At 63.6% G+C, this 55,071-nt stretch carries 61 protein-coding genes (1 of these 61 only partly in view); 40 read left to right on the plus strand and 21 right to left on the minus strand.

Annotated elements, in window-relative coordinates:
• Positions 1–139 precede the first annotated feature (139 nt).
• Complete coding sequence (greA, locus tag LB553_RS23455; RefSeq protein ID WP_027168132.1) at positions 140–613, minus strand: transcription elongation factor GreA; 474 nt, start codon at positions 611–613, stop codon at positions 140–142.
• Between the two features lie 260 nt (positions 614–873).
• Positions 874–1,410: a tetratricopeptide repeat protein gene (locus LB553_RS23460; protein ID WP_224516674.1), complete on the minus strand. Its 537-nt coding sequence runs from the start codon at positions 1,408–1,410 to the stop codon at positions 874–876.
• A gap of 178 nt (positions 1,411–1,588) precedes the next feature.
• Between LB553_RS23460 and LB553_RS23465 the strand changes: the two genes are divergently transcribed.
• The 5 genes from LB553_RS23465 to LB553_RS23485 all read left to right on the plus strand — a co-directional run bounded on the left by LB553_RS23465 (position 1,589) and on the right by LB553_RS23485 (position 6,369).
• The gene (locus LB553_RS23465; RefSeq protein ID WP_224516675.1) at positions 1,589–2,014 is read left to right on the plus strand and encodes a DUF3775 domain-containing protein; all 426 of its coding nucleotides are present in this window, start codon (positions 1,589–1,591) and stop codon (positions 2,012–2,014) included.
• A 132-nt stretch (positions 2,015–2,146) separates the two neighbouring features.
• Entirely contained in the window at positions 2,147–3,136 is a 990-nt protein-coding gene (locus LB553_RS23470; RefSeq protein ID WP_318011519.1) for an extensin family protein, read from the plus strand.
• A 188-nt stretch (positions 3,137–3,324) separates the two neighbouring features.
• Positions 3,325–4,134 (plus strand): extensin family protein, encoded by an 810-nt coding sequence (locus LB553_RS23475; protein ID WP_412033373.1) that lies wholly within the window; start codon positions 3,325–3,327, stop codon positions 4,132–4,134.
• Positions 4,135–4,201: 67 nt separating this feature from the next.
• Positions 4,202–4,906, plus strand: coding sequence for an LssY C-terminal domain-containing protein (locus LB553_RS23480; protein WP_224516678.1), 705 nt, complete (start codon positions 4,202–4,204; stop codon positions 4,904–4,906).
• Positions 4,907–5,058: 152 nt separating this feature from the next.
• Positions 5,059–6,369 (plus strand): hemolysin family protein, encoded by a 1,311-nt coding sequence (locus LB553_RS23485; protein WP_224516679.1) that lies wholly within the window; start codon positions 5,059–5,061, stop codon positions 6,367–6,369.
• 40 nt (positions 6,370–6,409) lie between these two features.
• Here LB553_RS23485 and LB553_RS23490 read toward each other — a convergent pair whose 3' ends face one another.
• Complete coding sequence (locus tag LB553_RS23490) at positions 6,410–6,838, minus strand: GNAT family N-acetyltransferase (RefSeq protein ID WP_224516680.1); 429 nt, start codon at positions 6,836–6,838, stop codon at positions 6,410–6,412.
• An 82-nt stretch (positions 6,839–6,920) separates the two neighbouring features.
• Here LB553_RS23490 and LB553_RS23495 point away from each other — a divergent pair, with 82 nt between their 5' ends.
• The gene (locus LB553_RS23495) at positions 6,921–7,313 is read left to right on the plus strand and encodes a gamma-glutamylcyclotransferase family protein (RefSeq protein WP_318011520.1); all 393 of its coding nucleotides are present in this window, start codon (positions 6,921–6,923) and stop codon (positions 7,311–7,313) included.
• Between the two features lie 130 nt (positions 7,314–7,443).
• On the opposite strand, the gene LB553_RS23500 is transcribed toward LB553_RS23495, so the two are convergent.
• Both LB553_RS23500 and LB553_RS23505 read right to left on the minus strand, forming a co-directional pair.
• The gene (locus LB553_RS23500; protein WP_224516682.1) at positions 7,444–7,809 is read right to left on the minus strand and encodes an avidin/streptavidin family protein; all 366 of its coding nucleotides are present in this window, start codon (positions 7,807–7,809) and stop codon (positions 7,444–7,446) included.
• A gap of 224 nt (positions 7,810–8,033) precedes the next feature.
• A complete protein-coding gene (locus LB553_RS23505) occupies positions 8,034–8,639 on the minus strand; it encodes an NADPH-dependent FMN reductase (RefSeq protein ID WP_224516683.1) in 606 nt (201 codons plus the stop codon).
• A 90-nt stretch (positions 8,640–8,729) separates the two neighbouring features.
• Between LB553_RS23505 and LB553_RS23510 the strand changes: the two genes are divergently transcribed.
• Positions 8,730–9,098 carry a winged helix-turn-helix transcriptional regulator gene (locus LB553_RS23510; RefSeq protein WP_140629822.1) on the plus strand — a complete coding sequence of 123 codons (369 nt, stop codon included), beginning with the start codon at positions 8,730–8,732 and terminating at the stop codon, positions 9,096–9,098.
• 159 nt (positions 9,099–9,257) lie between these two features.
• On the opposite strand, the gene LB553_RS23515 is transcribed toward LB553_RS23510, so the two are convergent.
• Together LB553_RS23515 and LB553_RS23520 are read right to left on the minus strand one after the other, a co-directional pair.
• The gene (locus tag LB553_RS23515; RefSeq protein WP_224516684.1) at positions 9,258–9,461 is read right to left on the minus strand and encodes a hypothetical protein; all 204 of its coding nucleotides are present in this window, start codon (positions 9,459–9,461) and stop codon (positions 9,258–9,260) included.
• 126 nt (positions 9,462–9,587) lie between these two features.
• Entirely contained in the window at positions 9,588–9,983 is a 396-nt protein-coding gene (locus LB553_RS23520; RefSeq protein ID WP_042646168.1) for an acyl-CoA thioesterase, read from the minus strand.
• Here LB553_RS23520 and LB553_RS23525 point away from each other — a divergent pair.
• From LB553_RS23525 to LB553_RS23540, 4 genes are read left to right on the plus strand one after another with little or no spacing between them, the layout of a single operon-like run.
• Positions 9,975–10,136: a hypothetical protein gene (locus LB553_RS23525; RefSeq protein ID WP_224516685.1), complete on the plus strand. Its 162-nt coding sequence runs from the start codon at positions 9,975–9,977 to the stop codon at positions 10,134–10,136. The genes LB553_RS23520 and LB553_RS23525 overlap by 9 nt on opposite strands.
• Before the next feature lie 35 nt (positions 10,137–10,171).
• A complete protein-coding gene (locus LB553_RS23530; protein WP_224516686.1) occupies positions 10,172–11,788 on the plus strand; it encodes a GMC family oxidoreductase in 1,617 nt (538 codons plus the stop codon).
• Positions 11,785–12,996, plus strand: a complete 1,212-nt coding sequence (locus LB553_RS23535) for a mandelate racemase/muconate lactonizing enzyme family protein (protein WP_224516687.1) — start codon at positions 11,785–11,787, stop codon at positions 12,994–12,996. Before LB553_RS23530 ends, LB553_RS23535 begins: the two co-directional genes overlap by 4 nt.
• Positions 12,993–13,910, plus strand: a complete 918-nt coding sequence (locus LB553_RS23540) for an NAD(P)-dependent oxidoreductase (protein WP_224516688.1) — start codon at positions 12,993–12,995, stop codon at positions 13,908–13,910. Before LB553_RS23535 ends, LB553_RS23540 begins: the two co-directional genes overlap by 4 nt.
• A gap of 69 nt (positions 13,911–13,979) precedes the next feature.
• On the opposite strand, the gene LB553_RS23545 is transcribed toward LB553_RS23540, so the two are convergent.
• Positions 13,980–14,918: a diacylglycerol/lipid kinase family protein gene (locus LB553_RS23545; RefSeq protein WP_224516689.1), complete on the minus strand. Its 939-nt coding sequence runs from the start codon at positions 14,916–14,918 to the stop codon at positions 13,980–13,982.
• 958 nt (positions 14,919–15,876) lie between these two features.
• On the opposite strand from LB553_RS23545, the gene LB553_RS23550 reads away from it, so the two are divergent.
• Together LB553_RS23550 and LB553_RS30595 are read left to right on the plus strand one after the other, a co-directional pair.
• Positions 15,877–16,392 carry a hypothetical protein gene (locus LB553_RS23550; protein ID WP_224516690.1) on the plus strand — a complete coding sequence of 172 codons (516 nt, stop codon included), beginning with the start codon at positions 15,877–15,879 and terminating at the stop codon, positions 16,390–16,392.
• A gap of 465 nt (positions 16,393–16,857) precedes the next feature.
• Positions 16,858–17,055, plus strand: a complete 198-nt coding sequence (locus LB553_RS30595) for a DUF2314 domain-containing protein (RefSeq protein WP_412033374.1) — start codon at positions 16,858–16,860, stop codon at positions 17,053–17,055.
• Positions 17,056–17,058: 3 nt separating this feature from the next.
• Here LB553_RS30595 and LB553_RS23560 read toward each other — a convergent pair whose 3' ends face one another.
• Positions 17,059–18,132: a CapA family protein gene (locus LB553_RS23560; RefSeq protein WP_224516691.1), complete on the minus strand. Its 1,074-nt coding sequence runs from the start codon at positions 18,130–18,132 to the stop codon at positions 17,059–17,061.
• 123 nt (positions 18,133–18,255) lie between these two features.
• On the opposite strand from LB553_RS23560, the gene LB553_RS23565 reads away from it, so the two are divergent.
• Positions 18,256–19,506: a hypothetical protein gene (locus LB553_RS23565; protein WP_224516692.1), complete on the plus strand. Its 1,251-nt coding sequence runs from the start codon at positions 18,256–18,258 to the stop codon at positions 19,504–19,506.
• A gap of 124 nt (positions 19,507–19,630) precedes the next feature.
• Here the strand turns inward: LB553_RS23565 and LB553_RS23570 are convergent, their stop codons facing one another.
• Entirely contained in the window at positions 19,631–20,854 is a 1,224-nt protein-coding gene (locus tag LB553_RS23570) for a clavaminate synthase family protein (protein WP_224516693.1), read from the minus strand.
• Positions 20,855–20,958: 104 nt separating this feature from the next.
• Between LB553_RS23570 and LB553_RS23575 the strand changes: the two genes are divergently transcribed.
• From LB553_RS23575 to LB553_RS23605, 7 genes are all read left to right on the plus strand, one after another.
• Positions 20,959–21,894 (plus strand): LysR substrate-binding domain-containing protein, encoded by a 936-nt coding sequence (locus LB553_RS23575; protein ID WP_224516694.1) that lies wholly within the window; start codon positions 20,959–20,961, stop codon positions 21,892–21,894.
• Positions 21,895–21,993: 99 nt separating this feature from the next.
• The gene (gene uvrB / locus LB553_RS23580) at positions 21,994–25,104 is read left to right on the plus strand and encodes an excinuclease ABC subunit UvrB (RefSeq protein WP_224516695.1); all 3,111 of its coding nucleotides are present in this window, start codon (positions 21,994–21,996) and stop codon (positions 25,102–25,104) included.
• Positions 25,105–25,438: 334 nt separating this feature from the next.
• Entirely contained in the window at positions 25,439–26,965 is a 1,527-nt protein-coding gene (locus tag LB553_RS23585; protein WP_224516696.1) for an ABC-F family ATP-binding cassette domain-containing protein, read from the plus strand.
• A gap of 215 nt (positions 26,966–27,180) precedes the next feature.
• Complete coding sequence (locus LB553_RS23590; protein ID WP_224516697.1) at positions 27,181–27,570, plus strand: nuclear transport factor 2 family protein; 390 nt, start codon at positions 27,181–27,183, stop codon at positions 27,568–27,570.
• 92 nt (positions 27,571–27,662) lie between these two features.
• A complete protein-coding gene (locus tag LB553_RS23595) occupies positions 27,663–27,845 on the plus strand; it encodes a hypothetical protein (RefSeq protein ID WP_224516698.1) in 183 nt (60 codons plus the stop codon).
• A 217-nt stretch (positions 27,846–28,062) separates the two neighbouring features.
• A complete protein-coding gene (locus LB553_RS23600) occupies positions 28,063–28,479 on the plus strand; it encodes a VOC family protein (protein WP_224516699.1) in 417 nt (138 codons plus the stop codon).
• A 180-nt stretch (positions 28,480–28,659) separates the two neighbouring features.
• Positions 28,660–29,013, plus strand: a complete 354-nt coding sequence (locus LB553_RS23605) for a DUF1428 domain-containing protein (protein WP_224516700.1) — start codon at positions 28,660–28,662, stop codon at positions 29,011–29,013.
• A 291-nt stretch (positions 29,014–29,304) separates the two neighbouring features.
• Here LB553_RS23605 and LB553_RS23610 read toward each other — a convergent pair whose 3' ends face one another.
• The gene (locus LB553_RS23610) at positions 29,305–30,939 is read right to left on the minus strand and encodes a tetratricopeptide repeat-containing sulfotransferase family protein (RefSeq protein ID WP_318011522.1); all 1,635 of its coding nucleotides are present in this window, start codon (positions 30,937–30,939) and stop codon (positions 29,305–29,307) included.
• 191 nt (positions 30,940–31,130) lie between these two features.
• Entirely contained in the window at positions 31,131–31,523 is a 393-nt protein-coding gene (locus tag LB553_RS23615) for a Kazal-type serine protease inhibitor domain-containing protein (protein ID WP_224516702.1), read from the minus strand.
• 451 nt (positions 31,524–31,974) lie between these two features.
• Here LB553_RS23615 and LB553_RS23620 point away from each other — a divergent pair, with 451 nt between their 5' ends.
• The 3 genes from LB553_RS23620 (at position 31,975) to LB553_RS23630 (ending at position 33,368) form a co-directional block, all read left to right on the plus strand.
• Positions 31,975–32,187 carry a cold-shock protein gene (locus LB553_RS23620; protein WP_006202520.1) on the plus strand — a complete coding sequence of 71 codons (213 nt, stop codon included), beginning with the start codon at positions 31,975–31,977 and terminating at the stop codon, positions 32,185–32,187.
• 237 nt (positions 32,188–32,424) lie between these two features.
• A complete protein-coding gene (locus LB553_RS23625) occupies positions 32,425–32,637 on the plus strand; it encodes a cold-shock protein (RefSeq protein ID WP_006202521.1) in 213 nt (70 codons plus the stop codon).
• A gap of 317 nt (positions 32,638–32,954) precedes the next feature.
• On the plus strand, positions 32,955–33,368 hold the full coding sequence (locus tag LB553_RS23630) for a BA14K family protein (RefSeq protein WP_224516703.1): 414 nt from the start codon (positions 32,955–32,957) through the stop codon (positions 33,366–33,368).
• Positions 33,369–33,439: 71 nt separating this feature from the next.
• On the opposite strand, the gene LB553_RS23635 is transcribed toward LB553_RS23630, so the two are convergent.
• From LB553_RS23635 to LB553_RS23645, 3 genes are all read right to left on the minus strand, one after another.
• Complete coding sequence (locus LB553_RS23635) at positions 33,440–34,081, minus strand: MBL fold metallo-hydrolase (protein WP_224516704.1); 642 nt, start codon at positions 34,079–34,081, stop codon at positions 33,440–33,442.
• A gap of 162 nt (positions 34,082–34,243) precedes the next feature.
• Positions 34,244–34,552 (minus strand): hypothetical protein, encoded by a 309-nt coding sequence (locus tag LB553_RS23640; protein WP_040996837.1) that lies wholly within the window; start codon positions 34,550–34,552, stop codon positions 34,244–34,246.
• A gap of 146 nt (positions 34,553–34,698) precedes the next feature.
• On the minus strand, positions 34,699–35,592 hold the full coding sequence (locus LB553_RS23645) for a branched-chain amino acid aminotransferase (RefSeq protein ID WP_224516705.1): 894 nt from the start codon (positions 35,590–35,592) through the stop codon (positions 34,699–34,701).
• Positions 35,593–35,853: 261 nt separating this feature from the next.
• Here LB553_RS23645 and LB553_RS23650 point away from each other — a divergent pair, with 261 nt between their 5' ends.
• The 4 genes from LB553_RS23650 (at position 35,854) to LB553_RS23665 (ending at position 39,829) form a co-directional block, all read left to right on the plus strand.
• The gene (locus LB553_RS23650; protein ID WP_224516706.1) at positions 35,854–36,387 is read left to right on the plus strand and encodes a MarR family winged helix-turn-helix transcriptional regulator; all 534 of its coding nucleotides are present in this window, start codon (positions 35,854–35,856) and stop codon (positions 36,385–36,387) included.
• The gene (locus LB553_RS23655) at positions 36,374–37,093 is read left to right on the plus strand and encodes a response regulator (protein ID WP_224516707.1); all 720 of its coding nucleotides are present in this window, start codon (positions 36,374–36,376) and stop codon (positions 37,091–37,093) included. Before LB553_RS23650 ends, LB553_RS23655 begins: the two co-directional genes overlap by 14 nt.
• A 51-nt stretch (positions 37,094–37,144) precedes the next feature.
• Entirely contained in the window at positions 37,145–38,560 is a 1,416-nt protein-coding gene (locus tag LB553_RS23660) for an ATP-binding protein (protein WP_224516708.1), read from the plus strand.
• Positions 38,561–38,764: 204 nt separating this feature from the next.
• Positions 38,765–39,829 carry a glycosyltransferase family 4 protein gene (locus LB553_RS23665; RefSeq protein ID WP_224516766.1) on the plus strand — a complete coding sequence of 355 codons (1,065 nt, stop codon included), beginning with the start codon at positions 38,765–38,767 and terminating at the stop codon, positions 39,827–39,829.
• On the opposite strand, the gene LB553_RS23670 is transcribed toward LB553_RS23665, so the two are convergent.
• The 3 genes from LB553_RS23670 to LB553_RS23680 form a co-directional block, all read right to left on the minus strand.
• Positions 39,821–40,180, minus strand: a complete 360-nt coding sequence (locus LB553_RS23670; protein WP_040989641.1) for a tRNA-binding protein — start codon at positions 40,178–40,180, stop codon at positions 39,821–39,823. The genes LB553_RS23665 and LB553_RS23670 overlap by 9 nt on opposite strands.
• An 18-nt stretch (positions 40,181–40,198) precedes the next feature.
• Positions 40,199–40,699 (minus strand): YbjN domain-containing protein, encoded by a 501-nt coding sequence (locus LB553_RS23675; RefSeq protein ID WP_112098904.1) that lies wholly within the window; start codon positions 40,697–40,699, stop codon positions 40,199–40,201.
• A 313-nt stretch (positions 40,700–41,012) separates the two neighbouring features.
• Positions 41,013–41,315: an accessory factor UbiK family protein gene (locus LB553_RS23680; protein ID WP_224516709.1), complete on the minus strand. Its 303-nt coding sequence runs from the start codon at positions 41,313–41,315 to the stop codon at positions 41,013–41,015.
• Between the two features lie 132 nt (positions 41,316–41,447).
• Here LB553_RS23680 and lgt point away from each other — a divergent pair, with 132 nt between their 5' ends.
• The 6 genes from lgt (at position 41,448) to LB553_RS23710 (ending at position 47,190) form a co-directional block, all read left to right on the plus strand.
• The gene (gene lgt / locus LB553_RS23685; protein ID WP_224516710.1) at positions 41,448–42,302 is read left to right on the plus strand and encodes a prolipoprotein diacylglyceryl transferase; all 855 of its coding nucleotides are present in this window, start codon (positions 41,448–41,450) and stop codon (positions 42,300–42,302) included.
• Positions 42,299–43,366, plus strand: coding sequence for a class I SAM-dependent methyltransferase (locus LB553_RS23690; RefSeq protein ID WP_224516711.1), 1,068 nt, complete (start codon positions 42,299–42,301; stop codon positions 43,364–43,366). The genes lgt and LB553_RS23690 overlap by 4 nt, the downstream gene beginning before the upstream one ends.
• An 83-nt stretch (positions 43,367–43,449) precedes the next feature.
• On the plus strand, positions 43,450–44,238 hold the full coding sequence (pgeF, locus tag LB553_RS23695; RefSeq protein ID WP_224516712.1) for a peptidoglycan editing factor PgeF: 789 nt from the start codon (positions 43,450–43,452) through the stop codon (positions 44,236–44,238).
• On the plus strand, positions 44,238–45,389 hold the full coding sequence (locus tag LB553_RS23700) for a M24 family metallopeptidase (RefSeq protein WP_224516713.1): 1,152 nt from the start codon (positions 44,238–44,240) through the stop codon (positions 45,387–45,389). The genes pgeF and LB553_RS23700 overlap by 1 nt, the downstream gene beginning before the upstream one ends.
• A gap of 55 nt (positions 45,390–45,444) precedes the next feature.
• Complete coding sequence (locus LB553_RS23705; RefSeq protein WP_224516714.1) at positions 45,445–46,071, plus strand: hypothetical protein; 627 nt, start codon at positions 45,445–45,447, stop codon at positions 46,069–46,071.
• A gap of 183 nt (positions 46,072–46,254) precedes the next feature.
• Positions 46,255–47,190, plus strand: a complete 936-nt coding sequence (locus tag LB553_RS23710; protein WP_126081663.1) for a ribose-phosphate pyrophosphokinase — start codon at positions 46,255–46,257, stop codon at positions 47,188–47,190.
• On the opposite strand, the gene LB553_RS23715 is transcribed toward LB553_RS23710, so the two are convergent.
• Entirely contained in the window at positions 47,187–48,071 is an 885-nt protein-coding gene (locus LB553_RS23715) for an AraC family transcriptional regulator (RefSeq protein WP_224516715.1), read from the minus strand. The genes LB553_RS23710 and LB553_RS23715 overlap by 4 nt on opposite strands.
• A gap of 164 nt (positions 48,072–48,235) precedes the next feature.
• Between LB553_RS23715 and LB553_RS23720 the strand changes: the two genes are divergently transcribed.
• Entirely contained in the window at positions 48,236–49,465 is a 1,230-nt protein-coding gene (locus LB553_RS23720) for an MFS transporter (protein ID WP_224516716.1), read from the plus strand.
• Between the two features lie 79 nt (positions 49,466–49,544).
• On the opposite strand, the gene LB553_RS23725 is transcribed toward LB553_RS23720, so the two are convergent.
• Entirely contained in the window at positions 49,545–50,396 is an 852-nt protein-coding gene (locus tag LB553_RS23725) for an alpha/beta fold hydrolase (RefSeq protein ID WP_224516717.1), read from the minus strand.
• 149 nt (positions 50,397–50,545) lie between these two features.
• Here LB553_RS23725 and LB553_RS23730 point away from each other — a divergent pair, with 149 nt between their 5' ends.
• A complete protein-coding gene (locus tag LB553_RS23730; protein ID WP_224516718.1) occupies positions 50,546–50,989 on the plus strand; it encodes a MarR family winged helix-turn-helix transcriptional regulator in 444 nt (147 codons plus the stop codon).
• A gap of 78 nt (positions 50,990–51,067) precedes the next feature.
• On the opposite strand, the gene LB553_RS23735 is transcribed toward LB553_RS23730, so the two are convergent.
• Positions 51,068–51,712, minus strand: a complete 645-nt coding sequence (locus tag LB553_RS23735; RefSeq protein ID WP_224516719.1) for a glutathione S-transferase family protein — start codon at positions 51,710–51,712, stop codon at positions 51,068–51,070.
• A 354-nt stretch (positions 51,713–52,066) separates the two neighbouring features.
• Here LB553_RS23735 and LB553_RS23740 point away from each other — a divergent pair, with 354 nt between their 5' ends.
• The 4 genes from LB553_RS23740 to LB553_RS23755 all read left to right on the plus strand — a co-directional run.
• Positions 52,067–52,711 (plus strand): 50S ribosomal protein L25/general stress protein Ctc, encoded by a 645-nt coding sequence (locus tag LB553_RS23740; RefSeq protein WP_224516720.1) that lies wholly within the window; start codon positions 52,067–52,069, stop codon positions 52,709–52,711.
• Positions 52,712–52,823: 112 nt separating this feature from the next.
• Positions 52,824–53,546: an aminoacyl-tRNA hydrolase gene (gene pth, locus LB553_RS23745; RefSeq protein WP_224516721.1), complete on the plus strand. Its 723-nt coding sequence runs from the start codon at positions 52,824–52,826 to the stop codon at positions 53,544–53,546.
• 92 nt (positions 53,547–53,638) lie between these two features.
• Entirely contained in the window at positions 53,639–54,742 is a 1,104-nt protein-coding gene (gene ychF / locus LB553_RS23750) for a redox-regulated ATPase YchF (protein WP_224516722.1), read from the plus strand.
• A gap of 91 nt (positions 54,743–54,833) precedes the next feature.
• Positions 54,834–55,071, plus strand: the 5' portion of a protein-coding gene (locus tag LB553_RS23755) for a MaoC family dehydratase (RefSeq protein ID WP_224516723.1). 233 nt of this gene lie beyond the right edge of the window; only the first 238 of its 471 coding nucleotides appear in the window; it begins with the start codon at positions 54,834–54,836; its stop codon lies off the right edge, out of view.

Below are 55,071 nucleotides of genomic sequence, written 5' to 3' on the forward strand. Positions count from 1 at the left end.
CTCCACCCCCAGCCCTGTGCAGCTTCAGCCGATCCGACTGCATGGCAAACCTGCCAAGCAGGCGAGCCTTCTTGCCTCCAATCTTGACAGGGAACATGAGAGACTAGGCCGCCGCCAGAGTAGAATTATCAAAAGGTCCTCAGATAAACTGCACCTGGACGATCTCGTACCCCCGTGCGCCGCCCGGAGCATTGACCTCGATAGCGTCGCCGACTTCCTTGCCGATCAGCGCACGCGCGATCGGCGAAGAGATTGAGATACGGCCGGACTTCACGTCCGCTTCCTGATCGCCGACGATCTGGTAGGTTTTCTTCTCTTCGGTGTCCTCGTCGACGAGCACGACAGTTGCGCCGAATTTCACCTTGTCGCCGGAAAGCTTCGAAACGTCGATAACTTCGGCCCGCGCGATCAGATCCTCGAGTTCGTTGATGCGGCCTTCATTGTGACTCTGCGACTCCTTGGCCGCGTGATATTCTGCATTTTCGGACAGGTCGCCATGCGAGCGCGCTTCGGAAATCGCCTCGATGATACGAGGACGTTCCTCCTGCTGGCGCCAGCGAAGTTCTTCCTTCAATGACGCGAACCCCTCGCCTGTCATCGGGACCTTGATCATGTGCCTGACCTTTCCTGCCGCCGCCCCCGTTTTCGGGAGCGGCCTTGTCAACGGGTACAAAAAGAAAACGGTCCGGCAGCCTCGGGCTAACGGAACCGTCTCACCACAATTTCCACGAATATAGCAATCTTCGCGCGATTTTCACGCCCAAAAATGAAATTTCGGCAAAATGATCACCGCTTTCGCGGGTCCGGCTTCCCGGCAAACGAAAAACCGGCCGCGATTGCCCGCAGCCGGTTCGAGAAGCGTCGAAGCCCTGTTCAGCTCCTCAGGAAATGGTCGATCTGCTCGGACAGCATGCCGTATTCGCGCGAGCCCTTGCCGGTCCGCTTTTCGATTTCCTGGAGCTGCTGCTGCGCGCCGGCGAGATCGCCGATCTGCAGATGCGCTTCGCCGAGATATTCGCGCACCAGCGTGTAGTTCGGGTCGATCCGCAGCGCTTCCTCATAATAGCCAAGGCCGACCGTGACGCGGCCCGAATGGCGGTGCGAATAGCCGAGATAGTTGAGGATGCGCGGATCCTGCTTGTTGGCGGCGAGCGTCAGCACCGAGATCGCCTCGTCATAGCGGCCGGCCATCGCCAGATCGTGGCCGGCCTCATAGATGCTCTCGTCGTCCAGCATGCCATATTGCGGCTTTACGCATTTGTTCTTCTTCTTATCCCAGACCTCGCCCTTCTTGCACTGCGTAGTGGTTTGACCGCTTCCGCCACCGCCTTCACCGGCAGTATAGGCCGGCGCAACGAACAGCGGCAGCGCCGCTACAGCCATGACCTGAACAAGCAAACGTCTGCGCATCGAAGCCTCCTTGAGCGTGACAATGGCAGACTAACGCCGCGCCGACGTGGTTTCATCCCGAAAAGCAAGCGGACGCGGAACTATTTTGAGCACGCGGACAGAAGCATTTACCAGCGGACGTGACGCGCGTTTTAATTCCGCTATCATCGGAACCAAGCGCTTCACGTGGAGAAAGGCAGTGCAGCAGCGCCTCGAGAAGGAGTGGGAACTTTCGATTGATCCGGACACGGTGCGCCTGTTCATTCTCAAGGCGAAGGCGCTGAGCGCCGCCGTTAACGAGGACTATGACGACGGCGCCGAGCATGAGGTCGAGTTCGACGGCGACACGCATGCCAGCCACCATCACGACGGCCTTGTCGAGGAAGCCTCGGAAGATCTCACCGAGGAGGAATTCCGCGAGCTGATCAACGATCTCAACATCGACGAAGCGGCCGAGCTGATCGCACTCGCCTGGGTCGGGCGCGGCGACTATGACGCATCCGAATGGGTGGATGCCGTGGCCGCCGCCAGGGAGCGTCCCAGGAAGCGCACGGCCAAATACCTGCTTGGCCTGCCGATGCTTGCCGACTGGCTGGAGGAAGGCCTTGAGGCCATCGGCGCGTAACGCGCCGGTAACCGATTGTGATCGCCAAGGCTGCCCGCGCAGGCAACTTCGCAACGCGACCGCCGTTTCGGGGCGATGGCAACGCTGAGCCTTTCCCGAATTTGCCGACTGGCGCTGCCTGTGGCGGCCGCGATGCTGCTGGTTACGCCGGCCGTGGCCAAGCATCACCATCGGAACAAAAGACACCTGCCGCCGGCCAGCCAGAGCGCCGCTCCGGCATCGGAAACGCCGCCGGCGACCCCGGTTCCAGGGTCGCGCCCCCAGGACATGGAGAACGGCACTGAGAAATCCGGGCAAGACAAAAGCCGCCTCGACAGCAGCGACGACCTCCTCAACCAGGAGAAATCGCATCCGAAATGGGATGCCCGCCCGCCACGTTCGAAGAGCGCTCAAACCGCGCCGCGGACGGAATCCGAGCCGCTGACGCCGGATGTGGTGCCGACGCCGCCGCGGAAGCCCACTGAGTTCGAGCCGGAGCCGCCGGAAACCGCGCCGCAGCCATCGGAAAAACCCGAACCACCGGACGAGGAAAAGATGCTTCCCGATCCGCGCTCGGCCGACATGCCGGCCGACACGATGCCGGCGGAAGAAACCGCATGCCGCGAGCGGCTGAAGGAGCTGGGCGTCGAGTTCGAGGAGCACAAGGCCGAGCACGATGCGGAAATCGGCTGCTCGATCCCCTATCCGGTAATTTTGAAGACGCTCGGCAAATCCATCGGCATCGGTCCCGGCACCGAGCTCAACTGTCAGATGGCCGAGGCCGCCGCGCGCTTCATGGCCGATGTCGTTCAGCCTACGGCGAAGGCCGAACTCGGCGCCGATTTGAAGTCGGTCAACCAGGGCTCGGCCTTCGTTTGCCGCCCACGCAACGGCACCCGCAAACTGTCTGAACACGCCTTCGGCAATGCGCTCGACATCGCGAGCTTCATCTTGTCGGACGGCAGGAAGATCGAGGTCGGGCCGGCGCCGCCGGATCAAGACGCGAAGTTCCTCGACGCGGTGCGCAAGGCCGCCTGCGGGCCGTTCAAGACGGTGCTCGGACCAGGGTCCGACCCCGACCACGCGCTGCATTTCCACTTCGACCTGGAACCGCGCCGCCACGGCGGCACCTTTTGCCAGTAAGCACGATTTCGAAAGTTTCGGTCACGTCCCAACAAGTTCAGCGCCGCAATTCCGCCCCAGGCATGAATGCCGGCGCTGATCTTTCCTTTACTGTTGAGGGCTAACCTTGTGTCATTTGGATCATGATCCCAACAGGGATCAGATCTTGGGGACAAGGACGCCTTTCGATGGCTCGAAGACTTGGCGCCATGCTGGCGGCGGCGCGACGGACCAAGCGTGCGCGCATCATGCTCGTCGGGCTGGCCGCGGGCATTGCCATCGCGACGATGTCGGCCTGCACGACCGGTGACGTCTTTGCGCTGCAGCCGGCAGTCGATGTCGGCAGCCAGACGGCAGCCGTGCCGCAGCCCGACGCGCCGCAATATTCCGGGATGCAACGCCTTGTTCCGTCCAATCCCTACATGACCCAGGCCGCCTATCCGCGCATGGATGAGCCGATGTCGCCGACCGTGCAGATGCCGGCCAGCGAGATCGACTGCCGCAACGAGTTGGAGCGGATGGGCGTGGTCTATCAGGACATTCAGCCGATCCATGAAGGCCAGTGCGGCATCGACTATCCAGTGAAGGTCTCGGCGATCGGCAGCGTCGCCATGAAGCCGGCGGCGACGCTGACTTGCAACATGGCCGCCACCTTTGCCGCCTGGACGAAGAACGAGCTGCAGCCGGCTGCCCGCTGGCGCTATTTCTCCGGCGTGAGGGCGATCCACCAAGGTTCTAGCTATTCCTGCCGTAACATCGCCGGCGAAGGCGTTCTCTCCGAGCACGGCAAGGGCAATGCCCTCGACGTCATGAGCATCGAGCTCAACAATGGCGACGACATCGACGTCCGCAAGCCCGGCCTGTTCGCCTTCCGCACGCGCGGCTTCCTCAACAATGTGCGCGCCGACGGCTGCGAGTATTTCACCACGGTGCTCGGCCCAGGCTACAATTACGACCACCGCAACCATTTCCATTTCGACATCAAGAACCGCAAAAGCGGTTACCGCGCCTGCCGCTGAGGCTGCTCTGCCCAAAACGGCCAACACCGCATAAAATGGTCGTGCGTGGATTTGGGAGCGGTTGGCTGTGGGTGAGCGAAGCCTGAGGCGGCGCGCGGCGATCTGGCTGGCGGCGGTTTGCGCCTTCTATCTGGCGCTCGCCTACGTCGCCGCGCCGGAATTCTGGACCTGGCGGGAGCGCGGTTTTCGTACCCGGCCCTTCGAGATGGTGACGCATACGCCGCAGGGCATTCCCGGCGATCCGATCAATGTCGGCCTTGTCGGCACCGAGAAGGAAGTTGTCCACGCCTTCGCGGTCGCGGGCTGGGACACGGCCGATGCCGTGACGCTCAGGACTGCGATCGACATCGGTGAAAGCGTCTTATTTTCCCGCCCCTACCCCGATGCGCCGATGAGCCGCCTTTTGTTCGAGGGCCGCTCTCAAGATCTTGCCTTCGAAAAGCCGGTCGGCGACAGCGCCGACCGGCGCCACCACGTCCGCTTCTGGCAGACGGACACGGTCGGCGACGACGGCCGTCCGCTCTGGCTGGGCGCCGCCAGCTTCGATCGTGGCGTCGGCCTCAGCCACGACACGGGCGCCGTCACCCACCACATCGGCCCCGACATCGACGCGGAGCGCGACTTCCTGATCGGCGACCTGAAGGCCGCCGGCCTGCTTGCATCCACCAGCGAGATACCGGGAATCGGCGCCACCAAGACGGGACGCAACGGCGGCGGCGATCCCTATTTTACCGACGGCATGGCCGTGATCGGCGTGTTGAAGGTGCAATGACGGCACGCCCGTCACGCACGCATCGTCATCGATGCACTTGTCGGCATTTCTCGGCGCCGATCTGGGATGCGGCTTGAACGGCGCGCCTGTCATGTTCCAAAAATAACGGCGGGCTATTTTCGAATGCACTGCAGCAATGCTATTGACCGCCCATGCTATATCTTGAAATCGCCGTCGTGGCCGTCCTCATCTTGGTGAACGGCCTTTTGTCGATGTCGGAGCTTGCCATCGTCTCGTCGCGACCCGCCCGACTCAAGGCGATGATCGACCGCAACGTCAACGGCGCCGGCCGTGCGTTGGCGCTCGGCTCGAACCCAGGCAAGTTCCTGTCCTCGGTGCAGATCGGCATCACCCTGGTCGGCGTTCTCTCCGGCGCCTTCTCGGGCGCCACGCTCGGCGAAAGGCTGGCGCAATATCTGGCCTCGACCGGCATCCGCGAAAACATCGCCGACCCCATCGGCGTCGGCATCGTCGTCGCCTTGATCACCTATGCCTCGCTGATCGTCGGCGAATTGGTGCCAAAGCAGATCGCGCTCAAGGACCCGGAACGCGTCGCGGTCAGGGCCGCGCCGGCAATGACCATCCTCGCCACCTTCTCGGCGCCGCTGGTCTTCCTGCTCGACCTCTCCGGCCGCGCCGTGCTGTGGCTGCTCGGGCAAGCCGGCGAGACGGAAGAGAAGGTCACCGACGAGGAGATCAAGATGTTGGTGGCCGAGGCCGAGCATCACGGCACCATCGAATCCGACGAGCGCCGCATGATCGCCGGCGTCATGCGCCTCGGCGACCGCGCCGTGCGCGCCGTCATGACGCCGCGCACCGAGGTCGACTGGCTGAACCTGCAGTCGGACGACACCGCCGTCAAAAAGCTTCTGATGGACACCCAGCACTCGCGCCTGCCCGTCGGCGACGGCAATGTCGACGCCATGGTCGGCGTCATCCAGACGCGCGACGTGTTGGCGGCCCTTCTGGCCGGCAGGGTATTGGACCCGCGCCAGCATGTGCGCGCCGCCCCCATCGTGCATGACCAGGCCGACGCGCTCGACGTCCTGCAGAAACTCAGGGAATCGGACGTCCCGATGGCGCTGGTCCATGACGAATACGGCCATTTCGAAGGCATCGTCACCCCGGCCGACATCCTCGAAGCCATCACCGGCGTGTTCCGCTCCGACCTCGAGGCCGGCGAGGAGGAGAATGCCGTGAAGCGCGAGGACGGCTCCTGGCTGCTCGCCGGCTATATGCAGGCCGACGAGATGGCCGAGGTGCTGGGCATCGACCTACCGGAAAACCGCGACTACGAAACCGTCGCCGGCTATGTGCTGTCGCATCTCCACCATCTGCCGACGACCGGCGAATGCGTCGACGCGCAAGGCTGGCGCTTCGAGGTGGTCGACCTGGACGGCCGCCGCATCGACAAGCTGATCGCCACCCGCCTGCCCGACGGCCACCGCCCTGTGGTGCGCTGAGGATCGCCTCCCTCGATGCGGCTGGAACTGCCAGCACTGCTCAGGCAAGCTGCTTGCGAAAAAAGATGCGCGCCTGTCCCTCGACTGCGAAAGGAATGCGGCCGAATTCGTTATAACCATGCCGGATGTAGAATCCGGGTGCCTGAAAGCTGCTCGTTTCGACGACAGCGCCCCTGCAGCCGCGTCTTCTTGCGGCTTCCTCGACGGTTGCAAGCAGCCGAGCGCCGTAGGATCGGCCACGCAGATGCGCCGGCACGAAAAACATGTCGAGGAACAGTAGGCCGAGCTCGGTTCGTCCCCAAAGCCCACCGAGTGCCCTGCCCGAGCCATCGTATAGCACGGCCCCGATGGGCAGGCGATCATCCACGCCTGTGGCGGCAACGTTATAGCGATAGAGCGCCGCTGCCGCCTCGGCTTTGACGGCATCGTCAGCCGACGGCAAGATTCTCAGATTCGGAGTCTCGTTCATCTTCGCCTGTTCCGAACAACTGCATGGATTGTGAACTTCCAACCTCTGCCGACGTTCCTCCTGCATGGCTTCGAAAGTCTTCGTGTTCGGCACTTTGAAGATGGGCTATCCCCTGCACGAGCAGGGTTTGAGCGGGGCCGCGTTTCTTGGCAACTGTCGGAGGCATGAGCGTTTTCCAATGCTGATTGCCGGGCCTCGCTTCGCTCCGATGATGTTTAACGAACCGGGTGCCGGCTTCCAGGTCGCCGGCGAACTTTACGAGGTGGATGAACGCATCCTCTCACGCCTCGACAGGCTTGAATCCGTCGGCGCGCCTGGCAATCTGCGCGTGCCGGTCGAGGTTGAGCCTTTCGAAGGCGGGACGTCGATCCTAGCGCAGGTCTACATGAAATCCCGGCATCTCGCCGATCCCGTACATTCCGCATATCTCGCTTATTACAATGACCGGCGCTTCGTGCTTCCCCCGAGCACTTAGCGACTTCGCCGCCTCCGGAAGTTCCATTTTCGGATATTAAACGGGCTAAAGCGATCGCAATCCGAGCGGCGCCGAGCAGCAACGGCTTGCGCCGCTTCCCGGCAAATCCACTCGGTGCCCGCCAGCTTGGCTATTCCCGGACGAAGGTGTCGAGGCTGATGCCGAAGGCACGCCAGGTCCCCACCCGCTCGCGGGAAGCGGTTTCGCCCTCCTTGCCGGTGATGGTGCTGCCTGCCACCGTCAGCCACATCGTCTCCAGCTTGCCGTCTCGCAATATGCCGGTGTAGCTCACCGCGGCGGGGCCGGCCGTACCCTCGCCGGCGGCCGTTACCCCAATCACGTCGCCATGCGCGATGCCGGATATCGGCACGGTCTGTCCATAGAAGCTGCTGTCTTCGAGCGCCGTGCGAAACGTGCCTTCAATCCGGCCGCACTCCTCGCCGGTGATGTCGAGGACGGACCCGTATTGATTACGCCATCTGCCAAGCCAAGGCATTCCCCTCCTCCACGACTGTGCTGTCTTCGTCTTCAGCGGATTGGAGCCTGCATCTAACGCGTCGTCCCGAGCGGTCAAGTGACCGGCCAAACCCGAACGCAGGTGCGACGGCCTAAAGGGATCAAAACTGGACTCCAGGCAAGACAGGTAGCTCGGGTTGCCAAAAAATAAAAAGGGCGGCACGCAAGCGCCGCCCTCCGGGAGGATGATTCTACGCAGGCGCTTTAAGCGGCCTGGGCTTCGCCGGCGATTGCGTCGGCGGCGCGAGCCGCTTTCAGCACCCTTGCCCACCAGGCGACGTCGTTGACCAGGGCGGCGGCCGACTGGTTCAGGTGCTCGAGATCCTCGAGCTTCTTCTCGCCCTGGCGAACTGCAAGGAAATCGCCCCAGGCGATGTGCACCGCCGACTTGACCGGCGCCATCTGCAGCTCGACGGCGATCAGGCGGAGCTGCTCGATCGCGCGCGAGCCGCCGACGCTGCCATAGCCGACGAAGCCGGCCGGCTTCTTGTTCCACTCGTTGGCGGCGTAGTCGATGGCGTTCTTCAGCACAGCGGTCGGGGCGTGATTGTATTCAGCGGCGGTGAAGATGAAGCCGTCGAACTCGGCGACCTTCTTCTGCCAGCGCTGCGCCACTTCGTTCTGCGACGGCGCCCAGGCGGACGAAGCGACCTCGTCGAAGAAAGGCAGCGGCCAGTCGCGCAGATCGACGATCTCGACATCGATATCGGCGTGCGACTTGGCGATCTTGGCGATCCACTGCGTCGGCACGTCGGCGAAGCGGGCGGCGCGCGTCGAACCGACGACAATGGCGATTTTGGGCTTGGACATAAGGGGCTCTCCTTGCGGGAATTTCTGGTATCGTTTGGATACCGGCGCTATATGTGATACTGACAAATCGACGCGCAAGGAGGCACTTCTTTGTTACTGAGGCACCCGCACAACACCGAGGACTGCCGGGCCGTTTCGGAAATCCTGCAACGGGTCGGCGACAAATGGACGGTGCTCGTCGTCGGCAAGCTCGGCGGCGGACCAATGCGCTTCAACGAATTGCGCGCCGCTGTCGGCGGAATTTCGCAGAAGATGCTGACCACCACCTTGCGCGGTTTGGAGCGCGACGGCTTCGTCACGCGCAAAGTGTTTCCGACCATTCCGCCACGTGTCGATTACGAGCTCACCCAACTCGGTCACGAGCTCCTCGTGCCGGTCGGCGCGCTCGGCGAATGGGCCCGCAAGAACACCAATCGGGTCCGCGAAGCACGCGCGAAATTCGACGGCCTACAGGCCTGAAGCCATTGCAATGCAAGGGTTTTTAACCTGCCGATGAAACCATGGGCCTCAGCGCCGGTTGCATCGCGCTTTCGATTTTGATCGGAGCCTTCGCGGTTCCGCCGGCGGCGTCGCCGGGCAGCCGCTTCGCCAAGGAGACCCGTCTTTAGCCGCCACCGATCAGACGCTTGGGGCAGTGCTGTCGCAGCACGCCGTCGAGCAGCTCTTGAATTGCGCGGCCATCTTGCCGGCCGCCGTCCGGTCCCGCATGCAGGCGACGTGTGGAAGACCTTTGCTGACTTCCATGTAGGCCGTTACGCCAAGCAGGCAGACCAGAGCAACAAGGGCTGCCACGAGCCAGCCGTTCAGCATATGTTGACGCATTGTCTTTCCCCCGCGCCCACAAGGTGGGGCGTGAAGGCAACCATTGGATGTCGCGAAGGGAATCTCCCGCGCAGGCGTTGTTACAAAGCGGCAAGTCTGGGGAGAATCAGTAATCCCGCCGGCGCGTCAGCTCTCGGCCGGAACCGGCTTCGGCTTGCCTTCGCCGTCGAGCGCCACCATGACGAAATCGGCATGGGTGACCTTCTCCATCAGATCGGAAAGATAGCGCTGCGCCCAGGCTTCGACCTTGAGCACCATCGAGGTGCGGCCGACGCGCTCGACATGGGTGTAGATGCACAACGTGTCGCCGATCTTCATCGGCTTGGCGAAGGACATCTCCTTGACCGCGGCGGTGACCACGCGGCCCTTGGCGCGCTCGGCGGCGCGGATGCCGCAGGCAAGGTCCATCTGCGCCATCACCCAGCCGCCGAAGATGTCGCCGGCCGCATTGGCGTCGGACGGCATAGCGAGCGTGCGCAAGGTCAGATCGCCAAGGGGTTTTCCGTCCGCGTAATGCACCATGGCGAAATCCTTAAAGGGCAGCTGCTGTTGCGTATCAATGCGACCGCCATGTCGCAAGCTCTGGTAAAAGCGAAATGTGCGCCACTGCGCCGGTCGCTTTTTTCACAAGCCATGCCGGAAGCCACGGCGACGCCGCAAGCCGGCAATGTCTAGGGTAAGCGCAACATCGCGGAGCCCGCTTTTCCATCATGCAGACTTACGACTTCATCATCGTCGGCTCCGGCTCGGCCGGCTCAGTCGTTGCCGACAGGCTGTCGGCCTCGGGCCGCTTCTCGGTGCTGGTGCTGGAGGCCGGCGGAACCGACCGGCGCTTCTATGTTCAGATGCCGCTCGGCTACGGCAAGACCTTCTTCGACCCGGCCGTCAACTGGAACTACAAGGCGGAGTCCGACCCCGGCCTGGCCGGCAACAGCGACCACTGGCCGCGCGGCAAGCTGCTCGGCGGCTCGAGCTCGATCAACGCCATGGTCTATATCAGGGGCGCGCGCGAGGATTTCGATGCCTGGGCCGCCGCAGGCAATCCCGGCTGGGCCTATGACGACCTCCTGCCATCCTTCAAGGCGCTGGAAGATAATGCGGCGGGCGCCGACCAGTGGCGCGGCGTCGGCGGCCCCTTGCACATCACCGACTGCACGAACGCGGTGCATCCGCTGACCAAGCGCTATCTTGCCGCCGCTCAGCAGGCCGGGCTGCCGCTCAATCCGGACTTCAACGGCGCCTCCCAGGAAGGCGTCGGCGTCTATCAGATCACGACGAAGAACGGACGCCGCATGTCGGCCGCCCGCGCCTTCCTGCGGCCGGCGATGAAACGCGGCAATGTCCGTGTCGAAACCAACGCCCTGGCGACGAAAATCCTGTTCGAGGGCAAGCGCGCCGTCGGCATCGAATACGAGCAGAACGGGCAGAAGAAGACGGCTCGCGCGGGCCGCGAGGTGATCCTGTCGGGCGGCTCGATCAACTCACCGCAACTGCTGCAGCTGTCCGGCGTCGGCCCTGCGGCATTGCTGGCCGACCTCGGTATCCCAGTCGTGCACGCCAATGAAAATGTCGGCGCCAATCTGCAGGACCATGTCGGCATCAACTACACCTTCAAGGGCAAGCTGCCGACGCTCAACCAGATCCTGCGCCCGTGGTGGGGCAAGCTGCTCGTCGGCATGCAATACATCCTCTTGCGCTCCGGTCCGCTGTCGCTGTCGATGAACAATGCCGGCGGCTTCTTCCGCACCGACCCGTCGATGACGCGGCCGAACATGCAGCTCTATTTCCAGGCTTTCTCGACCGTCATCCCGAAGAGCGGCGAGCGTCCGATCCTGACGCCCGACCCCTGGCCGGGCTTCTCGATCGGCCTGTCCAATTGCCGGCCCTCGAGCCGCGGCGAGATCATGATCCGCTCGAAGGATCCGCGCGACTATCCGAGCATCACGCCCAACGCCTATTCGACCAATGCCGATGTCGACGAGATGCTGGCGGCGGTGAAGTTCGTGCGCAAGATCGCCTCGATGCCGGCCATGGCCGAGATCATCGAGGAAGAGGTTCTGCCCGGCCCGTCGATCCAATCGGACGCCGACCTGATCCAGGATTTCAGGAAACGCTCCGGTACAGTTTATCACCCGGTCTCGACCTGCCGCATGGGGCCTGATGCGGCGCGCGCCGTCGTCGACCCGCGGCTTCGGGTGCATGGGCTGCAGGGCCTGCGCGTCATCGATGCTTCGATTTTCCCCGACAACATCACCGGCAACACCAACGCCGCCTCGATTCTGACCGGATGGAAAGGCGCCGACCTGGTTCTGGAGGATCACAAATGAAAATCACCGACGTGAAGACCTGGGTTGTCGGCAACCCGCCGCCCGGTATCGGCGGCAAGTATTTCATCTTCGTCAAGCTCACCACCGATGGCGGCGTGGTCGGCTATGGCGAGGCCTACAACGCCACCTTCTCCGCGCATGTCACCGCCAGGATGATCGAGGACATGGCCGAGCGCTATCTCGTCGGCCGCGATCCGCACGACATCGAGAATTTCTTCCGCCGCGCCTATTCTTCCGGCTTCACCCAGCGCCCCGACGTCTCCGGCATGGGCTGCTTCTCGGCGCTCGAAATGGCCTGCTGGGACATCGTCGGCAAGGAGGCCGGCAAGCCGGTCTACAAACTGCTCGGCGGCCAGGTGCACGAGACCCTGCGCTCCTACACCTACCTCTATCCGCACACCGGCAGCGTCCATTCGGAAGATGCGCGCGGCAAGAACGTCTACAACGACCCCGACATGGCTGCGGCCTGCGCGCTCGAATATGTCGAGCAGGGTTTCAACGCCGTGAAGCTCGATCCGGCCGGCCCCTACACCGCCTATGACGGCCATCAGCCGCGCTTGATCGACATCGACCTGTCGGCGCGCATGGTCAAGGCAATCCGCGAAGCAGTGGATAACAGGGCGGATATCCTGTTTGGCACGCATGGCCAGTTCACCGCCTCGGGCGCGCTGCGCCTCGCCCGCGCCATCGAGCCCTACGATCCGCTGTGGTTCGAGGAGCCGGTGCCGCCTGATATGCCCGAGGTGATGGCGCAGGTCGCCCGCAGCACCTCCATCCCGATAGCAACCGGCGAGCGGCTGACGACGAAGTTCGAGTTCGCCCGCGTTATCGAGAACCGCGCCGCGACCATCCTGCAGCCGGATCTCGGCCGCTCCGGCGGCATCCTGGAGACCAAGAAGATCGCCGCCATGGCCGAGGCCTACCACATCCAGGTCGCGCCGCACTGCTACTGCGGCCCGATCGTCGGCGCCGCCAACATCCAGCTCGCGGTGACGCTGCCCAACTTCCTCATCCTGGAATCGCTCAAGCAGTGGGACGGTTTCCACGCCACGCTGCTCAAGAAGAAGATCGAATGGCAGGACGGCAACGTCATCCCCTCGAAGGAGCCCGGCCTCGGCGTCGAGCTCAACGAGGCGGTCTGCGAGGCCCATCCCTATAGCGGCAAGGAGCTGCATCTGCAGATGATGCAGACGCCGCTGATGCCGTGACCCTCGCTTATGCCTTCGTCGGCCTTGGCCATCTCGGCGGCAACCTTGCCGCCAGCCTGCTGCGCAACGGCTTTGCCGTCACCGTCTTCGACCGCGACCCGGGGGCGGTCGAGCGCCTTGTCGCGCTCGGCGCCACGGCGGCGGCGAGTCCGGCGGAAGCCGCTGCCCGCGCCGGCAACGCGATCACCTGCCTGCCCTCGCCGAAGGTCAGCGAAACAGTGCTCGCCGGCCCCGACGGATTGCTCCAGGGCCTGCCCGCGGGCGGCACCTGGATCGAGATGTCGACCAATGGCCGTGACGAGATTTTACGGCTCGCCGCGCTGGCATCGACACAAGGCATCGAGACGCTCGAATGCCCGGTCACCGGCGGCGTGCATCTGGCGGCGGCGGGCAGGATCACGGCGCTCGTCGGCGGCGATGCGGCGCTCTACGAACGCCATCGCTCGGCCATCGAGGCGATGTGCGCGAAATCCTTCCTGATGGGGCCGATCGGCTCGGCGGCGGTGATCAAGGTCATCACCAATATGCTCGCCTTCATCCATCTCGTCGCCGCCGGCGAAGCGTTGATGCTGGCGAAGCAGGGCGGCCTCGACCTTGCGCAAGCCTACCACGCCATCGTCGCCTCTTCCGGCAACAGCTTCGTCCACGAAACCGAAAGCCAGCTGGTGCTCAATGGCTCCTACGACATCGGCTTCACCATGGACCTGGCGCTGAAGGACCTCGGCTTCGCGCTCGCCATGGGCAGGGATTTCGGCGCGCCGCTCGATCTGGCGTCTCGCGTCAACGCCATTTTCGAAGAGGGCAAGCGCGCCTATGGCGGTGGCGCCTGGTCGACACAGATCGTCAGGCTTTTGGAAGACGCGGTCGGGACGGAGCTTCGTGCGCCAGGCTTCCCGGCGAAGCTCGAACTGTAACCTGGCAAAATAGGGAACTATTTCAATCGCCTGGCCGCACCGGCTGAATCAGCCTCTCAGCCAGTTGATTCAACCTCTCAGCGTCAGCGCGCCGGGCCGAATCTCGAACGTCGCCGGAATCCGGCCCGGCGACTCGCCGTCTATGTCGACCAACGCGCCGTTGTTCTCGGCATCGCCGAGCGGCTCGACCAGCACCTTGCGGCCACGCAGGATGGTTATTGCCGGATGGTTACGATGCCGGCCGCCATAGAGCAGGCGGAGGTCGCGGATCAAGCCAAGCTTACCGGCGGCGCGCAGGATGACGATGTCGAACTGGCCGTCGGCGAGCTCGGCGTCCGGTGCGATCATCATGCCGCCGCCGAAGAATTTGCCATTGGCGACCGCCACCAGCGCCATGCGCGCCTCGACCGGCTCGCCGTCGTCGATGGTGATCCGGACATCCTGGAAGCGGTAGCGGAGGAACTCTACTACCGTGCGCCAGAAGAACAGTGCCTTGGCCGAGACCCTGCCCTTGCGCTTGTCGGCATTGACTGCGCGATCCGTCGCGCCGGACAGGCCGAGGCTGGCGATGTTGATGAAGTGGCGGCTGGCCAGCGCGCCGTGGTCGTCGATGTAGCAGATGCGGCCGGCATCGATTGTCCGCGCTTTGGAATCAGCGATTCGCTTCAGCGCGGCATTGATGCCGCACGGCAGGCCAAGCCCGCGCGCGAAGTCGATGCCGGCACCACAGGGCAGAAGCCCAAGCGCAGCCTCCCGGCCGGTCTCATCCTGTGCCTGCAGCAGACCGTCGGCCACCTCGCTGGCGGTGCCGTCGCCGCCTGCCGCGATCACCAGGTCGCACCCGCCGATGGCGAGGTCGATCGCCAGCCGCTCGGCATCGCCGCGGGCTTGCGTCTCGCGCAGGTCGAAATCACCGAAATTCATCTTGAGCGCCGCCGCCGCCTCCGCCCAATGTCGCTTGAGCCTGCCGCCCCCGGCTATCGGATTGAGAACCACTCCGACTTTCAAGTCGACCTCCCCCGAGGCAAGTCGCGCAAAATGCGCGGCGGCCCCTGTGCGGGCATCCAAAGTCTTTTGCCGGCCCAAACTCTTTTGCCGACATTGAAACGCGGACCGGGCGACGGAGCAAGGCTCCAAGGTCGAGCGGTCACAGAAAAGCGGGGCAGGCTGTCTAAGCGGTTCGGCCAGCGGATTCCGGGGCTTCTGCCACTGGTCCCCGATAATCCCGCAATCCACAGGCGCGCCGGCATTCCCCAAACCCGTTACCCGGCGTACATTCAACCCATCTCAGGCGGCTACCGAACGCCCAGCCGAAAGGCAAAAGCGCAAGGCGGATTTCCTGAGGCCCGTACGGCCCAGAACGAGAGCAGGCTTGCCTGTTGAAGGGACGGATGCCGAGACCTACGGGTGCCGCGGAAAGCGTGCCAACGCCGACGGCGGGCCGATGCTGCCATGAAGGCCGGTAAAAACCTTCGATGGCACGCCGGGCGAAGCCCGCCAGGGTGGAGATCGGCGTGGTCTGGAACGGGCGCCGCCCTCGGGTGGCGACTGGCAGGACCGTCAAAATCAAGGCTGGCCTGGCGCGACGACTTTACGGAAGTTGCTGCCTTGACTGGTTCCTGATCTGACAGGGAGGCGCTGGGAGAAATCCCAGCGCCGACTGTCTTTTTGAGGACGGCGTCGCCTCCTGTTAGGCCTACGAATCCGCCACTACCCGACATGTGCCGCGCCGCGCTGTCCGGCGCCGTGCACAAGCTGCACTTGGTCCTGCCGGCGCTCGCCAAACCCGGTGCCAAATTGGAACATGTCTACACCGAGGACTGAGGCATTTCGGTCACAGTCGCCGGCTGAGCAACCTTTGGAAACGTCCCGTCATCCACATTTCACAATGGCGGCCAAATCCCGCCTTGTTCGGCATGGATTGATGCAACCGGGTGGAGAGGGGCAATTTCGAAGGGACAAGACCGTGATCAAGACCGCCCTTGTCGCCATGACCATTGTCGGCTGCGACTGTGACACCAAGCTGTGCGAATATATCGGTGAAACGCCGGCCAAATGGGCGACAATCGCCGACTGCGAAGCGGCGATGAAGAGCCAGATGCTGCACCAGCGCAATTTCGACTATCCGCTGGTTTCGGGCATCTGCCGCGTCAAGGGCTCGGCCTCTTCCTCCGAGCTTGCCGCGAAAGCCTCCAGGCCGGATTTGAAGCCCAGGAACCGCGCCGTCGAAACCATCGCCCCGCTGCCGCCCGAGCTCGATCATCGCCCGAGCGCTCCGGTCGGCGCAACGGTGACCGCCAGCGAAATGGAATCGGCAAAGCCGGTCGCCTTCGACAGGTCGGTCGATGGCGGCCGCGCGGTGCTTTACCGCACCAAGGCCGGCTATGCCGTGGTCAAGACCGATCTCAGCCGCGCTGCAGGCGCAACGGTGGACGCGGCGAAGCGCTCGGCAAGCTGGCTGGCCGGTTTGACCGGGCTGTAAGCCCGTCCAGGGCGCGTTGAGATTCAGGTCAGGCCGAGCAGAAAGTGACGGCGAAGCCGCTCTCTTATCATTGCCCGATGACAATGGCGTAAGGCCGCTTCGCAACCGCAGATCGGATTGATTAAGCCGCCACATTGCCCGAAGATAACGCACCAGGATGTTGGCCTTCACCGGGGGTGTCATGACAATTGCCGTTCGTATCGCGTTATGCCTGCTGCTGGCGCTCGCTCCCTTGCATGCCAGGGCGGAAGGCGACGACAAGGCCATGATGATCGCCTCCGACGACGCCGAGATGGCGGCGGCGATCGAGAAGGCGCGATCCAGCCTGGATGAATTCCTGAACCTGTCCGACGCTCCGCCGCCGGGGACCGACAAGTTCAAGCTGAAGGTGATGTCGTCGACGGAAATGCGTCGGAGCACTTCTGGGTCATTCCCTTCAAGCGGACCGCCAACGGCTTCGTCGGCATATTGGCGAACGAACCGGAAATCGTCCGCAACGTCGTCCTCGGACAGAACATCGAATTCACCAGGGACGACATCTCCGACTGGGGCTACACCAGGAACGGCCGCCAGGTCGGCAGCTTCACCGTATGCGTGATGCTCAAGAAGATGTCGAAGGAAGAGGCCGAGTATATGCGTTCTGCATACGGCTTCGACTGCTGAACCCTATCCGGCCACTTCATTTCGCGCGCCGATCTTGCGCTCCGACATGGGAAAAATCGCCACCAGTCGGGCCGCGACCCGCCGTTTGAGCACTCCATCCAGAACTTCGATCGGCAGCAGCCACTCATGGCTGCCTGCCCGCAGCCGTATGAAGAAATGCATCTTGTAGGCGGCGATGGCGCCGCGCGTGGCCGGATCGGCGCTGACATCGACAACGAATACCGAGCCGATGCGTGCCGGCCATGGCAGTCTGGCAAAGGCGGTGCCGAGGAAATCGCCAAGCCCATAGGCGATCACGGTGTCGCCGATGCGCTCGATGGGCTGCAAGACATGAGCGTGATGCCCGGCGATCAGCCGGACACCGTGATCCGCCAGCCGCCTCGCCAGCGCCCGGGTTGCAAGTCGTGGAAAATGCCGGAACTCCCAGTCCCAATGCGGCACGGCGCAGGTGAGATCGATGCCGGAAACGGCGTCGCTCGGCCATTCGGCGGCACGCATCGAGATGCGTTCTTCGAACGGCGCGGCGTCCGTGTTGCGCCACAGCGTGAAGGCCGCAAAGCCGACCATCAGCGATCCGGCCGCATGACGCTGGGCGGGCCCCCCGGCAACCGTGCCGATGGTCCGGATCCCGAGCCGCTTCAACGCCGCGAGCGTTTCCTCGAAACCGGCGATGCCCTGATCGAGCATATGGTTGTTGGCCAGGGACAGAACGAGCCTGTCGCGCGCGATGCCGGCGGCTGCGAGCGCATCGGCCAGGAAACGCTCGCTCATCGCATGATGCGTGCCGAGCCGCGTGCCCATGACCGCGCGTGCGCGTTCGACGATCGGGCTTTCGCAATTGCCGATCACGAGGTCGGCGGACGAAAGCAGCGTCGTGATTGCCGGATCGCATTCCGGCGCACCGCGATTGGCGACGGCCGAGATGTCGCCGACGAAGGCCAGCCGCACCTTCCGTGTGGGCTGCGGATCGAGCAACGTCGCCGTGGGCGCCCCGAAGCCGCTTCTGTCGCCGGCAAGCGATGGTCTGAGCAGGCGCGGCAGCCACGACAGTTTATAGGCAAGCGGATAGTTCGACACGGGCCCATCCAGTTTCGCCCTGTGTAGACTGTCTGATGGGCCGGTTGAAGCGGGTAACCCGCGGCGGGCATCTTCGACTGACCGAAATGCGTGTATGCTCGCGAGCAGTGGAGGGCGATGACGATGCGTAGAGTGATCCTTGCAGCAGCCTTGTTTGCATTCCTGCCGGCGTCCGTTGCCTGGGCGGAGATGCCGGACGCGGCCAAGTCCATGTTCGAGGCGAAGAGCGTGGCCGACCGGAACACGGCGCTGTCGACGTTGGAGGCGGCGGCGGCTAGGGACCCGGCCTCGGCCTATGCGGCCGGGGCCGGCGAATTCTTCACCGCGCTTGAGCTACTCGCCGGCGGCCTGCATCGCCACGGTTTCGAGAGCCCGAAATCCTTCATGCTGCCTCTGATGCGGTTGCCCGTGCCCGACAATCCCAACCCGCAGCCGCTGACCTACGAAGAATTCCGCCCCATCCTGGTCGCCTTCCGTGACCGGCTGGAGAAATCCGCCGTCACGCTTGGCTCCGTGCCAAAAGATGCCGATATCGGCATGGTGGTCGATCTCACCCATGTCGGCATCGACCTCAACGAAGATGGCAAGCTCGCGCCCGACGAAAGCATCGCCGCCGTCATCGCGTCGCTCTCACGCGGCAGCGTCGACACAAGCGATGCCGCGCCTTCGCTCACCTTCCGCTTCGACCGCGCCGACGGCTTCTGGCTGCAGGGCTACGCCGAATTCCTGATGGCGCAGGCCGATTTCTGGCTGGCGCATGATTTCCGCAATGCCTTCGACGGCTCGTTCCACATGCTGTTCCCGCGCGCGAAACTGCCATTGCAGGATACGCTCGTGCCGCTGGACGGCGGCATGAGCGGCAACATGTTCGCCTCGGAATGGCGCTTCGCCGACTTCATCTCCCTGGTGCATCTCGTCAACTGGCCGGTGATCGAGCCGGAACGCCGGCAGGCCGCGCGACGCCACCTGCTGGAGATGATCCGCCTGTCGCGCGAGGACTGGAAGTCGATCCTGGCCGAGACCGACAATGACCGTGAATGGCTGCCGGGACCGCAGCAGAAGGGCGTCAATCCACTCACCGGCCTCGAGGTCGGCGAGGAACAGGTGCAGGCCTGGCTCGCCACGCTGACGGTGGCCGAGGATCTTCTCGAAGGCCACGCGCTGCTGCCGCATTTCCGCATCGCCGGCAAGGGCATCAACATGAAGCGCTTCTTCGACGAGCCGAAACCTTTTGACCTGGTCCTTTCGATCACCGGCCCCGGCATCGCGCCCTATCTCGAAAGCGGAAAAATCCTCACCAGCGACGATTTCGACCAGATCCAGCGCGAGTTCGGCGGCGCCGGCTTTTTGACGTTTGCGCTGTGGTTCAATTGAGGCCGCCGAACCGAGGTAACCGCTGAAGCATGATCCCGAAAAGTAGGAACCGGTTTTCGGAAAAAAATCATGCTCCGATAAAGAGTTAGATCAGGATGGCGATTCAACGAAACGTCATCCTGAACTAAAGGATCGCCCCTTGATAAAGCACCGCTTCGGCCTCCTCCGGCGCGAAGCGCCGCGCCAGGGTGCGGAAGGCGCTGTGGACACCGTCGCGGTCGAGGTTGCAGCTTCTGAGATGGCGGATGGCCAGTGTCGGATCAAATTCGGTGCGCCCGTGCAGGACCCGCTGATTGTCGAAGACCAGCACCTCGCCGGGCTGCAGCTGGTGCTGGAACTGGTTCGCCGGATCGCAGATCAGCCGCGTCAGCTCGGCAAGCGCTTCAATCAGCCCGTCGATCTCGTCGATCGAGCCAGTCTGCGGCGCCAGGCAGCGGTCGTTATAGCGCAGGCCGGTGACGGCGCCGCTCGCGTCGAGGCTGATGACATGCGCCTCGGCGCTGAAGAACACTTCGCCGGCATGCTCGCGATGGAATGTCACGCCATGACGGGTCAGCAGGTCGAAGAGCTCCGGTCTGTTCCTGCGCATCCGCTCGGCGACTTGGAAACCATCGACCATCAACGAGGTGCCGCCGCTGCCGGCGCCGGTCCTGATGGCATGGAAGAAGATGAAGCCCGGCGGCGAATAGCGGAACGGCTCGTCGGTGTGCGGAATTTGCGCGCGCGCCGTTTCCCCGGCCACCCGGGCGTCCGGCCGTGAGATGAGATCGAAAACCTTGCCGTAACTGGTCTCCCGCACGGGCCCGTAGCGGCCGGCGACGCGCAGCGTCGCCTCAGGCTCGGCCGGGACGCCGGTCAGCATGGCGATGCCATGGTCGCGCAAGGCGCGCAGCGACTGGAAAAGCGCCGCGTCGTCCTCCACCACGGCGTCGAAGGCGAAGCGCCCAAGCCGCGCGCCGAGATCGCTATTCCACAGTTCCGGCTGAAAGCGTGGCGCGCCGAAATCGCCGCCGCGTCGGGCATGGGCCGCCAAAAAGCCCGCCGCGAAGCGCGAGACGTGGCCGTCCTGCCAGACCACGTCCATCGTCCCGCTCGTCGAGATTTCGATCGACGCCGCGCGGATGTCGGCCGGAACATCGGCCGGTGTCAGCCAGCGCTTCCCGGAAGCGGTGTCGCCGCATATCTCGCATTCGCAGGCAAGCCGCAGCCAGCGCATCGACAGCCGGCCGGCGCTGCCGTCATCGAATTCCACGGCGATGCGCGGCCCTTCATTGCGCATCGACCGCAACGAGCGCGAAGCCTCAAGAGCCCGACCGGTGGGGACAGAATGCGTTTGCATATCGAGCATTGCGAGGGCCTTCCTGGATTGAGTTACCTTCAACAACGCTAGGCCGCAGCCGGCTTTTTCTGCAAACGAGTTTGTTTTTGCAAGTTTTGAGCTAAGCTCAATCCATGACGCTTCTTCGCGAGCTCCCTCTGTCGGCATTGCGTGCGCTGGCCGCCGCTGCGCGAACCGGCAGTCTCACCCGCGCCGCCGACGAGCTCGGCGTCACGCCCGGCGCCGTCGGCCATCAGTTGCGGCAGTTGGAGGATCGGCTTGGCGTCAAGCTGGTCAGGCGCGAGGGCAACGGCATTGCACTCACGCGCATTGCCGAGGCGGCGCTGCCCGACATCGACCGCGGCTTCGACGCGCTGGCCTCCGGCTTGCGGCGGCTGCGTTTCGAGCGCCGTGCCGATACGTTCACCATCGCGGCCGATCCTTCCTTTTCGTCGCTTTGGCTAGCGCCACGGCTTGACAAAGTTCGAGCGGCTCTCGGCAGACTGGACGTGCGCATCGTCGTGTCGATCACGTTGGATTCGATGCTGGAGGAAGGCATCGACCTCGCCATCAGCTACCGCAACAGCACGGCCAGGGATCTCGCATCGGCCGACCTCTTCACCGAAAGGGTGATCCCGGCGTGCGCTCCGGCGCTGATCCACAACCGCACCGATCAGGACAGCGCCGAAGTGCTCGACCGCCTGCCCCTCCTCCACATCGACCAGACGATGGGCGACGACGTCTACCCCACATGGGCAAGCTGGTTCACCGCCGCCGGCCGCCAGCGCAAGCACATCGACCATGGACCACGGTTTCCTTTGACCGTGCTGGCCGCCCAGGCCGCGCTTTCCGGCATGGGCGCGCTGCTTGCCAGCGAACTGGTGCTGAGGGAGCATTTCGGCTCCGGCCAACTCGTCGAGATCGCCCGCGAGGTTCCGGCATTGACCATCAAGCGCCGCCTGGTCTGGCCGGTGGACGGACCGAAGGCCCGCCGCGCCAGCGCCGTCGCCAAGGCGCTTGCCGCTGTTGCTATGGCGGAGGCGGACGATCCCGGGCCTATCGGATCATGACGCCTCTCCTGACAGCCTTCTGTCAGCAGCGTCCACGCGCGGCCGGAGCCCTTTCACTCGGCTCTTTCCATTTCGGCCGAGTCCACCCATATTCGGACCATGGCCAGACATCCTGACAAGAAGACGCCTTCGCAAGACGGCGCGCCGAAGCGGCGCAGTCCGCTGACCGAATTCCTCGATGCCGCCGAACCGCTGGAGCCCGGCGGCTTCGCGGAAGCGCCGCAGGCCGAGTTTTCCGGCGCGCCGCTGACCGGCTCGATCTCCGATTGGGCCGGGCAGATCGAGCGCGAGGCGGAAAAGCAGCCGAAGGCGAAAGCCCCGAAGAAGATCCCCGAACGCTCGTCGGCGCCCGGACGCACCGCGCGCGGCACCTCGATGGGCGGCGCCGCCTCGGCCAAGGAGCGCGCGGCTGCTGGACTCAACCCGGTAGCCGGCCTCGACATCAGCCTCGAAGATGCCGAGTCGGTTTCCTCCAGCGGCGTCACCGCGACCGTGGCGGCGCTGTCGGCGCTGATCGAATCCGGCAATCCACTGCACAAGGACGGCCAGCTCTGGACGCCGCACCGTCCGGCCCGGCCGGAAAAGTCCGAAGGCGGCATTGCCATCAAGATGGTGTCGGATTTCGAGCCGGCCGGCGACCAGCCGACCGCCATTAAGGACCTCGTCGAAGGCGTCGAGCGGAACGACCGCACCCAGGTGCTGCTCGGCGTCACCGGCTCGGGCAAGACCTTCACCATGGCCAAGGTGATCGAGGAGACGCAGCGCCCCGCCCTGATCCTCGCGCCCAACAAGACGCTGGCCGCGCAGCTCTATGCCGAGTTCAAGAAATTCTTCCCAGAGAACGCGGTCGAGTATTTCGTCTCCTACTACGACTATTACCAGCCGGAGGCCTACGTCCCGCGCACCGACACCTATATCGAGAAGGAATCCTCGATCAACGAGCAGATCGACCGCATGCGCCATTCGGCGACGCGCTCGCTGCTGGAGCGCGATGACGTCATCATCGTCGCTTCGGTGTCCTGCATCTACGGTATCGGCTCGGTCGAGACCTATACGGCGATGACCTTCCAGATGCAGGTCGGCGACCGGCTCGACCAGCGCTCGCTTCTCGCCGATCTCGTCGCCCAGCAATACAAGCGCCAGGACATCAACTTCGTGCGCGGCTCGTTTCGCGTGCGCGGCGACACCATCGAGATCTTCCCCGCCCACCTTGAGGACCGCGCCTGGCGCATCTCGATGTTCGGCGACGAGATCGAACAGATCACCGAGTTCGATCCGCTCACCGGCCAGAAGACCGGCGAGTTGAAGAGCGTTAAGATCTACGCCAACTCGCACTATGTGACGCCGCGCCCGACCTTGAACCAAGCCATCAAGTCGATCAAGGAAGAGCTGCAGCATCGCCTGCAAGAGCTTGAAAAGGCTGGCCGTTTGCTGGAAGCGCAGCGGCTGGAACAGCGCACGCGCTTCGATCTGGAGATGCTGGAGGCGACCGGCTCCTGCGCCGGCATCGAGAACTATTCGCGTTACCTCACCGGCCGCCGGCCGGGCGATCCGCCGCCGACCTTGTTCGAATATGTGCCCGACAACGCTCTGATCTTCATCGACGAAAGCCACGTCACCGTACCGCAGATCGGCGGCATGTATCGCGGCGACTTCCGCCGCAAGGCGACGCTGGCCGAATATGGTTTCCGCCTGCCCTCCTGCATGGACAACCGGCCGCTGCGCTTCGAGGAATGGGACGCCATGCGCCCGCTGTCTGTCGCGGTTTCCGCGACGCCCGGCGCCTGGGAACTTGAGCAGTCCGGCGGTGTCTTCGCCGAGCAGGTCATCCGCCCGACCGGCCTGATCGATCCGCCGGTCGAGGTGCGTCCGGCCAAGAGCCAGGTCGACGACGTCGTCGGCGAGATCCGCGACACGACCCGGGCCGGCTATCGCACGCTGGTGACGGTGCTGACCAAGCGCATGGCCGAGGACCTGACGGAGTACCTGCACGAGAACGGCATCCGGGTCCGCTACATGCATTCCGATATCGACACGCTGGAGCGCATCGAGATCCTGCGCGACCTGCGTCTCGGCGCCTTCGACGTGCTGGTCGGCATCAACCTGCTGCGCGAGGGCCTCGACATTCCCGAATGCGGCTTCGTAGCCATCCTCGATGCCGACAAGGAAGGTTTTTTGCGCTCGGAGACCTCGCTGATCCAGACCATCGGCCGTGCCGCCCGCAACGTCGACGGCAAGGTCATTCTCTATGCCGACCAGATCACCGGCTCGATGGAACGGGCGATGGCGGAGACCAACCGCCGCCGCGAGAAGCAGATGGAGTGGAACGCCGCCAACGGCATCACGCCGGAATCGGTCAAGTCGCGCATCGCCGATATCCTCGACTCGGTTTACGAGAAGGACCACGTCCGCGCCGACATCTCGCAGTTCACCGACGATGCCGGCGCTATGATCGGCAACAATTTGAAGACGCATCTCGAGGCGCTGGACAAGCAGATGCGCGACGCCGCCGCCAATCTCGACTTCGAAAAGGCCGCCCGCATCCGCGACGAGATCAAACGGCTGCGCGAGATGGAGCTTGCCATCTCCGACGACCCGCTGGCGCGCGAGGTGGAAAGCCAAAGTCCTGCCTCAGGCCGCGAAAAGGGCAAGCACAACAAGGGGGTGGCCAGACATCGTACGGTCGAGGAACAGGAGCGTTTCCGCAAGCTTGATGAGGCACGCGCCGCCGAAGAGGCGGCAAAGGCTGCCCGGCCCAACCTCTTCCGCAAGCCGCATCTCGACGAGATGGGCGCCGACGGCGCCGTGCCGGTGAAGAAACCGCTCTTCGCCAAGCCGTCAATCGACGACATGGGGCCCGGCACGGATATGGCGACTCCGGCCGGCGCGGTGTCGCGTTCGCTGTTCAAGAAGCAGAGCGCGCAGGAAGCGCACGGTTCCGATTTCGGCATTCCCGGCGACCGGGCCAAGCCGTTGTTCCGCAAGAACTCGCTCGACGAGATGACGGTGCGGCGCACGGAAAAACCGGTCGAGGGCAAGAAGCCGGCGAAGCCGCAGCCGGTCTCGCCGGAGGCGAATGCCGCCAGAACCGAAGCGCGCGACGACAAGCCCATCGTTCGACAACGCTCAGGCATCGGCTCCTACGAGGATCCGGCAGACGAGCGTCGTCAGAAACGGCGGCCGAGCAAGACGGGACGGCCAGGACAGTAGCGCTTTTTGCGTTCTCCCTTTGGGGGAGAAGGCAAGCGCTCCACCGGCGCCGCTCGAAGCGGACCACTTGCCTCCGCACCTCCCCCGGTGTACCCAATCTCCAATTCGAACGTCCAGCAAGGAGGGCTGCGTGCATTTTTATCGCCACCGTCAGCGCGGCCCTGTCTGTGCCCTGCGAGCTTGCTTGCAGGGCTGACCAGGACGGTCCGGGTTTTCCCGCTTCGATTTTTGGTCTGCCCTTCGTGGTGCCGCTGAACCTGGCCTGATGGCCCGCCGGCGCACCGTCAAAGTGCATCACAGCCCGAGTTCCTCCGGGCAGACCAGAGAAATCGACATGGCCCTGATCAGCCTCAAATCCCTCGGCGTCACCATGAGTGCGCCGCTCTTCTCCAACCTCGACCTCATCATCGGCGCCGGCGACCGGCTCGGCATCGTCGCGGCCAATGGCCGTGGCAAATCCACACTTCTCAAATGCCTGGCCGGTGCGTTCGAACCCACCGCCGGCGACATAGCAAGGTCGCGCGGCCTGCGCGTCGGCCATGTCGGGCAATCCGTTCCCGACGCGCTGCTCGGCCGCAGCTTCCATGACGTCGTCGCCGATGCCCTGCCGCGCGAACAGCGTGAGAGCGAACTATGGCGCGTCGACGTGGTGCTGGATTCACTCGACGTGCCTGAAGAAATGCGCGGCCGGCCGATGCGCGCGCTGAGCGGCGGCTGGCAGCGGCTGGCGCTGATCGCCCGCGTCTGGGTCACCGATCCGGACGTGCTCCTGCTCGACGAGCCGACCAATCATCTCGACCTCGCCAGGATCAGCCAGCTCGAGACATGGCTCAACACGCTGCTGCGCGACGTGCCGGTCATCATCGCCAGCCACGACCGCGCCTTCCTCGACGCCACCACCAACCGAACGCTTTTCCTGCGCCCGGAAGAGTCGGCGGTGTTCGCGCTGCCCTATTCCCGTGCCCGGCAGGCGCTCGACGAGCTCGACGCCTCGACGGCGCGCAAGTTCGAGCGCGACATGAAGATCGCCCAGCAGCTGCGAAAGCAGGCCGCCAAGTTGAACAATATTGGCATCAATTCCGGCAGCGACCTTTTGACGGTGAAGACCAGGCAGCTCAAGGAACGGGCCGAGAAGCTGGAGGATGCCGCCATACAAGCGCATCGCGAGCGCTCGGCCGGCGCAATCAAGCTGGCGAACCGCGGCACCCACGCCAAAGTGCTGATCACGCTGGAGGACGCGGCGGTCGAAACCCCTGACGGCATGCTGCTGTTCAGGACCGGCAAGCGCCACATCTGCCAAGGCGATCGCATCGTGCTGCTTGGCCGCAACGGCGTGGGCAAGACGCGCTTCATCGCGATGATCCGCGACGCCGTCGCCGAGCCGGCGTCAGTTGCAAATGTCAAGGTGACGCCATCGACCGTGCTCGGTTACAGCGATCAGGCGCTGTCGGGCATCGATGGCGACGACACACCGCTGGCGATGGTCTCGCGCCGCTTCGAGCTTGGCGAGCAGCGCGTCCGCTCGCTGCTCGCCGGCGCCGGCGTCGCCATCGAGATGCAGGAGAGGAAGATCGGCGCTCTGTCCGGCGGACAGAGATCGAGGCTGATGATGCTGGTGCTCAGGCTCATCCATCCCAATTTCTGTCTGCTCGACGAGCCGACCAATCATCTCGACATCGACGGCCAGGAAGCATTGGAGGACGAATTGCTGAAGCATCAGGCAAGCTGCCTGCTTGCCTCGCATGACCGCTCCTTCATCCGAGCCGTCGGCAACCGTTTCTGGCTGATCGACAAGCGGCGGCTGACCGAAGTCGACGATCCGGAGGCGTTCTTCCGCTCGGTCGCTGAAATGCCCAGTTGAGAGACGGTGCATCAGCCGGGCCGGCATTCAAAGTGCTGCCGGCCCGGCAATACTTTTCCACCCGCTAAAAAAGGAGCATGTTGAGTTGCTTAAAGCATGTCTCCCGAAAGTGGGAACCGGTTTCGGGATAAAGACATGCATAAAATTAAGACCCTAAAGCGCATGGAGCGAATCTGAAAGATCGCGACGCGCTTTAGCCATGGAGGGAACGGGCCATGCGTGCAGTGGACATCGTCAGCAATCTTTACCAGGCCTATGCGGAGCGCGACATCGAGGGCGCCCTCGCGCGATGCTCCGAGGATGTCGTGTTCCGCTGGATTGCCGATCCCCGGCAATCGCGGCACGCCGGCACCGCGCACGGCAAGCAGGAATTCCTCGCCAGGCTCCTGGTGCTCGACGACGACTTCGAGTACCGGCACTTTGTTCCGGTCGAGATCATCGACGGCGGCGACAAGGTCGCCGCGCAGGTCGAGATCCACATGACGCGCCGCGCCACCGGCGAGGAGTTCATCATGCGCACCGCTAATTTCTGGACGGTGCGCGACGGCGAGATCATCGAGATGGTGGAATATTACGACACGGCGTTGGCGGCGTCGGTGTTCTGAAAAAAATCTCCACGATCTGTCGGATCGTCGATTGCCGCCTCGTCCTTGGAATGCCGACACGATGATGCCGGCATCAACCAGGGAGAGACATCATGTCGGTACTGTCATCCATCGGCCGTCTTGCCAAGCGGTATGCCCAGGCGCGCGCCCGTCACCGCAGCGAGCGCATCCTGCTTTCGTTGCCGGCCGAACTGCGCAAGGACATCGGCTTTCCAGAGATTTTCGAAACGCGCGAAAGCCGCCACGCCGCAACCTTCTCGGCGAAGGTCATATAAAACGATGCTTTGAATGCCAATCTTTCCCGGTCCCGCCGATTGTCCGGGCTGTCGGGGACCGGCCCTTAAAAATTTTTCGTCAGGTATGTAGGATCACCACCGCCTCATCCGTCCTCGGAACAATTCCAGGAAAACTGTGAACCTGTTTTCCGTTCGGAATTGCGTAGAAATGCCCCAAGTCGCGAGCCAGATCAAACCCGTGAAGAGGAACACGAGAATGAACGACCAGACCCCGCCCCGCGCCAAGGTCCTTGGCGGATTGACCCCCTACCTGCAGGTCGACGGCGCCATCAAGGCCGCCGAATTCTACAAGAAGGCCTTCGGCGCCGAGGAAGTGTTCGCCTATCCGCCGGACGACAAGGGCCGCACCATGCACATCCATCTCTACGTCAACGGCTCGACGCTGATGCTGGGCGATGCCTATCCCGAACACGGCCATCCGCACCGAGCGGCGCAGGGTTATACGCTGCAGCTTCATCTCGGCAGCGACGATATCGATGCCTGGTGGAAGCGCGCGGTGGATGCCGGCTGCGAGGTCGTCACGCCGCTGCAGGTGATGTTCTGGGGCGACCGCTGGGGCCAGGTGAAAGACCCCTTCGGCGTCGCCTGGGCGATGAATGCGCCGGTGAAGTGAGCCCGCCCACCTCTCCCCCTGGGAGAGGTCGGATTGCCCCGATTTGCCCTTCGCAAATGGTGGCAATCCAGGTGAGGGGTAAGCGGCGCCGAACTGGCGCACCCCTCATCCGTCTCGGCGCTGCGCGCCGATCCACCTTCTCCCACAGGGAGAAAGAGACGCCACAAAGAGGAGTTCACCATGTCCTATGTCGATGGTTTCGTGCTTGCCGTGCCGAAGGCAAATCTCGATGCGTACAAGAAAATGGCTGAGAACGCCGGCAACGTCTGGATGGAGCACGGCGCGCTCGCCTATGTCGAATGCGTCGGCGACGATGTGCCCTATGGCGAGCTGACTTCGTTCCCGCGCGCCGTCCAGGCGAAGGACGACGAGGTCGTCATCTTCTCCTGGGTCGTCTACGAATCCAGGCAGAGTCGCGACGCGGTCATGGCCAAGGTGATGGCCGATGAGCGTCTCAAGATGGACTGGTCTGCCATGCCGTTCGACGGCAAGCGCATGATCTTCGGCGGCTTCCAGCCTTTCATCGAGCTTTGAGGAGCGACGGAACGCCAGTGTCGGCTGATCGCAATCATTTGCGATTGGCCGAGACGCTCGTCAGGTCGTCATCCACGGGCGGAGCAAGGAGCGAAGCGACGCGGCGCAGACCCGAGGATCCATTCCGTTACCTATGAGCTTGCAGCGATGCAGAACGACCTCTGTTCTGCGCCGCCTTTAACCTTCGCGCGAGCTCACGGAATGGATCCTCGGGTCTGCGCGTCCGCTTCGCTCCCGCTCCGCCCGTGGATGACAAAGTTCGGGCGCTTCGGCCAATCGCTAACGCGTGTGCTAGTTCAGCCGATCGAGCAGCGGCTTCAGCCGGTCCCCATAACGCTTCCACAGATCCACGGAGCCCTGATACATCGGCTGGCGCACCTGCGCGGCGGAAGCGGTGCGCACCGGCCGGTCCGTCTCGTGGAATGACAGCACCTTGTCGTCCCAGGGCAGGCCGAGATACGCCATCAGCGCCCGTGTCTGCCCTTCCTGGTCGGCGACGAAATCCTCATAACGCACATCGTGCACGACGCCCGGCAGCACCTTGTGCCAATGCGCCATGATGTCGGTGTAGAGGTTATGGAAATCGGCGAGCTCGCCGAGGTCGTAGCCGTAGCGGTGGCTGTCGCCGCGGAAATGCACCTTGAAGATCGACAGGCACGTAGCCGCCGCATCGCGCGCGCAATGGACGATCTTGGCCTTCGGCAGCATCATGTGCAGGAAGCCGACCAGAAGGAAGTTGCCCGGCATCTTGTCGGTGACATGGCGATAGCCCGGATAGCGGCTATGCAGCATGTCGAGATAGGCCTGGCCGGCTTCGGCGAAGGTCTTGTCCGGCATGTCGGCGATCCCGGCGGGGAAGCCGCCCGGCATGCTCATCGGAAACTGCTTAGCGACGGCCGTCTTGAGAATGTTCAACTCGCCCGCGCCGAAAACCTGCGGATGGCTGGCGATGATCTGCTCGACCAGCGTGGTTCCGGAACGCGGCATGCCGACGACGAAGATCGGCGTGTCGTCTGAAATGCCGCTTGGCCTGTGCTTCTCGAAGAAGGCTGCGTCGAAGGCCGCCTTCATCGCCTCGAATTCGCCGCGCGTGCGCGCGGGATCGTAGTCGATCACCTTGCGGCGGATGGCATTGCCCTCGGCGAAATAGTCGAAGGCGCGGCCATAATCCTTGAGGTCGTCATTGACCTTGCCCAGTCCGAAGGAGAGCTGCATGCGCGCGAGGCTGCCTTGCGGCGCCTTGGCATGCTCGGCCTCCATGCCGGCAAGCTCCTTGTCGCGCTCGGTCTGGCGTTTGACCTGCGTGAGCAGCAGCCAGGCCTTGGCCATGTTCGGGGCGATCGCCAGCGCCTGGCGAGCGCGGTCGGCCGCCTCGTCGAGCTTGCCCTTCTCCATCATCGCGACGCCCAGCCCGTAGAGAAGCTCAGCGTCCTTCGGCCGGATCGACAGCGCCTCGCTGAACAGCTTGATCGCCTCGTCCAGCCGCCCGGCCTCCTGCATCGTCTCGGCAAGGCCGATGCGTGCGCGGACATGGAACGGGTTGCGGCTGATGGTGCCGCGGTAGATCTCCTCGGCCGCGTCGAACTGGCCGAGCTGCTTCAGCGACGAACCGAGATTATCGCGCGCGGCCAGCTGGTCCGGCCGGATATCCACGGCGCCGCGGAAGAAATCGACCGCGGCGGCGACGCGCCCGAGGTCGCGCATGACCGTGCCCATATTGTTGAGGAAGTCGGCATTCTCGGGCTGCAGCGTCACCGACTGCTCGATGAGATCGAGCCCTTCCTCGCTCCTGCCGGTCTGGTGCAGCAGCAGCCCGAGGAAATGCAGCGCAGCGGCATGGTTCGGCTGCTGCCCCAGAACCTGCCGGTAGAGCGCCTCGGCCTCTTGCCGCCGGCCCGCCTGGTGCAGTTGCAGCGCCTTTTGCACATAAGGATCGAGCGGATTCACCGCGCCACCTGGCCTGCCACCGGCGTTTGCCGCTCTTCTGCGATCTTTGTTAATGGGAAACCTGCCGTGTTTGTTGGTCCGCCGGACCTAAGCCATGCGGACAAGAGATTCAAGACAAAGCGTCAGCGCGCGTCGCGGTGGCCATTGAGGGGATGGACTCCGCGGTCTTCTCAGCAGGGCCCGTCGCCGACGATGCGATAGTCCGCCGCACGGGCCTCGCATGCGTTCGGGAAGGTCCGCATTTGCCCGTGGCGCCTCGCGCAGACCGGCGCGTATTCGCGCGTGCAGAAGGCTTGTTCGCCACCACCACCGCCGCCGTCGCGGCAAGCACCCTCTCGCATGATGCGGTAGCCTTCCCTTTCGGCCAGGCAGGCATTGGCAAAGGTCTGCCGGTCGCCGCCGCGCCGAGCACAGACCGGTTGGTACTGCATGGTGCAGAACTGCGGATGCGGCCGGGGCGGCCGCGGGCGCGGGCCATCGTCGACGACGACGGTGCAGGCTGCCAGCAGCGCGGACAGCATGAAAACGACAACGCCTTGCCGTAACACTGCAAGAAACCGCATATACCCCTCCTCCATCCCGGCGTATGATGCCGGCTCGCGGCATCCTCGCATCCTGCGCGGTAAACGCAACCGTCGTTTGTGGAGCCGCGGAACCCGTCCTCGCCACCTTCATTCTGGCCTATGCTTGGCCCGCCTCTGGCCGATGACCCGCGGTGGCACGGGTTCTATCGAAGCCGCAGCGTTGGACGCGCCGCAGGCCGCCCGCGAGCGTCGTCTTGCAACCATCACGTTTCCGTGTAATAAAAATCACGTTCGGGCATTTGCGACCCGGAGAGCGGAACGTTTTGGACGACCTTTCCCCGATAAGTGTGAATCTCTGACAGCCCCGTTTTTCGGCGGGGGGTTTGACCATGCGCGAATGCATGACCGCCGAAGCAACCACCGGGATTTGCCTGAGGCGCGAGGCAGCGGGCGAACCACAAGACTGACACGGGTGAAGGAGTTTTCCCCAATGGCCCAGACCGGTACCGTAAAGTTCTTCAATGCCACCAAAGGCTTCGGCTTCATCACGCCGGATGGCGGCGCCAAGGACGTGTTCGTCCACATCTCGGCGATCGAGGCTTCCGGCCTGCGCACGTTGGTCGACGGCCAGAAGGTCACCTTCGACGTCGAGCCGGACCGCATGGGCAAAGGCCCGAAGGCGGTCAACCTGCGCGCCGCCTGATCGCCAGACCGGCCTATCCTTGCGGACGCAACGGTGCGGCAGGGTCATGAACCGGCTTCTGGACAGGCCTGAAATTGCGAAGGCGCGGCCGAAACGGTCGCGCCTTTTTTGCGCGCAAATGCTTGGATCGGCAGGCGAAAACTTTCTCTTGCCGATAGCGCTAAAATAAAGGACAAATTTCCTCTCGGGCAGTTTGCCGGCCCGAAACTTGACTTGATGGGATCAAAGGAGTTTCCCATGCCGCAGACCGGCACCGTCAAATTCTTCAACCATGCCAAGGGCTTCGGTTTCATCACGCCCGATGATGGCGCGAAGGATGTCTTCGTCCACATTTCGGCCGTGCAGGCGTCGGGCCTTCCCGGTCTTGAGGATGGGCAGAAAGTGACATTCGACACCGAGCCGGACAAGCGCGGCAAGGGTCCGAAGGCCGTCAATCTGTCGATCGGCTAAAGCATGTCTCCCGAAAGTGGGAACCGGTTTCGGGATAAAGACATGCGCCAAATCAAGAACCTAAAGCGCATGGAGCGCCTCTGAAAGATTGTGACGCGCTTTAGGCCGGCTCACGACAGACCCGACGGAGGCTATTTGAGGCGGGACCGCTCCCGCCCGGCATCGGGTTGTGCCCAAGCCTCGAAATCGCCAAGCCACGAAAAATCGTTTTTCCCGATTCCGTTCAGCCTCCGTTCAGCCACGGTCTTCTATTAACTTTTGCTAAAGCCGGTCCGTATCCCCTGAAAATGCGCGGGCCGGCGCGAAGGAGACCGAAAATGAACCGTTTTCTCAAGACTTCCATCCTGAGCGTTGGCATTGCCGCGACCACCTTGGCCACCTTCTCAGCGGCCAATGCCGACGACTGGCGCTGGCACCATCATCGTCACCATGGCGGCGACGCCCTCGCCGCCGGCGTTGTCGGCCTTGCGGCCGGCGCCCTGATCGGCAGCGCGCTGAGTAACCCCGGGCCGCGCTATTACGAACCGGCCTATGGTGACGACTATTATGTCGACCGGCCGGTGCGCCGCTACTACGTTGAGCAACCCCGCGTCGTCTACGCCTACCGCTACGCCGAACCGTGGACCCGCGGCTGGTATGAGTATTGCTCGGATCGCTACCGCAGCTTCAATTCGCGGACCGGCACCTTCACCGGCAGTGACGGCGCCCAGCATTTCTGCGTCGCCAACTGACCGGTCGAACATCGCCCGGGTTTCCTGCCCAGGAAAAGCGCCGCCCCCAGCGGCGCTTTTCTTTTTGAAGGTCAGGTCAGAAAGGGATTGGTCCGCCGCTCGTCGCCAAAGCGGCTGCCCGGGCCATGGCCGCAGATGAAACCGATGTCGTCGCCGAGCGGCAGAAGCTTGTCCTTGATCGAGGCGATGAGCGCGGCGTGGTCGCCGCCGGGCAGGTCGGTGCGCCCGACCGAGCCGCGAAACAGCACGTCGCCGACATGCGCGAGTTTGGCCGCTCGGTTGTAGTAGACGACATGGCCCGGCGCATGCCCGGGGCAATGCAGCACCTCGAACTGATGGCTGCCGAAGGACACGACCTCGCCTTCGGTCAGAAAACGGTCGGGCACGCAATTGCGCACCGGATCGGTCAGGCCAAAACGCTTGGCCTGGTTCTCGAGATTGGCAAGCAGGGGCTTGTCGGCCTCGTGCGGGCCGATAATGTCGATGCCCAGCGCGTCCTTCAGTTCCATCGCGCCGCCGGCATGGTCGATATGACCATGCGTGATCCAGATCGCGCCGGCGGTGATGGCATTGTCCTTCAGCACTGACAATATCTTGTCGACATCGCCGCCGGGATCGACGACGACGCCCGTCTTGTCGTCCATGTCGAACAAAATGGTGCAGTTCTGCTGAAACGGCGTGACCGGCACGATACCGGCATTGAGCTGACCCATGGCTTTCCTTTCTCGAGCAATTCCAGGGAAAGTGAGAACCGCTCCGATGGTTGCCCTGATGTAGACAGGCGGGCAAACGCCGTCCACTGCGGCCGGCACAATATCCTGGAAACGAAAATGGGCGGCCGAAACCGCCCATTTGAAAGCTTGAAGCGAGAGACGTTATTTCTTCATCGCGTTCATGACCGCGCCGACGATGCCGGTCAGGATGGCGCCGCCGCCGACGCCGCCGAGAAGGTTCTTCAGGTCGAGCGCGCTGCCGATTCCACCGGCCGCTGCCGCCGCGTCGACTCCACCGCCGCCGAGCAGACTGCCGAGGATGGCCGCACCGCCGACGCCGCCGATGGCGCCGCTGAGGATTTTCGTAAGCTGGCCCATCGCCGCCTGCTTCAGCGCCGCGCCAACCGCCTGGCCACCGATAACGCCGGCAATTACCTGTACAACGATCTGAATAATCGTATTGCTGTCCATGTAACTAGTCCCTCCATAGCCGCCTGCCTCCAAGGGCCGACACCATCATGAGACGCCGAACCGTTCGAAAGTCAAATGCGTGAAAGCTTAAATAAAAAGGGCGGCCCGAAAACCGCCCCTGCTGCACAAAAAAGCTGTGACTATCGCTATTCTGCGGCGATGGCATGCTTTGGTTGCACTGCGGCAGAATAGTCATTCATCAACGTCTTGGCGATCTCGCCGACCTCGAATCGGTATGGACCGATCTCCGAGACAGGCGTGACCTCGGCCGCCGTCCCGGTGAGGAAGCATTGCTCGAAATCTTCGAGCTCCTCCGGCATGATGGCGCGCTCGATCAATTCGAAACCGCGGTCTTTCGCCAGGCCGATCACCGTGCGGCGGGTTATGCCGTCGAGGAAGCAGTCGGGCGTCGGCGTATGGATCTTGCCGTCCTTGACGAAGAAGATGTTAGCTCCCGTGGCTTCCGCCACTTGGCCGCGCCAATCGAGCATCATGGCGTCGGCGTAGCCCTTGGCCTCGGCGGCGTGCTTGGACAGTGTGCAGATCATGTAGAGGCCGGCGGCCTTCGACTTGGACGGCGCGGTGCGCGGATCGGGCCGGCGCCATTCGGCGACGTCGAGGCGAATGCCCTTGAGCTTCTGCGCGGGGTCGAAATAGCTCGGCCACTGCCAGATGGCGATGGCGACGTTGATGCGATTGTTCTGCGCCGAGACGCCCATCTGCTCGCTGCCGCGCCAGGCGATCGGGCGCACATAGGCGTCCTGGAAACCCTGTTTCTTCAGCAGGGTGCGGCAGGCCTCGTCGATCTCGGCGACCGGATAGGGGATCTTGAAGCCGAGCAGGCGTGCCGATTCATGCAGGCGCTCATTATGCTCGGTCAGCTTGAAGATCTGGCCGCCATAGGCGCGCTCGCCCTCGAAAACGGCGCTGGCATAGTGCAGGCCATGGGTCAGCACGTGGATCTTGGCATCGGCCCATTTGACGAACTCGCCGTTCATCCAGATGAAGCCGTCCAATTGATCGAAGGGAACGGATGCCATGGAAACCTCCCGCGGGCGGGTGCCCGCAAATCGTTGTATTTTAAAGCCTTTCGTACCGGCCCCGCCACAGGACCCGAAACGTTGGCCAATGCTTGAAAGCGTAGGCGGATATTCAATTCGTGGCAAACTCAGGAAGTTCCGGAAAAACGGCTTCCACTTGCCTTTTCGTTCGCAATCCGCCGAAAAGCTTGTCAAAAATTATCATTGCCCGGAAATTACGTCAATAGTACTGACATAATTCCCGCCTCGCATGGAGAAATGATGACGGATCCAAGCCCCGCAGCCGGAAAACCGATCAGGACGGCGATCGCCGACGAGGACGGCATCGACTTCGCCATCATCGAGCTATTTTTCTTCGCCTACCGCGATTTCACCTCCGACCCGGACCAGATACTCGCCGAGTATGGCTTCGGCCGCGCCCATCATCGCGTGCTGCATTTCGTCAACCGCAGGCCCGGGCTCACCGTCGCCGAACTGCTCGACGTGCTGAAGATCACCAAGCAGAGCCTGGCGCGGGTTTTGAAGCAGTTGATCGACACCGACCATATCGTCCAGGTGCAGGGTCCGCGCGACCGCCGGCAGCGCGAACTCTACCCGACCGCCAAGGGTCGCGCGCTTGCCTTGGCGCTGGCGCGGCCACAGTCGCGCCGCATCCGTGCTGCATTGGAGGATTCCGGAGCCACCGAACGCGCCACGATCGAGCGATTCCTGGAAGCGATGGTCAATCCGGAACTAAGGGCGCAGATCGACATTGTGCCTGCGCAAACATCGGGGAAGAACCATGGAGACCATTGAGAAGGTTGATCATCCGGCCGCGCCCGACGATGACGCGCCGCATCTTCTGGTTGTCGATGACGACACGCGTATCCGCAACCTGCTCAAGCAGTATCTGTCCGAGAACGGCTTTCGCGTCACCGTCGCCGGCAATTCCGGCGAGGCCAGGCGCAAGCTCGCCGGCCTCGACTTCGACCTTCTGGTGCTCGATGTCATGATGCCGGGCGAGACCGGCGTTGACCTCACCAAGGCGTTGCGGGCCGAGAAGAACGTGCCGATCCTGATGCTGACGGCGCTGTCCGAGACCGACAGCCGCATCACCGGGCTGGAGGCCGGCGCCGACGATTACCTGCCGAAACCGTTCGATCCGCGCGAGCTGATCCTGCGCATCAACAACATCCTGCGCCGTGGCGGCCCGGCAACAACGCCGAAGGTCGAACAGCTGGTGTTCGGACCCTATACGTTCCAGATCGCCAAGCGCGAATTGAAGCGTGGCGGCGAGGCGCTTAAGCTGACTGATCGCGAGCAGGAGATCCTCGCGATCTTCGCCGCGCGGGCGGGCGAGACCATCCCGCGCCATGAGCTGGTGGGCGATGAATCGGATGTCGGCGAGCGCACCATCGACGTGCAGATCAACCGGCTGCGCCGCAAGATCGAACGCGATCCGTCCAATCCGGTGTGGCTCCAGACGGTGCGCGGTATTGGGTATCGGCTCAGCGTCGAATAAACTACCGTCGAAGGCCCTTTGCTGAACGGCCATCGACGAGCGGAAGGGCGAATGGCGACCACGCAACTGGAACAGCCTGAAGGAGGCGGCCCCGGCGATCTCGCGCTGCGGACACTGAGGGCGATGCCGCGCGCTTGGAACCGGTTCTGGCGCCTGGTCGCGCTCTATATGCCGAAGCGGCTCTACGCCCGCTCGCTGATCATCGTCATCGCGCCGATGATCCTTTTGCAGTCGGTGGTCGCCTTCGTCTTCATGGAGCGCCATTGGCAGACGGTCACGCAGCGCCTGTCGCAGGCGACCATCTCGGACATAGCGGCCGTCATCGACATGATGGAGACCTATCCGCACGACGCCGACTACGCCAACATCATCCGCATCGCCCAGGACCGCATGCAGTTGAAGGTGGATCTGCTGCCGCCCGATCCGCTGCCGCCGCCAGGCCCGAAGCCGTTCTTCTCGATCCTCGACGAGGCGCTATCGTCGGAGATCACCAGACAGATCAACCGTCCGTTCTGGATCGACACCGTCGGCAACTCGAATGTCGTCGAGGTTCGCGTCCAGCTCGAAGGCAAGGTGCTGCGCGTCTTCGTGCGGCGCAGCCAGGCTTATGCCTCGAACACCCACATCTTCCTGATCTGGATGGTCGGCACCTCGCTGGTTCTGTTGATGATCGCGATTCCCTTCCTGCGCAATCAGATCAGGCCGATCCTGACGCTTGCCGAGGCCGCCGAGAGTTTCGGCAAGGGGCGGCCGATGCCGCGCGATTTCCGCCCGCGCGGCGCCGAGGAAGTTCGCCGCGCCGGCTTCGCCTTCATCCAGATGCGTGAGCGTATCGAGCGCCAGATCGAGCAGCGCACCGCCATGCTGACCGGCGTCAGCCACGACCTCAGGACCATCCTCACCCGGTTCAAGCTGCAGCTGGCGCTGGCCGGCGGCAAGTCCGAGACCAAGGCCGCGCTGAACCAGGACATCGACGACATGCAGTCGATGCTGGAAGGCTATCTCTCCTTTGCCCGCGGCGAGGCCGCGGAGGATACCGGCCGCTTCGACCTCAATGCCTGTTTCCAGAAGCTCGGCGAGGAGGCGCAATTGCGTGGCTGCAAGCTTACGACGACACTGACCGGCGATCCGGCCGTGCATGTGCGGCCGAACGCTTTCGCCCGTTTGCTTTCGAACGTCATCGGCAATGCATTTCGTTATGCCAAGACCGTCGAAGTCCACGCCAACCATGGTCGCGGCTCGCTCACCGTCACCATCGACGACGACGGACCGGGCATCGCTCCCGATAAGCGCGAAGAGGTGTTCAAGCCGTTCCTGCGGCTCGACGAGGCGCGCAACCTGGACGCCAGCGGCACCGGACTTGGCCTGTCGATTGCCCGCGACATCGCCCGCAGCCATGGCGGCGACATCAGTCTCGAGGACAGCCCGCTCGGCGGCTTGCGCGCCGTCATCAAAGTTCCCGCGTAAATCCGGCCGAGGCAGGCTTCATCCGCCCGTCATGAAATCATGGTCAAGAGCGCGCATGAAGCGCGCGACCTTTGTTGATTCGGCCCTGCCGCCCCGCTTCGATCCGGCCCCTGCCCGGGTGCGCTGGAGCGAGGCGCGGGCTGCTGCCTGGCTGCCGTTCCGGCACCGCGCCGGCGCGCTCAGGAATTATTGCAAAGTATCGCCATGCGCATCCTGATGGTCACCGACGCATGGCGACCCCAGGTCAATGGCGTGGTGCACACGCTGGAACGCCTGACCGAGGGGCTGAAACCCTTCGACGTCGAGCTCGATTTCCTGACGCCGAACCTCTTTCGCACGTTGCCGATGCCGACCTATCCCGACATCCGGCTTGCGCTGACGACGCCGGGGCATGTCGCGCGCCTGATCGAGGCCGCCAAGGCCGACCACATCCACATCGTCACCGAGGGTCCGCTCGGCATCATGGCGCGCCGTTATTGCCGCAGGACCCGCCGCCCCTTCACCACCAGCTATCACACGCGCTTTCCCGAATATCTCAGCGCCCGCCTGCCGGTGCCGGAGAGCTGGGCCTATAACTGGCTGCGCGGCTTCCACAATTCCGGACAGGGAACGCTTGTCGCCACGCGGTCGCTGGCAGACGATCTGGCCGCTCGCGGCTTCGACAAGCTGAGGCCCTGGACGCGCGGCGTCGATACCGACCATTTCCGGCCGGACAAGCACAAGGAAACCGGATTCCCTGGCCCGGTTTTCCTATGCGTTGGCCGCGTCGCGATCGAAAAGAACCTGACCGCCTTTCTCGATCTCGACCTGCCCGGCAGCAAGGTCATCGTCGGCGAAGGGCCGGAACTGGCAAAGCTCAAGACGCGCTATCCCGACGCGCATTTCCTCGGCCACCGCCCGAATGACGAGCTGGCCGAGATCTACGCGTCGGCCGATGTCTTCGTCTTTCCGAGCCGCACCGATACCTTCGGCAATGTCATCATCGAGGCGCTGGCCAGCGGAACGCCCGTCGCCGCCTATCCGGTGACCGGACCGATCGACATTGTCGGCGACGGCATCGGCGGAGCCGTGTCGAACGAACTGGGCGAGGCGGCGATGAAGGCGCTTCACGTCGATCGCGCCGAAGCGCGCCAGCGCGCGATGCGCTACAGCTGGCAGGCCTGCGCCGAAATGTTCCTCGACGCGGTCGACGAGGCGTTGGGGATGCCAAGTAAGCGCGCCGATCAGGACAGGGTGGCTCCAGGTCGCCCCAGGCTCGTCCTAGAATAAGCGCCCGCCGTCCGGCACCTTGCGCTCGATGGCGCCGAGCACCACGGCGCCCTCTTCATCTGGAAAGCCCAGCGTCAGCACTTCCGACATGAACGGGCCGATCTGGCGCGGCGGGAAATTGACCACCGCGAAGACCTGGCGGCCGACAAGCGTTTCCGGCGCATAATATTTGGTGATCTGCGCCGACGACTTCTTCACCCCGATCGCCGGACCGAAATCAATTTTCAGCTTGATCGCCGGCTTGCGCGCCTCCGGGAACGGCTCCGCCTCGACGATCGTGCCGGCACGTATATCGACACGGTCGAAATCGGCAAAGCTGATCTCGGGCTTGCGCTCGCTGCTGGAACTCATCGGCGATATGGACTTGGTTCAGGCGTTTCCGTGGGTCTCGAAGAGCACGCTGGAGAGCGCGTCCTTGGCCGATGTACCCGACCAGACGACGAACTGGAAGGCCTGGAAATAGCATTCACAGGCCTCCAGCGCCGAGGACAGGAGCACCTCGACCTGCTGGCTCGACGGCTCGACCCCACCGGCAAGCAGCAGCGACTGCCTGAACATAATGGCGCCTTCCTGTTCCCACAGGTCGAAATGCCCGAACAGCATCTGCTCGTTGATCAGCGACAGGAGCCGCATCACTTCCAGCGTACGCGTCTCCGGCACCTTGATGTCGAAAGCGCAGGCAAGATGCAGTGCCTCGAAATCCTCCATCCAGGAAAAGGAGACATGATAGTCGGTCCAGCTGCCGGCCACTGAAATCGAAATCTCGTCGTCGCCGGCGCGCTCGAAGGACCAGTCATTGTTGTGGGCCACCTGCTCGATGACGTCCACCGGGTGGATTTCGCGGGAGAATTCGAGTTCGAGGAGTTCCATGAATGCTTCCTGTGTTCAGGGGAGCGCCACACGCTCCGCGGGGCACACACGACGAACAATCTTGTCTAGAACTCGGACGGTCAGGACTTTCCAACGCAAAGACCCAACCGGACCCCACCGCCCGGCGCATGACCCTGCTTCGAATCATGCAACAAATTCAGTCTATTGATCGGGAGTCGCGTGAACAGCCCAATTTTTCGCACTGCGTCATCCGCATGTGGAAAGGTGGCTGTCACGAAGATTCATGCAATGCCGGTAAGCGATTCACGGCAAAGCGATTTTTCGGATCGCGCTATGTGGAAAAGTTTAACGATTATTTTTTTGCGCGGGGCTTCGCAGCACCCGCAGGTGCGGCCTCTGCGGTCAGTTCGGCGAGCCTGGCCTCGAGCGCCTCGACGCGCGTCGCCAACTGGATGTTGTCTTCCCGCGCCTTGACCGCCATCTCGCGCACCGCCTCGAATTCTTCGCGCTGCACCACATCCATGGAATTCAGCATGCGCTCGGCCTGCGCCCGGAACGCCGTCTCCACTTCGCGCCGCACGCCCTGCGCGGCACCCGCGGCATCGGTCATGATCTTTGCGAATTCGTCGAGAATGCGGTTCGGTCCGGTCGCCATGGCAGATCCTCGCTTTGTCGTTTTGACGTAGTGGCGCACGGCGCCGAATGCAAGCGAAGCCTTGCCTTGACCCCGCCAAAACCCTGCCGCATGGTCCGCGCCCAATCGTGACCGTCACCGGGGACCTCCGTTTTGAGCGAATATTTCCTGCTGCCGCTGGCCTCCCTGCCCTTCCCCAACATCGATCCGGTCATCGTCCATATCGGGCCGCTGGCGGTGCATTGGTATGGCGTCGGCTACATTATCGGCATCCTCTTTGCCTGGTGGTACGCCAAGCGCCTCGTCACCAACCCGCGCCTCTGGCCGGACGGCAAGCTGCCGATGAAGCCCGAGGACCTCGACGACTTTATCGTCTGGGCGGCCATCGGCGTCGTGCTGGGCGGACGCACCGGCTACGTGCTCTTCTACGACCTGCCTCGCTACATCGCGCATCCACTCGACATCTTCGCCGTCTGGCAAGGCGGCATGTCGTTCCATGGCGGCCTGCTTGGCGTCATCTTCGCCATGACGCTGTTTTCGCTCAGGCGCCGCATCCCCACCTGGACATTGTTCGATGTGGTGTCGGCTGGTGTGCCTGTCGGACTCGGCCTCGTGCGTGTCGCCAACTTCATCAATTCGGAGCTTTGGGGTCGGCCGTCGGATGTGCCTTGGGCGATCGAATTCCCCAATGGCGGCCCGTTCACCCGCCATCCCAGCCAGCTCTACGAGGCCTTGCTCGAAGGCCTCGTGCTCTTCCTGGTGCTGCGCCTCCTCACCCATTCGCGCCTGAAACTGAAGACGCCGCGCTTCGTCGGCGGGGCCTTCATCTGCGGCTACGGCCTGTCGCGCATTTTCGTCGAGTTCTTCCGCGAGCCCGACCAGCAGCTCGGGTATCTGCTTGGCACCAACTGGCTGACCATGGGCATGATCCTGTCCACGCCGATGGTGCTTGCCGGCATCTGGGCCATGGTCACTGCAAAACCGGCGGCCGAGCCGCGGGCGGCATGACCCGGCTGAAGGAGCGCATCATAGGCCTGATCGGCGCGGCGGGGCCGATCCCGGTCAGCGAATATATGGCGCTCTGCCTGTTCGATCCCGACGAGGGCTATTACACGACGCGCGAGCCCTTCGGCGCCGCCGGTGACTTCATCACCGCGCCCGAGATCAGCCAGATGTTCGGCGAGCTCGTCGCCGTCTGGCTCTACCAGGCCTGGCAGGGTGCCGGCCGGCCGTTGCCCGCGACCTTCGCCGAGATCGGTCCCGGCCGCGGCACCTTGATGAAGGACATGCTGCGCACCTGGTCGCGGCTCGACCCGGCGCTCCTGGCCGGCGCCTCCTTTGCCATGATCGAGACCAGCCCGCGCCTGGCTGAGATCCAGAAGCAGACGCTTGCCGGCGAGAGCGCGCCGCTTGCCTGGCACCAGACCATCGACACGCTGCCGCGGCAGCCGCTCTTTATCGTCGGCAACGAATTGTTCGACGCTGTGCCGATCCGGCAGTTCGTCTATGTCGGCACGGGCTGGCGCGAGCGCGTTGTCGGCCTCGACGGCGCCGATGAACTGCACTTTTTCGCCGGCGCGGGGTCGGTCGACCCGGCACTGCTGCCGGCCGCCGCTGCCGATGCGCCGCAAGGCGCCATCGTCGAAGTGGCGCCTGCCCGTTCGGCGCTGATGTCGCAGATCGCCGAACGCATAGCCGGCCGGGGCGGCGCCGGCCTCTTCATCGACTACGGCTATCTGCAGGCAGGGATCGGCGACACTTTCCAGGCGCTGCGCCGACACCAGCGCGAGGACGTTTTGGCCAATCCGGGCGAAGCCGACCTAACCGCCCATGTCGACTTCGCCGCTCTTGCCGACGTGGCGCGCGCTCACGGTCTCAATGTGCAATTGTCGACCCAGGGCGAGTTCCTGCTCGGCATGGGCCTGCTCGAGCGCGCCGGCACGCTTGGCGCTCATGCCGATCCCGAGACACGTCAAGCCATCTCGGACGCGGTCGAACGCCTGGGCGGCCCCGACGCGATGGGTGAACTGTTCAAGGTCGTAAAGATCCTGCCGGCGGCCAAAGCTGCCTGAGATCGCGGCCTTGCCGTCTGGTCTGCTTCGTTCTCCGAACTTCGCCTTGACGAGACCGCCCCGCACGGACGACAAACCCAACCATGCTGAATCAGACCAGACCCGATCCAGTACGCTCGCCGCTGCTTGAAAAGGCGCCAGGCATGCGCCACGGCTATTTCACGCGCATCGGCGGCGTCTCCGACGGCATCTATCGGGGGCTCAACATCGGCACGGGCTCCAGCGACGATCAGATACTGGTCGCCGAGAACCGGCGGCGCGTTGCCGACTGGATGGGCGTGCCGGCGGATCATCTGTTGACCGCGCACCAGATCCATTCGCCGGATGTCGTTGTCGCCAGGCAACCCTTCGCCGGTCCTCGCCCGAAAGCCGACGCCATCGTCACCGACCGTCCCGGCATCGCCATCGGCGCCTCGACCGCCGATTGCGGGCCGGTTCTCTTCGCCGATGCCGAGGCGCGCGTCATCGGCGCCGCCCATGCGGGCTGGAAGGGCGCTTTCACCGGCGTGCTCGAAAACACCATCCTTGCCATGGAGGGCCTCGGCGCCCACCGCGACCGCATCATCGCCGTGCTTGGCCCCTCGATCGGCCCTGACAATTACGAGGTCGGGCCGGAATTCGTCGCCCGCTTTCTCGAGGCCGATGCAGGCAATCACCGCTATTTCAGCCCGTCGAAGACGACCGGCCACTCGATGTTCGACCTCAACCGATATACGATCGACCGGCTCCGCAAGGCCGGCGTGACCGCTGAAGGCCTTGGCCGCTGCACTTACGCGGAAGAAGAGCTTTTCTATTCCTACCGGCGCACCACACACCGCAAGGAAGCGGATTATGGGCGCCAGGTTTCAGCAATCGTTCTGGAGAAAGAGTAATGGCGCTGCATTTCGAACGTTCGGAATTCGACGCGCGGCGCGACCGGCTGCTGATCGAAATGGCCGAGAAGAAGCTCGACGCCGTGCTCCTGTTCGCGCAGGAGAGCATGTACTGGCTGACCGGCTATGACACTTTCGGCTTCTGCTTTTTCCAGTGCCTGGTAGTGAAGGCCGACGGCTCGATGGTGCTGCTCACCCGTTCGGCCGATCTCAGGCAGGCGCGCCACACCTCGACCATCGAAAACATCGTGCTGTGGACCGACCGTCAGGGCGCCAATCCGGCGATCGACCTGCGCAACCTGCTCAACGATCTCGATCTGCTCGGCGCCCGCATCGGGGTGGAATACGACACCCATGGCCTGACCGCCTATAACGGCCGCCGTCTGGACGAGCAGTTGCAGACCTTCGGCCAAATCGCCGATGCTTCCGGTATCGTCGGCCGGCTGCGCCTGTTCAAGAGCCCGGCGGAGATCGCCAAGGCGGAAAAGGCAGCCAATCTATCCGACGACGCGCTGGACGCGGCGCTACCGCTGATCAAGCAAGGCGGCGACGAAGGGCTCATCCTTGCCGCCATGCAGGGCGCGGTCTTTGCCGGCGGCGGCGACTACCCCGCCAATGAGTATATCATCGGCTCCGGCGCCGACGCCTTGCTCTGCCGCTACAAGGCAGGCCGCCGCAAGCTCACCAAGAACGACCAGCTGACGCTCGAATGGGCCGGCGTCTTCCACCACTATCATGCCCCGATGATGCGCACCGTTCTGACCGGCAAGGTGTCGAAACGTCACCAGGAATTGTTCGACGCTTCCCGTGCCGCCCTGCTCGCTGTCGAAAAGGCGATGACGCCGGGCAACACTTTCGGCGACGTCTTCGATGCGCACGCCCGCACCCTCGAAGCGCACAACCTGACCAAGCACCGGCTGAACGCCTGCGGCTATTCGGTCGGCGCCCGATTCACGCCGTCCTGGATGGACATGCCGATGTTCTACCAGGGCAATCCGGAGCCGATCGCACCCAATATGACGTTGTTTGCGCATATGATCATCATGGACTCCGAGACCGAGACCGCGATGACCCTTGGCCGCACCTACCTCACCACGGAATCGGGGCCGAAGCCGCTGTCGCGCCATGATCTCGACTTGATCGTGCAGTGAATCCATAATGGTTGGTTCGCGCGGGGGCGTTCGCCAACAGGGAGTTTTCAGGCAAATGAGACGATCGCAGGTGACGACCGTGTCATTGCTTGCGGTGTTGGCGCTTGGCGCCTGCACCAACGCCAAGGACGTCCTGGAACCTTCGGCGATCACCCCGCCAGCGAGCTCGGCCCAGTCTTCGGCCACCCCGCAAAGCACATCGACAACGGCCACATCTGCGACCACGACCGCGCCTGCTCCTTCGCCCGCGCCTTCCATCACAGCGTCACCCGCGACACGCGCAACGCCGGCGCAAACCGCCGCCCTCGCCAAGACGCGGCTGCAGGTGGCGCCGATCGTCGGCGCATCGGTGGACGCGGCGGCACCGTTGACGGCGGAACTGCAGAGCCGTGCCAAACAGCGTGGCCTGACGCTTGTCGGCAGCACGGACCAGACGGCGACGCATGTGCTGAAGGGCTATTTTTCGACCATGTCCGAGGGCAAGGACACGACCGTCATCTATGTCTGGGATATTTACGACCCGTCCGGCAATCGCCTGCACCGCATCAATGGTCAGCAGAAGGCGCCTGCCGTCGGCAGCGGCGAAGGCTGGCCCACGGTGGCGCCCGCCACCATGCAGGCGATCGCCGATCAGACGATCGACCAGTTCGCTACCTGGCTCGGCAGCGGCGGCGCCGGTTGACCGGACCGGCCGAGCTGTTGCCGGCCAGACTGTTGCCGGCTTGCGATGTCTTCGGTGTTTGTTGCGGCCACCGGAAGGATTCCCCACAACGAGGCTTGCAATACCGGCGCGGGCCGCTAAAAGCCCGCATAAAAGGCGAATGAGAGTCTCTCCGGCCTCTCCATCCTTCACCAGGAACGGTGCATGAAGCTTTTCGCGGGCAATTCCAACCGGGTGCTGGCCGAGGCGGTCGCTCGCTATCTCAACGTCCCGCTGGGGAAGGCCAGCGTCAGGCGCTTCGCCGACCAGGAAATCTTCGTCGAGATCCAGGAAAACGTGCGCGGCGAGGATGTCTTCATCCTGCAGTCGACCTCTTATCCGACCAACGATCATCTGATGGAACTGCTCATCATGATGGACGCCTTCATGCGCTCCTCGGCGCGGCGCATCACGGCGGTCATCCCCTATTTCGGCTATGCAAGGCAGGACCGCCGCGCCTCGGGGCGCACGCCGATCTCGGCCAAGCTGGTCGCCAACATGATCACCCGCGCCGGCGCCGACCGCGTGCTGACGCTCGACCTGCATGCGGGCCAGATCCAGGGTTTCTTCGATATCCCGACCGACAATCTGTTCTCGGTGCCGGTGATGGCCCGCGACGTGAAGGCCAAGTACAAGCAGCTCGGCAACGTCGTGGTCGTGTCGCCCGACATCGGCGGCGTTGTGCGGGCGCGTGCTTTGGCCAAACGCTTCGACGCGCAGCTCGCCATCGTCGATAAGCGCCGCGAGCGTCCCGGTGAATCGGAAGTCATGAACATCATCGGCGCGGTCGCCGGCAAGGACTGCCTCCTGATCGACGACATCGTCGATTCCGGCGGTACGCTTTGCAACGCGGCCGACGCGCTGCTGGCCAATGGCGCGACCTCCGTCACCGCCTACATTACCCATGGCGTGCTCTCCGGCGGCGCCGTCGCACGCATCGCCGGCTCGAAGCTGCAGGAACTGGTGATCACCGATTCCATTCAGCCGACCCAGGGCGTGCTCGACGCCCCGAACATCCGCGTCATTTCGATCGCCGACCTGATGGGCGAGGCGATCTCGCGCACGGCGACGGAAGAATCTGTCTCGAGCCTGTTCGATTAGGCTATTGCGCTGCTGGCCTGGGCCGGCCCGGTCAGCCGTTTCGTCCCCTCGCCTGCATCGCGCGCGCCGCGCATATAGCCGCGCGGCGAAGCGCCGAGCATGCGCTTGAACATGGTGATGAAGGCCGGCACGCTGTCATAGCCGAGATCGAGCGCCACCCTGGTGATCGGCTCGCCGTCGGCGAGCCTCGGCAGCGCCGCGAACAGGCAGGCCTGCTGGCGCCAGGTCGAGAGCGACAGCCCGGTCTGGCGGTGAAAGGCGCGGGTGAACGACCGCCGGCTCATGCCCGCCGCATCCGCCCATCCGTCGATCGTCGCATGCGGCGAAGGGGCCGCCACGAAGCGCCGGCAAAGCGCCGCGAGCTTCGGATCGGACGGGAAAGGCAGGCCGAGCGGCCGTTCCGGAAGGTTCGGGATCTCGTGCAGCAGCAGTCCCATGACGAGCGCCGCCCGCCCTTCGAGCTCGCCGCCCTGCGGCAGCTTCTCCGATTCCACGATCAGGCTGTGCATCAGATCGGTGATGCCGACGACGCGTAAGCCTTGCGGCAGGCCGGCAATGGCGTCCGGCATGACATAGACCGAACGCATCGAGACGTCGCCCAGCATCTCGACCGAATGCTCGGTGCCGGCCGGTATCCACATCGCATGGTCGGGCGGCACCATCCAGCGTCCGTGCCTGGTCGTCACAAGGACCACGCCGACCAGCGCGTGCAGAAGCTGACTGCGGCTGTGGCGGTGCTGCGGCACGTGGTAGCCGTCCGGATATTCGGTTGGCAGCGCAACCGCCGGCCCGACGGCCTGTTCCAGCCATTGCCGGCGGCTTTCATGCAGCCGGCCGAGCTCGGCGGCATCGCCTCTGAATATCTCCCGGCTATTCGGCATCGGATGTGGCCCACTTGCGAAACTATTGGACCAAACCACGAAAGAAGTCGCTTGGCAACGGGCTTATAAGGCCGGCTGCGGTTCGCCGCCTAGAGCATGATCCCGAAAAGTGGGAACCGGTTTTCGGACAAGATCATGCTCCAACAAGACTACGGAGCATTGCCTTGACCGATACGACCGCCACCTCCGTCGCCGCACCGGCGCCGGCAAGCAACATCTCGGCGCAAGCGACGGCCTTCACCGTCATTCTTGCGGTGAGCTTCTGCCACTGCGTCAACGACATCATGCAGTCGCTACTTTCGGCGATCTATCCGCTGCTCAAGGACAATTATGGTCTCGATTTCTGGCAGATCGGCCTTCTGACCTTCACCTTCCAGGTGACGGCATCGCTGCTGCAGCCGGTCATCGGCATGATCACCGACAAGAAGCCGATGCCATACTCCTTGCCCTGGGGCATGGCCTCCTCGCTGGTCGGCCTGGTGGTGCTCGCGCATGCCGGCCATTACTGGCTGCTTTTGATCGGCGCCTCGCTGATCGGCATCGGCTCGGCGATCTTCCATCCGGAATCCTCGCGTATCGCGCGCTTCGCCTCGGGCGGCCGGTTCGGCCTGGCGCAATCTCTGTTCCAGGTAGGCGGCAATTTCGGCCAGGCGATGGGACCGCTGCTCGCCGCCTTCATCGTCGTGCCGTTCGGCCAGACGAGCATTTCCTGGTTCGCCGTCGGCTCGCTGATCGGCATCGTCGTCTTATGGCAAGTCGGCGGCTGGTACAGCCGGCTGCGCGCCTCTATGGCCACCCGCAGGCAGGCTGCCCATGTCTCGCCCTTTGCGCGCAAGAAGGTCATGTGGGCGCTGGCCGTGCTGACGCTGCTGGTGCTGACCAAGAACGCCTATATCGCCTCGCTCTCAAGCTACTACACCTTCTACGCCATGCATAAGTTCGGCGTTTCGGTGCAGATGAGCCAGGTTATGCTGTTCCTGTTCCTCGGTGCCTCGGCGCTGGGCATCCTGCTCGGCGGCCCGTTCGGCGACCGCTATGGACAGAAGGCGATGATCTGGTTCTCGATCGTCGGCGTGCTGCCCTTCACGCTGGCGCTGCCTTACGCCAATCTGGAATGGACGATGGTGCTCACCGTGCTGATCGGCCTGATCCTGTCGTCGGCCTTCTCCAACATCGTCGTCTTCGCGCAGGAGCTGGTTCCCGGCCGCGTCGGCATGATCGCCGGCATCTTCTTCGGCTTCGCCTTCGGCATGGGCGGCATCGCCGCCGCGGTGCTCGGTGTCGTCGCCGACATGAAGGGCATCGACTTCGTTTACCAGATTTGCTCGTACCTGCCCTTCCTCGGTCTCCTGACGCTGTTCCTCCCCAACATGAGGGAAGCGCGAAAGGCCTGATTGCCCGGCCACTTCGAACGGTTTTCAAAGATCAAAGCACCCGCCGCTTGGCGGGTGCTTTCGTGTTTGGCGGCCAGCCTCAGGCCTTGAAGAAGGCCAGGAGGTCGGCGTTGATGACATCCGCATGGGTCGTTGCCATACCATGCGGAAAGCCCTTGTAGACCTTGAGCTCGCCCTTCCTGAGCAGCTTGATCGAGATGAGCGCGGAGTCCGCGATCGGCACGATCTGGTCGTCGTCGCCATGCATGACCAGCACTGGCACGTCGATCTTCTTCAGGTCTTCGGTGAAGTCTGTTTCCGAGAAGGCCTTGATGCAGTCGTAATGCGCCTTGGCGCCGCCCATCATGCCCTGGCGCCACCAATTGTCGACGACGCCTTCGGAAACCTGCGCGCCCGGGCGGTTGAAGCCGTAGAACGGCCCGGCCGGCACGTCGTGGAAGAACTGGGCGCGGTTAGCCGCCAGCGCCGCGCGGAAACCGTCGAACACCTCGATCGGCAGGCCGCCTGGGTTGGCCGGCGTTTTCAACATGATCGGCGGCACCGCCCCGATCAGCACGGCCTTGGCGACGCGGTCGCCATATTGCGCGACATAGCGCGCCACCTCGCCGCCGCCCGTCGAATGACCGACATGGATGGCGTCCTTGAGGCCGAGATACGCCGTGAGCTCGTCTACATCGGCGGCATAGGTGTCCATCTCATTGCCGGTGTCGGTCTGGCTGGAACGGCCATGGCCACGCCGGTCATGCGCGATGACGCGGTAACCCTTTGACAGGAAGAACAGCATCTGAGCGTCCCAGTCGTCACTGCTCAGCGGCCAGCCATGGTGGAAGACGATCGGCTGGCCCGTGCCCCAATCCTTGTAGAAGATCTGCGTTCCGTCCTTGGTGGTGATCGTGCCGCTGCCCGAGCCTGACTTGGTCTGCGAGGTCATCTCAATCTCCTTCTGTTGATATCGCGATAAACAATATCGCGATAATATCCTCCTTAACTGAGGTCGGACGCCGCGTCCATGGAAATACGTATCGTGATATCATTTTTCGTGGTACACAACAGAAGCTCAGTCGGCAAAAGGAATGCGCCGTGCCTCTCCCGTTGGACAATCAGCTCTGCTTCACGCTCTATGCCACCAGCATGGCGATCAGCCGCACCTACAAGCCGATGCTGGACGAGATGGGCATCACCTATCCGCAATATCTCGTGCTCAACGCGCTGGGAGAGGCGGACGGCATATCGGTGGGCGGCATCGCGCGTCGGCTCGCCCTGGAATCGAGCACGATCACCCCGCTGGTAAAGCGAATGGAGCAGGCAGGCCTTGTCACCCGGCAGCGCAGCCAGATCGACGAGCGTCAGGTGCAGGTCGACCTGACCCCCAGAGGACGGGCTCTGCTCGTCCGGTGTAATTGCCTGAACGAGACCCTGATCGAGCGCTCAGGCATGAAATTGGCTGAACTCGATACCTTGAACCGGAAAATCCAGGCGTTGCGCGATGCGCTGAACGACAGTCTGGAGGTCGACTCCGGCTGAGATGTACTGAAAACGAGATCGGACTCGACCGGACGAGTTTGCGTCCCGGGCGCCTTTGATAGGTTCAGCGTATGCGGGTCACGCCTCGATCTTGACCGGCGCCAGTGGCGGCGCTTCCAGTCCCTGGAACGGGTCGCGCCAGGCGTCGATCGCTTCCAGCCGGCCATACCAGCGACTGATCGACGGATAGTCGTCGAGCGGCAATCCGGCGGCATCGTTGAAAGGCAGGAACGTCGCCATGCGGAAGTCGGCATAGGAGATCGAATCGCCGACCAGCCAATCCCGTGCGGAAAGCTCAGGCTCGAGGACCGCCGCGGCGGTGTGGAACTGCCTCAGCCCCTCCTCGACCAACGCCCGATCGATCGGACCGAGCCCGTAGCGCTGCTTGGTGCCGCGCTCGAAATGCACCATGTCGCAAGCGAAGGCGAACCGTTCCTTGCCCCAGCTGATCCAGCGGATCATGTCCGGCTCGTCGTCTCCGCTGCGCCAGAAATCCGAGCGAAGGTCGCGAGAAAGCCGGCAGGCGATGGCGTCAGCCTCCCACAGGCTCCATCCCGGACCGACCAGGATAGGCAAGGTCAGATTGGGGTTAAGCGCGCGGTAGCGCTCGGCCTGCCCGGGCGCCATTGGCGATGCGAACTCGAACGCGATCTTGGCCTCGAGATAGCGCGCGGTCGCGACCGCGAGGCGAGGATTGGGATTGCGGCTGAACAGAAGTTTCATGTTGGTCCCCACGGGGTCTGATTGCATGCCGCAGGACGGTTGAGAACCGCGCGATCCTACATTCGCCGCAAATGGGTATCCGGTTTATGCTCGGCGTTGAAAACCACCCTGCAATGCTCCCAATCCCTTCCAGCCCAATCGCTTGCACCCTCGGCCGCCTTCCGCTATAGAGCCGCCACCCGCGTAGACACCCTTGGAGGCAACGCGGAGGAAGGCCGGCCAGGCCTCGCAGATCCCAGACGCATTTGGATCGCCAAACGCATTGGATAGATCGTGCAAGGCCGCGACGGCTTTCGACGTTTACGGATGGGCTTGCCCGCCGTAAGCGCTCCATAACACGCGAAAGGAAATGCCATGAGCCACGACGCTTACGAGCTCAAGGCCGAAGCGCGCGAACAGGTCGGTAAGGGGTCCGCCCGTGCAGTTCGCCGCAACGGTAAAGTGCCTGCAGTTATCTACGGCGACAAGCAGCCTCCCCTGGCTATTGCGCTGAACTACAAGGACATCTTCTACAAGATCCATGGCGGCGGGTTTCTGACCACGATCGCCACGATCGATGTCGACGGCAAGAAGATCCAGGTCCTGCCGAAGGATTTCCAGCTCGACCCGGTCAAGGATTTCCCTGTCCATGTCGACTTCCTGCGCATCGGCAAGGACACCGAGGTCAATGTCGACGTGCCTGTCCACTTCATCAATGAGGACAAGTCGCCCGGCATCAAGCGCGGTGGCGTGCTCAACATCGTTCGTCACGAAGTCGAGTTCCACTGCCCGGCCAACGCGATCCCGGAATTCATCACCATCGATCTCACCGGCACCGACATCGGCGACTCGATCCACATCTCGGCGGTCAAGCTGCCGGCCGGCGTCAAGCCCGTCATCTCCGATCGCGACTTCACCATCGCGACCATTGCCGGCTCGTCGGCGATGAAGCCGGAGACGGAAGCCACCACCGAGGCGTCGGCGACCGAGACGGCGGCCCCGGCGGCCGAAGAGAAGTAATTCTCCGAGCCGGATGATTTCATCCGGCTCTAAATCAAAGAAATAGAGCATCATGTTTTCCGAAAACCGCTTCACACTTTTCGGCATCATGTTCTAACGCTCGGAGATAGCGATGCTTGTCTTTGCAGGCCTCGGCAATCCGGGCACGAAATACGAAAACAACCGGCACAATGTCGGCTTCATGGCGGCGGACGCGATTGCCCGCCGCCATTCCTTTTCGCCCTGGTCGAGAAAATTCCAGGGCCTGATCTGCGAAGGCATGCTCGGCGGCGAAAAAATCCTGCTGATCAAGCCGCAGACCTTCATGAACCTTTCCGGACAATCGGTCGGCGAAGCGCTGCGCTTCTACAAGCTCGAACCATCCGCCCTCACCGTCTTCTATGACGAGATCGATCTTGCCGCCGGCAAGCTCAGGATCAAGGTGGGCGGCGGCTCTGGCGGCCATAACGGCATCCGCTCGCTCGACCAGCATGTCGGCAACGCCTATCGCCGGGTGCGCATCGGCGTCGGCCATCCCGGCGTCAAGGAGATGGTGCACGGCCATGTGCTTGGCGATTTCGCCAAGGCGGACCGCGAGTGGCTCGATGTCCTGCTGGACGCAATCGCCGACCATGCCGCGCTGCTCGCCAAGGGCGACGACAGCTCGTTCATGAACCGCGTCACGCTGACCTTGCGCGAGAAGCTCGTGCCGACCGGCGATGACGACCGCCCGCCGCCCAAGCCGCCGAAGCAGCAAAGCCATGTCCGCCAGGCGCGCCCGCAGCAGCCGGCGGCAAAACTTCCCGAGAGCGGCCCGATGGCCGCCATGCTGAAGAAGCTGTTCGGCAAGGAGTGAGCGTCGATCGAACGACGCCTGGGGCTTGACGTTCGTCACCCCTATCGCCCATAGCCCACTTCAAAATCGAATTCCGACAGGACTGGACGAACATGGGTTTCAAATGTGGCATCGTTGGCTTGCCCAACGTCGGCAAGTCGACGCTGTTCAACGCGCTGACCAGGACGGCCGCCGCGCAGGCCGCCAACTATCCTTTCTGCACCATCGAGCCGAACACCGGCGAGGTGGCGGTGCCTGACCCGCGCCTGCAGAAGATCGCGGCGATCGGCAAGTCGAAGGAGATCATCCCGACCCGCATCTCCTTCGTCGATATTGCCGGCCTGGTGCGCGGCGCCTCCAAGGGCGAAGGGCTGGGCAACCAGTTCCTCGCCAACATCCGTGAGGTTGACGCCATCGTGCATGTGCTGCGCTGCTTCGAGGATGACGATATAACCCATGTCGAGGGCCGCATCGATCCTGTCGCCGACGCCGAGACGGTCGAGACCGAGCTGATGCTCGCGGATCTCGAAAGCCTCGAGCGCCGCATCGCCCAGATCCGCAAGCGCGCCGCCGGCAAGGACAAGGAAGCCATGGCCGTGCTGCCGATGATGGAAGCCGCCCTCGAATTGCTGCAGGCCGGCAAGCCGACGCGCGTCCTGCTCAATGGCATCGCGCCGGAGGATCTGCGCATCCTGCAGGGACTGAACCTCCTCACCTCGCACCCCGTGCTGTATGTCTGCAACGTCGCCGAGGCGGACGCCGCCACCGGCAACGAGCATACCAGGGCGGTCGAGAAGATGGCGGCCGCGCAGGGCGCCGGCACGGTGGTGATCTCGGCGGCGATCGAGGCGGAAGTCGCTCAGCTTTCCGACGAGGAGGAAATGGAGTTCCTGGCCTCGATCGGTCTCGACGAGCCGGGCCTCAACAAGGTGATCCGCGCCGGCTACGAGCTCCTGCATCTGATCACCTATTTCACCGTCGGGCCGAAGGAGACGCGCGCCTGGACGATCCACAAGGGCGATAAGGCGCCGCAGGCGGCCGGCGTCATCCATACCGACTTCGAGCGCGGCTTCATCCGCGCCCAGACGATCTCCTACAACGACTTCGTCACGCTGGGCGGCGAAGTGGCGGCCAAGGAAGCCGGCAAGGCGCGCGACGAAGGCAAGGAGTATGTCGTCCAGGACGGCGACATCATGCTGTTCAAGTTCAACACCTGAGTGCCTGACTGGCTTACCAGAAATCACTTGACCAAATCGTCCTGGGCCTGCATCCGGGTCGCCCGATCTTTGGGATAACCGGATTGCCGACATGACCGGAAAGACCTGGGCTTATGAGGACTTCGTCGAGGGCGCCTCGCTGAACATCGGTAGCAAGACCGTAAGCGCCGCCGAGATCATCGAATTCGCCGCGGAGTTCGATGCCCAGCCGATGCATCTCGACGAGGAAGCCGGCAAGGCCAGCATTCTCGGCGGGCTTTCGGCCTCGGGCTGGCACACCTGCGCGATGTTCATGCGCATGCTGTGCGACGCCTTCCTGCTCGATTCGA

The sequence above is a fragment of the Mesorhizobium sp. CA8 genome, assembly GCF_020164955.1.
Classification (GTDB): domain Bacteria; phylum Pseudomonadota; class Alphaproteobacteria; order Rhizobiales; family Rhizobiaceae; genus Mesorhizobium.

Coding starts and splice junctions, on each gene's coding strand:
- LB553_RS23725 (WP_224516717.1), bottom strand. CDS start 50,396: ATGACCTCGCAGACCAAGTCAGGCTCGGGCAGCGGCACGATCACCACC.
- greA (WP_027168132.1), bottom strand. CDS start 613: ATGATCAAGGTCCCGATGACAGGCGAGGGGTTCGCGTCATTGAAGGAA.
- LB553_RS23660 (WP_224516708.1), top strand. CDS start 37,145: ATGGCGACCACGCAACTGGAACAGCCTGAAGGAGGCGGCCCCGGCGAT.
- LB553_RS23575 (WP_224516694.1), top strand. CDS start 20,959: ATGACGCTTCTTCGCGAGCTCCCTCTGTCGGCATTGCGTGCGCTGGCC.
- LB553_RS23605 (WP_224516700.1), top strand. CDS start 28,660: ATGTCCTATGTCGATGGTTTCGTGCTTGCCGTGCCGAAGGCAAATCTC.
- LB553_RS23520 (WP_042646168.1), bottom strand. CDS start 9,983: ATGGTGCATTACGCGGACGGAAAACCCCTTGGCGATCTGACCTTGCGC.
- LB553_RS23625 (WP_006202521.1), top strand. CDS start 32,425: ATGCCGCAGACCGGCACCGTCAAATTCTTCAACCATGCCAAGGGCTTC.
- LB553_RS23595 (WP_224516698.1), top strand. CDS start 27,663: ATGTCGGTACTGTCATCCATCGGCCGTCTTGCCAAGCGGTATGCCCAG.
- LB553_RS23700 (WP_224516713.1), top strand. CDS start 44,238: ATGGCGCTGCATTTCGAACGTTCGGAATTCGACGCGCGGCGCGACCGG.
- LB553_RS23565 (WP_224516692.1), top strand. CDS start 18,256: ATGCGTAGAGTGATCCTTGCAGCAGCCTTGTTTGCATTCCTGCCGGCG.
- LB553_RS23680 (WP_224516709.1), bottom strand. CDS start 41,315: ATGGCGACCGGACCGAACCGCATTCTCGACGAATTCGCAAAGATCATG.
- LB553_RS23715 (WP_224516715.1), bottom strand. CDS start 48,071: ATGCCGAATAGCCGGGAGATATTCAGAGGCGATGCCGCCGAGCTCGGC.
- LB553_RS23620 (WP_006202520.1), top strand. CDS start 31,975: ATGGCCCAGACCGGTACCGTAAAGTTCTTCAATGCCACCAAAGGCTTC.
- LB553_RS23570 (WP_224516693.1), bottom strand. CDS start 20,854: ATGCTCGATATGCAAACGCATTCTGTCCCCACCGGTCGGGCTCTTGAG.
- LB553_RS23635 (WP_224516704.1), bottom strand. CDS start 34,081: ATGGGTCAGCTCAATGCCGGTATCGTGCCGGTCACGCCGTTTCAGCAG.
- LB553_RS23485 (WP_224516679.1), top strand. CDS start 5,059: ATGCTATATCTTGAAATCGCCGTCGTGGCCGTCCTCATCTTGGTGAAC.
- LB553_RS23705 (WP_224516714.1), top strand. CDS start 45,445: ATGAGACGATCGCAGGTGACGACCGTGTCATTGCTTGCGGTGTTGGCG.
- LB553_RS23690 (WP_224516711.1), top strand. CDS start 42,299: ATGACCCGGCTGAAGGAGCGCATCATAGGCCTGATCGGCGCGGCGGGG.
- pgeF (WP_224516712.1), top strand. CDS start 43,450: ATGCTGAATCAGACCAGACCCGATCCAGTACGCTCGCCGCTGCTTGAA.
- LB553_RS23665 (WP_224516766.1), top strand. CDS start 38,765: ATGCGCATCCTGATGGTCACCGACGCATGGCGACCCCAGGTCAATGGC.
- LB553_RS23675 (WP_112098904.1), bottom strand. CDS start 40,699: ATGGAACTCCTCGAACTCGAATTCTCCCGCGAAATCCACCCGGTGGAC.
- LB553_RS23650 (WP_224516706.1), top strand. CDS start 35,854: ATGACGGATCCAAGCCCCGCAGCCGGAAAACCGATCAGGACGGCGATC.
- LB553_RS23475 (WP_412033373.1), top strand. CDS start 3,325: ATGCTGGCGGCGGCGCGACGGACCAAGCGTGCGCGCATCATGCTCGTC.
- LB553_RS23735 (WP_224516719.1), bottom strand. CDS start 51,712: ATGAAACTTCTGTTCAGCCGCAATCCCAATCCTCGCCTCGCGGTCGCG.
- ychF (WP_224516722.1), top strand. CDS start 53,639: ATGGGTTTCAAATGTGGCATCGTTGGCTTGCCCAACGTCGGCAAGTCG.
- uvrB (WP_224516695.1), top strand. CDS start 21,994: ATGGCCAGACATCCTGACAAGAAGACGCCTTCGCAAGACGGCGCGCCG.
- LB553_RS23585 (WP_224516696.1), top strand. CDS start 25,439: ATGGCCCTGATCAGCCTCAAATCCCTCGGCGTCACCATGAGTGCGCCG.
- LB553_RS23530 (WP_224516686.1), top strand. CDS start 10,172: ATGCAGACTTACGACTTCATCATCGTCGGCTCCGGCTCGGCCGGCTCA.
- LB553_RS23515 (WP_224516684.1), bottom strand. CDS start 9,461: ATGCGTCAACATATGCTGAACGGCTGGCTCGTGGCAGCCCTTGTTGCT.
- LB553_RS23670 (WP_040989641.1), bottom strand. CDS start 40,180: ATGAGTTCCAGCAGCGAGCGCAAGCCCGAGATCAGCTTTGCCGATTTC.
- LB553_RS23500 (WP_224516682.1), bottom strand. CDS start 7,809: ATGCCTTGGCTTGGCAGATGGCGTAATCAATACGGGTCCGTCCTCGAC.
- LB553_RS23525 (WP_224516685.1), top strand. CDS start 9,975: ATGCACCATGGCGAAATCCTTAAAGGGCAGCTGCTGTTGCGTATCAAT.
- LB553_RS23470 (WP_318011519.1), top strand. CDS start 2,147: ATGCTGCTGGTTACGCCGGCCGTGGCCAAGCATCACCATCGGAACAAA.
- LB553_RS23655 (WP_224516707.1), top strand. CDS start 36,374: ATGGAGACCATTGAGAAGGTTGATCATCCGGCCGCGCCCGACGATGAC.
- LB553_RS23600 (WP_224516699.1), top strand. CDS start 28,063: ATGAACGACCAGACCCCGCCCCGCGCCAAGGTCCTTGGCGGATTGACC.
- LB553_RS23590 (WP_224516697.1), top strand. CDS start 27,181: ATGCGTGCAGTGGACATCGTCAGCAATCTTTACCAGGCCTATGCGGAG.
- pth (WP_224516721.1), top strand. CDS start 52,824: ATGCTTGTCTTTGCAGGCCTCGGCAATCCGGGCACGAAATACGAAAAC.
- LB553_RS23490 (WP_224516680.1), bottom strand. CDS start 6,838: ATGAACGAGACTCCGAATCTGAGAATCTTGCCGTCGGCTGACGATGCC.
- LB553_RS23505 (WP_224516683.1), bottom strand. CDS start 8,639: ATGTCCAAGCCCAAAATCGCCATTGTCGTCGGTTCGACGCGCGCCGCC.
- LB553_RS23710 (WP_126081663.1), top strand. CDS start 46,255: ATGAAGCTTTTCGCGGGCAATTCCAACCGGGTGCTGGCCGAGGCGGTC.
- LB553_RS23645 (WP_224516705.1), bottom strand. CDS start 35,592: ATGGCATCCGTTCCCTTCGATCAATTGGACGGCTTCATCTGGATGAAC.
- LB553_RS23640 (WP_040996837.1), bottom strand. CDS start 34,552: ATGGACAGCAATACGATTATTCAGATCGTTGTACAGGTAATTGCCGGC.
- LB553_RS23535 (WP_224516687.1), top strand. CDS start 11,785: ATGAAAATCACCGACGTGAAGACCTGGGTTGTCGGCAACCCGCCGCCC.
- LB553_RS23615 (WP_224516702.1), bottom strand. CDS start 31,523: ATGCGGTTTCTTGCAGTGTTACGGCAAGGCGTTGTCGTTTTCATGCTG.
- LB553_RS23740 (WP_224516720.1), top strand. CDS start 52,067: ATGAGCCACGACGCTTACGAGCTCAAGGCCGAAGCGCGCGAACAGGTC.
- LB553_RS23460 (WP_224516674.1), bottom strand. CDS start 1,410: ATGCGCAGACGTTTGCTTGTTCAGGTCATGGCTGTAGCGGCGCTGCCG.
- LB553_RS23630 (WP_224516703.1), top strand. CDS start 32,955: ATGAACCGTTTTCTCAAGACTTCCATCCTGAGCGTTGGCATTGCCGCG.